Annotated in this window: 55 protein-coding genes and 2 tRNA genes (2 of these 57 cut by a window edge); 31 read left to right on the top strand and 26 right to left on the bottom strand. The window is 62.4% G+C overall.

All coding sequences use genetic code 11. The features are described 5' to 3' along the window. A protein-coding gene (locus AC1DV9_RS15945; RefSeq protein WP_477948984.1) for an MFS transporter crosses the window boundary here: on the top strand, positions 1-1362 show its 3' portion. 60 nt of this gene lie to the left of the window's left edge; the window shows 1362 of its 1422 coding nt (coding positions 61-1422); its start codon lies beyond the left edge, outside the window; the stop codon is at positions 1360-1362. A gap of 222 nt (positions 1363-1584) precedes the next feature. On the opposite strand, the gene AC1DV9_RS15940 is transcribed toward AC1DV9_RS15945, so the two are convergent. From AC1DV9_RS15940 to AC1DV9_RS15925, 4 genes are all read right to left on the bottom strand, one after another. Continuing rightward, complete coding sequence (locus tag AC1DV9_RS15940; RefSeq protein WP_477948983.1) at positions 1585-2583, bottom strand: NAD(P)H-quinone oxidoreductase; 999 nt, start codon at positions 2581-2583, stop codon at positions 1585-1587. Positions 2584-2660: 77 nt separating this feature from the next. Continuing rightward, entirely contained in the window at positions 2661-4466 is a 1806-nt protein-coding gene (locus tag AC1DV9_RS15935; RefSeq protein ID WP_477948982.1) for a GGDEF domain-containing protein, read from the bottom strand. A gap of 154 nt (positions 4467-4620) precedes the next feature. Further along, a complete protein-coding gene (locus AC1DV9_RS15930; RefSeq protein WP_112386387.1) occupies positions 4621-4863 on the bottom strand; it encodes a ribbon-helix-helix domain-containing protein in 243 nt (80 codons plus the stop codon). A gap of 175 nt (positions 4864-5038) precedes the next feature. Beyond that, positions 5039-5590, bottom strand: coding sequence for an HdeD family acid-resistance protein (locus AC1DV9_RS15925; protein WP_477939500.1), 552 nt, complete (start codon positions 5588-5590; stop codon positions 5039-5041). Positions 5591-5731: 141 nt separating this feature from the next. Between AC1DV9_RS15925 and betI the strand changes: the two genes are divergently transcribed. The 3 genes from betI to betA all read left to right on the top strand — a co-directional run bounded on the left by betI (position 5732) and on the right by betA (position 9732). Then, a complete protein-coding gene (betI, locus tag AC1DV9_RS15920) occupies positions 5732-6391 on the top strand; it encodes a transcriptional regulator BetI (protein ID WP_477948980.1) in 660 nt (219 codons plus the stop codon). 2 nt (positions 6392-6393) lie between these two features. Further along, entirely contained in the window at positions 6394-7857 is a 1464-nt protein-coding gene (betB, locus tag AC1DV9_RS15915) for a betaine-aldehyde dehydrogenase (protein ID WP_112518131.1), read from the top strand. 222 nt (positions 7858-8079) lie between these two features. Continuing rightward, positions 8080-9732 (top strand): choline dehydrogenase, encoded by a 1653-nt coding sequence (betA, locus tag AC1DV9_RS15910; RefSeq protein ID WP_477948977.1) that lies wholly within the window; start codon positions 8080-8082, stop codon positions 9730-9732. 6 nt (positions 9733-9738) lie between these two features. On the opposite strand, the gene AC1DV9_RS15905 is transcribed toward betA, so the two are convergent. Together AC1DV9_RS15905 and AC1DV9_RS15900 are read right to left on the bottom strand one after the other, a co-directional pair. Continuing rightward, entirely contained in the window at positions 9739-10047 is a 309-nt protein-coding gene (locus AC1DV9_RS15905) for a type II toxin-antitoxin system RelE/ParE family toxin (protein WP_477948975.1), read from the bottom strand. After that, the gene (locus tag AC1DV9_RS15900) at positions 10044-10319 is read right to left on the bottom strand and encodes a YlcI/YnfO family protein (protein ID WP_477948974.1); all 276 of its coding nucleotides are present in this window, start codon (positions 10317-10319) and stop codon (positions 10044-10046) included. Before AC1DV9_RS15900 ends, AC1DV9_RS15905 begins: the two co-directional genes overlap by 4 nt. Before the next feature lie 283 nt (positions 10320-10602). Between AC1DV9_RS15900 and AC1DV9_RS15895 the strand changes: the two genes are divergently transcribed. Further along, on the top strand, positions 10603-11952 hold the full coding sequence (locus AC1DV9_RS15895; protein ID WP_477948972.1) for a chloride channel protein: 1350 nt from the start codon (positions 10603-10605) through the stop codon (positions 11950-11952). Here AC1DV9_RS15895 and AC1DV9_RS15890 read toward each other — a convergent pair. Then, positions 11949-12395 (bottom strand): RrF2 family transcriptional regulator, encoded by a 447-nt coding sequence (locus AC1DV9_RS15890; protein WP_477948970.1) that lies wholly within the window; start codon positions 12393-12395, stop codon positions 11949-11951. The genes AC1DV9_RS15895 and AC1DV9_RS15890 overlap by 4 nt on opposite strands. A 420-nt stretch (positions 12396-12815) precedes the next feature. Between AC1DV9_RS15890 and AC1DV9_RS15885 the strand changes: the two genes are divergently transcribed. From AC1DV9_RS15885 to cysN, 3 genes are all read left to right on the top strand, one after another. Next, positions 12816-13562 (top strand): phosphoadenylyl-sulfate reductase, encoded by a 747-nt coding sequence (locus AC1DV9_RS15885; RefSeq protein ID WP_477948968.1) that lies wholly within the window; start codon positions 12816-12818, stop codon positions 13560-13562. A gap of 224 nt (positions 13563-13786) precedes the next feature. After that, a complete protein-coding gene (gene cysD, locus AC1DV9_RS15880; protein ID WP_112386401.1) occupies positions 13787-14740 on the top strand; it encodes a sulfate adenylyltransferase subunit CysD in 954 nt (317 codons plus the stop codon). A gap of 1 nt (position 14741) precedes the next feature. Then, entirely contained in the window at positions 14742-16223 is a 1482-nt protein-coding gene (gene cysN / locus AC1DV9_RS15875; protein ID WP_477948966.1) for a sulfate adenylyltransferase subunit CysN, read from the top strand. A gap of 32 nt (positions 16224-16255) precedes the next feature. On the opposite strand, the gene AC1DV9_RS15870 is transcribed toward cysN, so the two are convergent. The 3 genes from AC1DV9_RS15870 to AC1DV9_RS15860 all read right to left on the bottom strand — a co-directional run bounded on the left by AC1DV9_RS15870 (position 16256) and on the right by AC1DV9_RS15860 (position 17911). After that, positions 16256-17290 carry a LacI family DNA-binding transcriptional regulator gene (locus AC1DV9_RS15870; RefSeq protein ID WP_477948965.1) on the bottom strand — a complete coding sequence of 345 codons (1035 nt, stop codon included), beginning with the start codon at positions 17288-17290 and terminating at the stop codon, positions 16256-16258. A gap of 243 nt (positions 17291-17533) precedes the next feature. Beyond that, positions 17534-17776, bottom strand: coding sequence for a MerR family transcriptional regulator (locus AC1DV9_RS15865; RefSeq protein ID WP_112386404.1), 243 nt, complete (start codon positions 17774-17776; stop codon positions 17534-17536). A 58-nt stretch (positions 17777-17834) separates the two neighbouring features. Continuing rightward, positions 17835-17911 (bottom strand) — tRNA-Pro (locus AC1DV9_RS15860). A 271-nt stretch (positions 17912-18182) separates the two neighbouring features. Between AC1DV9_RS15860 and AC1DV9_RS15855 the strand changes: the two genes are divergently transcribed. From AC1DV9_RS15855 to AC1DV9_RS15845, 3 genes are all read left to right on the top strand, one after another. Next, positions 18183-18596, top strand: a complete 414-nt coding sequence (locus AC1DV9_RS15855) for a hypothetical protein (protein ID WP_112386511.1) — start codon at positions 18183-18185, stop codon at positions 18594-18596. 106 nt (positions 18597-18702) lie between these two features. Next, positions 18703-18990, top strand: a complete 288-nt coding sequence (locus tag AC1DV9_RS15850) for a BrnT family toxin (protein WP_477948963.1) — start codon at positions 18703-18705, stop codon at positions 18988-18990. Continuing rightward, positions 18956-19213: a BrnA antitoxin family protein gene (locus tag AC1DV9_RS15845; RefSeq protein WP_477948961.1), complete on the top strand. Its 258-nt coding sequence runs from the start codon at positions 18956-18958 to the stop codon at positions 19211-19213. The genes AC1DV9_RS15850 and AC1DV9_RS15845 overlap by 35 nt, the downstream gene beginning before the upstream one ends. Here the strand turns inward: AC1DV9_RS15845 and AC1DV9_RS15840 are convergent. Next, positions 19214-19288 (bottom strand) — tRNA-Gln (locus tag AC1DV9_RS15840). 161 nt (positions 19289-19449) lie between these two features. On the opposite strand from AC1DV9_RS15840, the gene AC1DV9_RS15835 reads away from it, so the two are divergent. From AC1DV9_RS15835 to AC1DV9_RS15820, 4 genes are read left to right on the top strand one after another with little or no spacing between them, the layout of a single operon-like run. After that, positions 19450-19746 (top strand): cupin domain-containing protein, encoded by a 297-nt coding sequence (locus AC1DV9_RS15835; RefSeq protein WP_112386405.1) that lies wholly within the window; start codon positions 19450-19452, stop codon positions 19744-19746. A 3-nt stretch (positions 19747-19749) separates the two neighbouring features. Beyond that, positions 19750-20664, top strand: coding sequence for an MBL fold metallo-hydrolase (locus AC1DV9_RS15830; RefSeq protein ID WP_477948959.1), 915 nt, complete (start codon positions 19750-19752; stop codon positions 20662-20664). Continuing rightward, entirely contained in the window at positions 20664-21122 is a 459-nt protein-coding gene (locus AC1DV9_RS15825) for a thiol-disulfide oxidoreductase DCC family protein (RefSeq protein WP_477949079.1), read from the top strand. Before AC1DV9_RS15830 ends, AC1DV9_RS15825 begins: the two co-directional genes overlap by 1 nt. Continuing rightward, positions 21119-22852: an SDR family oxidoreductase gene (locus tag AC1DV9_RS15820; RefSeq protein WP_477948958.1), complete on the top strand. Its 1734-nt coding sequence runs from the start codon at positions 21119-21121 to the stop codon at positions 22850-22852. The genes AC1DV9_RS15825 and AC1DV9_RS15820 overlap by 4 nt, the downstream gene beginning before the upstream one ends. Here AC1DV9_RS15820 and AC1DV9_RS15815 read toward each other — a convergent pair. Further along, positions 22804-23712, bottom strand: a complete 909-nt coding sequence (locus AC1DV9_RS15815; protein WP_477948956.1) for a DUF1499 domain-containing protein — start codon at positions 23710-23712, stop codon at positions 22804-22806. The two genes, AC1DV9_RS15820 and AC1DV9_RS15815, sit on opposite strands and share 49 nt — an antisense overlap. A 259-nt stretch (positions 23713-23971) precedes the next feature. Here AC1DV9_RS15815 and AC1DV9_RS15810 point away from each other — a divergent pair, with 259 nt between their 5' ends. Together AC1DV9_RS15810 and AC1DV9_RS15805 are read left to right on the top strand one after the other, a co-directional pair. Further along, complete coding sequence (locus AC1DV9_RS15810) at positions 23972-24361, top strand: hypothetical protein (protein WP_477948954.1); 390 nt, start codon at positions 23972-23974, stop codon at positions 24359-24361. Positions 24362-24460: 99 nt separating this feature from the next. Then, positions 24461-24736, top strand: coding sequence for a hypothetical protein (locus tag AC1DV9_RS15805; protein WP_477948953.1), 276 nt, complete (start codon positions 24461-24463; stop codon positions 24734-24736). A gap of 8 nt (positions 24737-24744) precedes the next feature. Here the strand turns inward: AC1DV9_RS15805 and ppdK are convergent, their stop codons facing one another. The 3 genes from ppdK to AC1DV9_RS15790 form a co-directional block, all read right to left on the bottom strand. Continuing rightward, positions 24745-27411: a pyruvate, phosphate dikinase gene (gene ppdK / locus AC1DV9_RS15800; RefSeq protein ID WP_477948951.1), complete on the bottom strand. Its 2667-nt coding sequence runs from the start codon at positions 27409-27411 to the stop codon at positions 24745-24747. Between the two features lie 414 nt (positions 27412-27825). Next, entirely contained in the window at positions 27826-31287 is a 3462-nt protein-coding gene (locus AC1DV9_RS15795; protein ID WP_477948949.1) for a chromosome segregation SMC family protein, read from the bottom strand. 75 nt (positions 31288-31362) lie between these two features. Continuing rightward, positions 31363-32055, bottom strand: coding sequence for a DsbA family protein (locus AC1DV9_RS15790; RefSeq protein WP_112518146.1), 693 nt, complete (start codon positions 32053-32055; stop codon positions 31363-31365). A gap of 209 nt (positions 32056-32264) precedes the next feature. Here AC1DV9_RS15790 and AC1DV9_RS15785 point away from each other — a divergent pair, with 209 nt between their 5' ends. Then, the gene (locus AC1DV9_RS15785) at positions 32265-32504 is read left to right on the top strand and encodes a FitA-like ribbon-helix-helix domain-containing protein (RefSeq protein ID WP_477939484.1); all 240 of its coding nucleotides are present in this window, start codon (positions 32265-32267) and stop codon (positions 32502-32504) included. Then, complete coding sequence (locus AC1DV9_RS15780; protein ID WP_477948948.1) at positions 32501-32920, top strand: PIN domain-containing protein; 420 nt, start codon at positions 32501-32503, stop codon at positions 32918-32920. Before AC1DV9_RS15785 ends, AC1DV9_RS15780 begins: the two co-directional genes overlap by 4 nt. Positions 32921-32925: 5 nt before the next feature. Here the strand turns inward: AC1DV9_RS15780 and AC1DV9_RS15775 are convergent, their stop codons facing one another. Continuing rightward, on the bottom strand, positions 32926-33411 hold the full coding sequence (locus AC1DV9_RS15775) for a DUF721 domain-containing protein (RefSeq protein WP_477948946.1): 486 nt from the start codon (positions 33409-33411) through the stop codon (positions 32926-32928). A gap of 95 nt (positions 33412-33506) precedes the next feature. On the opposite strand from AC1DV9_RS15775, the gene mutY reads away from it, so the two are divergent. From mutY to AC1DV9_RS15755, 4 genes are all read left to right on the top strand, one after another. Then, positions 33507-34601, top strand: a complete 1095-nt coding sequence (mutY, locus tag AC1DV9_RS15770) for an A/G-specific adenine glycosylase (protein ID WP_477948944.1) — start codon at positions 33507-33509, stop codon at positions 34599-34601. Continuing rightward, positions 34602-35210 (top strand): HAD family hydrolase, encoded by a 609-nt coding sequence (locus AC1DV9_RS15765; RefSeq protein ID WP_477948942.1) that lies wholly within the window; start codon positions 34602-34604, stop codon positions 35208-35210. It begins immediately after the preceding gene. A 2-nt stretch (positions 35211-35212) separates the two neighbouring features. Next, positions 35213-35578, top strand: coding sequence for a nuclear transport factor 2 family protein (locus tag AC1DV9_RS15760; protein ID WP_477948940.1), 366 nt, complete (start codon positions 35213-35215; stop codon positions 35576-35578). 254 nt (positions 35579-35832) lie between these two features. Next, positions 35833-36753, top strand: coding sequence for a hypothetical protein (locus AC1DV9_RS15755; RefSeq protein WP_477948939.1), 921 nt, complete (start codon positions 35833-35835; stop codon positions 36751-36753). Positions 36754-36827: 74 nt separating this feature from the next. On the opposite strand, the gene AC1DV9_RS15750 is transcribed toward AC1DV9_RS15755, so the two are convergent. The 5 genes from AC1DV9_RS15750 to AC1DV9_RS15730 all read right to left on the bottom strand — a co-directional run bounded on the left by AC1DV9_RS15750 (position 36828) and on the right by AC1DV9_RS15730 (position 41006). Next, positions 36828-37298, bottom strand: a complete 471-nt coding sequence (locus tag AC1DV9_RS15750) for a DUF6790 family protein (RefSeq protein WP_477948938.1) — start codon at positions 37296-37298, stop codon at positions 36828-36830. A 169-nt stretch (positions 37299-37467) separates the two neighbouring features. Then, complete coding sequence (locus AC1DV9_RS15745; protein ID WP_112386419.1) at positions 37468-38598, bottom strand: site-specific DNA-methyltransferase; 1131 nt, start codon at positions 38596-38598, stop codon at positions 37468-37470. Between the two features lie 148 nt (positions 38599-38746). Beyond that, complete coding sequence (locus AC1DV9_RS15740) at positions 38747-40120, bottom strand: pilus assembly protein TadG-related protein (protein ID WP_112386420.1); 1374 nt, start codon at positions 40118-40120, stop codon at positions 38747-38749. Positions 40121-40323: 203 nt separating this feature from the next. Continuing rightward, complete coding sequence (locus AC1DV9_RS15735) at positions 40324-40680, bottom strand: antibiotic biosynthesis monooxygenase family protein (protein WP_310291835.1); 357 nt, start codon at positions 40678-40680, stop codon at positions 40324-40326. After that, positions 40677-41006: an NIPSNAP family protein gene (locus AC1DV9_RS15730; protein WP_477948936.1), complete on the bottom strand. Its 330-nt coding sequence runs from the start codon at positions 41004-41006 to the stop codon at positions 40677-40679. Before AC1DV9_RS15730 ends, AC1DV9_RS15735 begins: the two co-directional genes overlap by 4 nt. 71 nt (positions 41007-41077) lie before the next feature. Between AC1DV9_RS15730 and AC1DV9_RS15725 the strand changes: the two genes are divergently transcribed. After that, positions 41078-41764: an ArsR/SmtB family transcription factor gene (locus tag AC1DV9_RS15725; RefSeq protein WP_477948934.1), complete on the top strand. Its 687-nt coding sequence runs from the start codon at positions 41078-41080 to the stop codon at positions 41762-41764. Positions 41765-41768: 4 nt separating this feature from the next. On the opposite strand, the gene AC1DV9_RS15720 is transcribed toward AC1DV9_RS15725, so the two are convergent. Then, positions 41769-42434 (bottom strand): GntR family transcriptional regulator, encoded by a 666-nt coding sequence (locus tag AC1DV9_RS15720; RefSeq protein ID WP_477948932.1) that lies wholly within the window; start codon positions 42432-42434, stop codon positions 41769-41771. Positions 42435-42614: 180 nt separating this feature from the next. Here AC1DV9_RS15720 and AC1DV9_RS15715 point away from each other — a divergent pair, with 180 nt between their 5' ends. Further along, positions 42615-43304, top strand: coding sequence for an HAD family hydrolase (locus AC1DV9_RS15715; RefSeq protein WP_477948930.1), 690 nt, complete (start codon positions 42615-42617; stop codon positions 43302-43304). On the opposite strand, the gene AC1DV9_RS15710 is transcribed toward AC1DV9_RS15715, so the two are convergent. Then, a complete protein-coding gene (locus tag AC1DV9_RS15710; protein WP_477948928.1) occupies positions 43305-44222 on the bottom strand; it encodes a diacylglycerol/lipid kinase family protein in 918 nt (305 codons plus the stop codon). It abuts the gene before it with no gap. 60 nt (positions 44223-44282) lie between these two features. Next, on the bottom strand, positions 44283-44981 hold the full coding sequence (locus tag AC1DV9_RS15705; protein WP_477949078.1) for a hypothetical protein: 699 nt from the start codon (positions 44979-44981) through the stop codon (positions 44283-44285). A gap of 198 nt (positions 44982-45179) precedes the next feature. Between AC1DV9_RS15705 and thrC the strand changes: the two genes are divergently transcribed. The 5 genes from thrC (at position 45180) to AC1DV9_RS15680 (ending at position 52834) form a co-directional block, all read left to right on the top strand. Next, positions 45180-46580: a threonine synthase gene (thrC, locus tag AC1DV9_RS15700; protein WP_477948926.1), complete on the top strand. Its 1401-nt coding sequence runs from the start codon at positions 45180-45182 to the stop codon at positions 46578-46580. Between the two features lie 24 nt (positions 46581-46604). After that, positions 46605-47903: a M16 family metallopeptidase gene (locus AC1DV9_RS15695; protein WP_477948924.1), complete on the top strand. Its 1299-nt coding sequence runs from the start codon at positions 46605-46607 to the stop codon at positions 47901-47903. A gap of 28 nt (positions 47904-47931) precedes the next feature. Continuing rightward, entirely contained in the window at positions 47932-48546 is a 615-nt protein-coding gene (locus AC1DV9_RS15690; protein WP_477948923.1) for a GNAT family N-acetyltransferase, read from the top strand. After that, positions 48543-51455: an EAL domain-containing protein gene (locus AC1DV9_RS15685; RefSeq protein WP_477948921.1), complete on the top strand. Its 2913-nt coding sequence runs from the start codon at positions 48543-48545 to the stop codon at positions 51453-51455. Before AC1DV9_RS15690 ends, AC1DV9_RS15685 begins: the two co-directional genes overlap by 4 nt. Before the next feature lie 278 nt (positions 51456-51733). Then, on the top strand, positions 51734-52834 hold the full coding sequence (locus AC1DV9_RS15680; RefSeq protein ID WP_112518162.1) for a porin: 1101 nt from the start codon (positions 51734-51736) through the stop codon (positions 52832-52834). 69 nt (positions 52835-52903) lie between these two features. Here the strand turns inward: AC1DV9_RS15680 and AC1DV9_RS15675 are convergent, their stop codons facing one another. Beyond that, positions 52904-53302 carry a RidA family protein gene (locus AC1DV9_RS15675; protein ID WP_477948919.1) on the bottom strand — a complete coding sequence of 133 codons (399 nt, stop codon included), beginning with the start codon at positions 53300-53302 and terminating at the stop codon, positions 52904-52906. A gap of 196 nt (positions 53303-53498) precedes the next feature. On the opposite strand from AC1DV9_RS15675, the gene AC1DV9_RS15670 reads away from it, so the two are divergent. Continuing rightward, entirely contained in the window at positions 53499-54095 is a 597-nt protein-coding gene (locus AC1DV9_RS15670) for a TetR/AcrR family transcriptional regulator (protein ID WP_477948917.1), read from the top strand. On the opposite strand, the gene AC1DV9_RS15665 is transcribed toward AC1DV9_RS15670, so the two are convergent. Continuing rightward, positions 54092-55103: the 3' portion of a zinc-binding metallopeptidase family protein gene (locus AC1DV9_RS15665; RefSeq protein ID WP_477948915.1), read on the bottom strand. It continues 74 nt past the right edge of the window; the window shows 1012 of its 1086 coding nt (coding positions 75-1086); its start codon lies off the right edge, out of view — the gene reads right to left on this strand; it ends in the stop codon at positions 54092-54094. The two genes, AC1DV9_RS15670 and AC1DV9_RS15665, sit on opposite strands and share 4 nt — an antisense overlap.

Below are 55103 nucleotides of genomic sequence, written 5' to 3'. Positions count from 1 at the left end.
CGCCTGCTTCCGGCCACGCTGATGCTCGGCGGCGGTGTGACGCTCTATGCGGTCGAGAGTTACATCATGGCGACGATCGCGCCGTCGATCGTGCGCGATATCGGCGGGCTGCCGTTGCTCTCCTGGGTGACGACGCTCTATGTCGCCGCAGCGGTGCTCGGCTCGATCTCGGTGGCGATGCGGCCGCGCGGCATGGGGCTCAGGATTGCCTATGTGTTCGGCGCCGTGCTGTTCGGCGCGGGCAGCCTCGTCTGCGCCGCCGCACCGGTGATGGAAGTCGTGCTCGTGGGACGGACGATCCAGGGCTATGGCGCAGGCATTCTGGCCGCGCTTGCCTATGCCTTCGTGCGCTTTGCCTTTCCCGAGCCGCTCTGGCCCAAGGCTTCGACGCTGTATGCGGCGATCTGGGGTGTCGCGACGCTGCTTGGTCCGAGCGCCGGGGGATTGTTCGCCGATGGCAGCAATTGGCGGCATGCCTTTATCGTTCTCGTGCCGCTCGGCGTGCTGATGGCCGTGCTGGCGCCGTGGCTGCTGCCGAAGGCAACGGATGATCGTGCCGAAGGACGTATACCCTTCGTGCAGATCGGCCTTCTGATCGGCGCGGTGCTTCTTGTCAGCATTGCCGGAACGCTGGAACAGACCGGCGGCAAGGCAGTGCTCGTCGCTCTCGCCGTCATCGCCATCGCGCTGATGCTGGTCATCGAGCGGCAGGGGCGGACGCGGTTGCTGCCCACCGGCTCGGTGACGCTCAGCAAGCCGGTGGCGCGTGTCTATCTCACCATGTTCACGCTGCTGATCGTGCTGACCAGCGACATCTACATCCCCTATTTCCTGCAGGCGCTGCATGGCGTGACGCCGCTGATCTCCGGCTATCTGACGGCGCTGGTGGCGCTCGGCTGGACCTTTGCCGCCTTCTTCAGCGGCAATCTCAGGGGGCCTGCCGCCATCAAGGCGATCATCGCCGGATGCGTGATCGAGGCACTCTCGACGGCGGCCCTGGCGCTGCTTCTGGCCCGAGAGAACCAGACGGCCGAGATCGTGATCCTCGCGCCGGCGGCCTTCGCGATGCTGATGATGGGCTTCGGCGTCGGCCTCGGCTGGGCGCATCTGGTGACCAAGGTGCTGCAGCTGGTGCAGAATTCCGAGCAGGACAAGGCTTCGGCGGCGATCTCCACGGTGCAGTCGCTCGGCAGCGCCTTCGGTGCAGCCATCGCCGGCGTAATCGCCAACAGCACAGGGCTGGTTCACCCCGGTGGGATCGCTGGCGATATTGCGGCGGCGCATTGGCTTTATGCGGCGATGGCTTTGCCGGGGATTGTGACGGTGATCACCGCGCTGTCGCTGCGGGACAAGGCGGCCTAGGCCATTTGGAGGGCATCCTCGGCTGAATATCTACAGGTGAAGTAGGGGTTCGTTGGATCCTCGGGACAAGCCCGAGGATGACGGCCAGATGATATCGTCTTCGCCTGCAGCGAGAGCGCCCAACCCAACTTCGTCATCCTCGGGCTTGTCCCGAGGATCTAGCGAACCACTAGGTCAGCCGGTGCAAATGCAGGCCCGAGCATGACACCAGTCGGGTGACACTCAGACCTTCAACATGATCTTGCCGATGTGAGAACTCGTCTCCATCAGCCGATGCGCTTCGATGACGTCGTGGAACGCGAAAATCTTGTCGATCACCGGGGAGACGGTGCCGGCCTCAAGCAGCGGCCAGACCTGGGAGAGGAGATCGTCGCGGATGGCGCGCTTTTCTTCGGCGGTGCGCGGGCGCATGGTCGAGCCGGTGACCGTCAGGCGCTTGACCATGATGGGTGCCAGGTTGACCTTTTCAGCCACCGCACCGCCGAGGAAGGCGATGATCGACAGGCAGCCGTCTTTCGCCAGCGAGGCGATATTCTTCTCGAAATAGGCGGCACCGATCATGTCGAGAACGATATCGACGCCCTCGCCCGCGGTTTCCGCCTTGATGACTTCGGCAAAGTCCTCGGTCTTGTAGTTGATCGCTCTCGTGGCGCCGAGCTTGACGCAGGCGTCGCATTTATCGGCCGAACCGGCGGTCGCGTAAACAGTGGCGCCGAAAGCCTTGGCCAGCTGGATCGCCGTCGTGCCGATACCGCTGGAGCCGCCGTGGATGAGGACGCTTTCGCCTTCCGTCAGGCCCGCCATCTGGAAGAGGTTGGCCCAGACGGTGAAGAAGGTTTCCGGCAGGGCGGCGGCCTTGACGGCATCGTAGCCCTTCGGGAACGGCAGTGTCTGGCCTGCGGGCAGCAGGCAATATTCGGCATAGGCGCCGCCATTGGCGAGACCGCAGACCTTGTCGCCGACAGTGTAGCCAGAGACGCCAGGGCCGATGGCGGCGACTTCGCCTGCAAGCTCGAGGCCGAGGATCGGGCTGGCGCCCTTCGGCGCCGGATAGGTGCCCTGGCGCTGCGCCACGTCAGGGCGGTTTACGCCGATGGCCAGCGTCTTCACCAGGATCTGCCCCTCGCCCGGAACCGGCAGCGGACCGCTGGCGATCTTCATCGCCTCTGGGGCGCCGAAGGTTGGAAGATCGACGTAACGCATGGTCGACGGCAGGGGCATATCCGGTCTCCTCATTCCGAAAGCACAGGAGATAATTCAGCCCTGCCGCCTTGGAAAGGCGGGAAGTGGCAAAGGCGTCAATTCGCCTCGCCCAGATGATTGAAGACCAGACCGTCGATGCTTTCCTTGGCATGCGCCTTTACCTGGGCGATCTCCGTGCCGACGCGGTTGATGTCGTCGATGACAAGCCCATCAGGCAATTCCAGCACGCCGATCGAGCAGCGCATCAACGGGAACAGCGCCTCAGCGCCCGACCGGTCGTGGCCGCGGATGCTGCCCTTGGCGCGATCATGATCCGAATAGAGGGCCAGCACGTCCTCATGGAAATCGCTGATCAGCCGATCAAGGATTTCGCGAAGCTCGGCCTGGGTCCAGCCGACGACGCCGATGAAGAAATCGTCGCCGCCGACATGGCCGAGGAAGTGGCGCTCGGCGAAGAAGTAGCGGCGCATCAAGGCGGCAAACAGCGAGATCGCGTGGTCGCCGAGATGGAAGCCATAGGCATCGTTGAACGGTTTAAAATTGTCGAAGTCGCAATAGCAGAAATGCCTGACGCCATCGCCGTCGCGGCCGGACTGGCGCATGAAATCGCGGATCGCGTGGTTGCCCGGCAGGCCGGTCAGCGGGTTCTGGTCCTGGGCGATCTTGAGCTGCTTCTCGTTGATTACCTTGATCAGCGATGCGGCGGAGACGACGCCGGCATAGCGCATGTTGTCCGTCAGGATCAGGCAGTTGCTGCCTTCCATATTGGCGAAGATCGACATCAGCCGTTCGGCATCGCTGTCGAGGCTGACGATCGGGGCGATCTCGACGAATTGCGAGATGGTGCGCTCGTACATCTTGTTCTTCAGCAGGTCACGGCCGAACGGATGGTAGATATACTGCTTGAGATGATGCTCGTGGATGATGCCGCGCGGCTCGCCATTGGCGTTCAGTACCGGGAAAAAGGCCTGGCGCGGATTGCGGCGGAAGAGTTCGAACACCGTATCGATGCTGTCGTTTTCGAACACCGTCGGCAGCATTTCGATCTGCTTGCGGATCAGGATTTCGTCGAGCGACTGGGTGTTGCGCTTGCTCTTGCCGAGGTCCTGCAGATGCGGGAAAGCCGGAACGAGCTCGGAAATATGCGTGGTCGGGCGGGCGATGAACCAGCCCTGGACGAGATCCACGCCATATTCGCGGCAAGCCAGAAACTCGGCTTCGGTCTCGATGCCCTCGGCGATGACGCGGGTGCCGAGAACATGGGCGATGTTGACAATGTTCTTCAGGAGATGGCGCTTGCGTGGCTTGCTGTCGATATCGGCGACGAAATGCCGGTCGATCTTCAGGTAATCGACGGCATAGTCGCACAGCAGCTTCATCTCGCCGTGGCCGACGCCGAAATCGTCGATCGCCAGCTTGAAGCCGGTGCGGCGCAGCTTGGAGACCAGCGCCTCGAATTCCGGCACGCTGGTGTTGTCGAAACGCTCGGAAAACTCGAAGCAGACGGAGGACGGCGGCAGGTTTGCGGCCTTCAACTGCTGCAGCAGGTTTTCGATCAGCCGGTCGCCATGCGGGATCAGGCGGACATCGAGATTGAGGAAAAGTGTCGAGGTGGCGTAGTTGCCGAGGGTGGCGAACTTGGCGAGCGCACGGCTGGCGACCATCTGCTCCAGCGGCAGCAGCTGATTGGCGCGAAAGGCCTCGTCGAGGATTTCTATCGGGGAATCGAAGCCGATGCGCTCCTGCCCGCGCATGAGGGATTCGTAACCGAATACGGTGCCGGTGCCAGCCTCGACGATCGGCTGGAAGGCGTTTTCTACGACGAGCTTTGCAAGCGTCACGATCTGATCGCTGGCATAGCGGCGAACGACGCCGGGCTCGACGGCGGCAGTCAAAGACATGCCATTCTCCACTGTGAATTCTTGTTTTTCGCAGCGAAGATGGAGGAGAAGGGTCAACGAACCCTTTCCCCAATGTGAAAGTTTTGTGAAAGCTGCAGGCGCCCGTGGCGCCCACAAAATATTTCAGCTTTCTCTTATTTTATCAGCCGCTTAGCTATGCAGACCGGCGGCGGACCGCTTCGTGATCGGCGAACATATCGGCCACACAGCGGCCGCTCCCCGCATGGCCTTCGCCATCGAGAATTTCGTCCTTGTATTCGCCGAGCTTGCGGGCGGCATCCCAGAGACGCAAGGCCTCGCGGACCACTTCGCTGCTCGATGCATAACCGCCGCTATCGACGGCATCGCGGATGCCTGCTGCCTGTACCGGTGATATGGAAACTGTGACCATCGGCATGAAATTCCTCCCTTCGTTTTGCCGGGCAGAACCTGCCCAACGGGGGACGCATGACCATTCTTGGCATTCTTACCGGCTGTCCAATCGCCGCTGCCTTGGTATGCGTTAATTTTAGACCTGCGTCATATGCTTGTCAAAAAAAGAAATAATCCGTGATCGAGCCTGTGGATTACGGTCATAAACTCCGCCGCAGCGCCAGCCCGAAGGCGAGGATGGTCGAGCCCTGCAAGAGCAGATCTGCAGCCAGGAAAAGCCCGAGGATCCAGAGGCTGTTGACGGGCCAGCCGAGGGCGATGACGAAGCCGGCAAGCGCGGTGACGACACCGCTGGCGACGATCCAGCCCCAGCCCTTCACCGGCTTCATGCGGCGGCCGATGAAGACGCGGAAGACCCCGGCAATGATGAGGGCGACGGCGAGAAACAGCGTCAGCGCCGCCGATGCCAGGATCGGGTTGATGAAGGCGAAGACGCCGGCCAGCACATAGAGTAGGCCGCTCAGAACCCAGAAGAGAATGTGATCCCAGCCTCGCACCTGAAAGGCATGGGCGAGATAGACGATGCCGCCTGCCAGCATCAGCATGCCGACATAATAGACCGAGGCGACGGTGGCGACGAACAGGTTTGCGAAGGCGATGACGCCGCAGATCATCAGCAGGACGCCGAGCCCGGCGAACCACATCCATTTCGGCTGCAGGGACGAAGACGGCATTCCCAAGACGCTTGCCATGACGCACCTCCTGTTCCGGTTGATATGCTGCAGAATTGCAATCCGGAAAGGGCTGCGTTTCGAGGCGGGAGCACGAAAGATTTTTATTGATTGGTCAGTCAATCAAAAATAAGGTGCTGCCAATCTGGAAAGATGGACATCATGCCGAAGGTTGGAATGGAACCCGTGCGCCGCAAGGCGCTTGTCGATGCCGCGCTGCGCGTGATCGGGGATCACGGTTCGCTGACCGTCACCATGTCCGAAATCGCCCGGCAGGCTGGTGTGTCCCCCGCCCTTGCCCACCACTATTTCGGCAGCAAGGAACAGCTGCTGATCGAGACGGTCCGCTCGCTTCTACGCCAGTTTCGCAACGACGCGGTGACAGCGCTGAAGGCGGCCGCTACGCCGCGTGAAAAACTCTCCGCAGTGATCCGCGTCAGCTTCCAGGCCGATCAGTTCGCGCCGGAGACGATTGCCGCCTGGCTCGCCTTCTATGCCGAGGCGCAGAGCTCGGAGGAGACGCGCCGGTTCCTCGTGATCTATGCGCGGCGGCTGCGCTCCAACCTGCTCGCCAATCTGAAGGCCCTCTGCCCCGCCGATGCCGCAGAACGCATCGCCGAGGGCGCTGCGGCGATGATCGACGGGCTCTATATCCGCCAAAGTCTGAAATCGGCACCGATCAGTATCGAGGCTTCGATCGGGTTGACGGAGGATTATGTGAACGCGCTGCTGGCGACCGCCGCCCCCTCATCCGGCCCTACGGGCCACCTTCTCCCCGAGGGGAGAAGGGACGACGAACACAAGCCATCGAAGGACAAGTGACCATGAAAGCCCAGCCGAAAGCATCGCACTTCATCGACGGCGAATATGTCGAGGATGACGCGGGCAGCGTGATCGAGAGCATCTATCCGGCGACCGGCGAAGTCATCGCCCGGCTGCATGCGGCAACGCCTGCGATCGTCGAGAAGGCGATCGCCGCTGCCAAGCGCGCCCAGCCGGAATGGGCGGCGATGAGCCCGACGGCGCGCGGCCGTATCCTGAAGCGGGCGGCCGAGATCATGCGCGAGCGCAACCGCGAACTCTCCGAACTCGAGACGCTCGATACCGGCAAGCCGATCCAGGAAACCATCGTCGCCGACCCGACCTCGGGCGCCGACAGCTTCGAGTTCTTCGGCGGCATTGCTGCAACGGCGCTGAACGGCTCCTATATCCCGCTTGGTGGCGACTTCGCCTATACCAAGCGCGTGCCGCTCGGCGTTTGCGTCGGCATCGGCGCCTGGAACTATCCGCAGCAGATCGCCTGCTGGAAGGGCGCCCCGGCGCTGATCGCCGGCAACGCCATGGTCTTCAAGCCATCCGAGAACACGCCGCTCGGCGCGCTGAAGATCGCCGAAATCCTGCTGGAAGCCGGCCTTCCCAAGGGTCTCTACAACGTGATCCAGGGTGACCGCGACACCGGTCCGCTGCTGGTCAATCATCCTGATGTTGCCAAGGTTTCGCTGACGGGCTCGGTGCCGACGGGCCGCAAGGTCGCGGCATCGGCGGCCAGCCATCTGAAGCATGTGACGATGGAACTCGGCGGCAAGTCGCCGATCATCGTCTTCGACGACGCCGATATCGACAGCGCCATCGGCGGCGCCATGCTCGGCAATTTCTATTCGACCGGCCAGGTCTGCTCGAACGGCACGCGCGTCTTCGTGCAGAAGAAGATCAAGGGCGAATTCCTGGCGCGGCTGAAGAGCCGCACCGAGGCGATCGCGATCGGCGACCCGATGGATGAGGCCACGCAGTTCGGACCGATGGTCTCCTGGGCACAGCGCGAGAAGGTGCTCGACTATATCGAGAAGGGCAAGGCCGAGGGCGCAACGCTGCTCACCGGCGGCGGCATTCCAAACAACGTCGCGGGCGAAGGCTATTACGTGCAGCCGACCGTGTTTGCCGATGTCACTGACGGCATGACGATCGCCCGCGAGGAGATCTTCGGACCTGTCATGTGCGTGCTCGATTTCGACGACGAGGCCGAGGTACTCGCCCGCGCCAACGCCACCGAGTTCGGCCTTTCCGGCGGCGTGTTCACCGCTGACATGACCCGCGCCCACCGCGTCGTCGACCAGCTGGAAGCAGGCACATTGTGGATCAACACCTACAACCTCTGCCCGGTCGAAATCCCCTTTGGCGGCTCCAAGCAATCCGGCTTCGGCCGCGAAAACTCGGCAGCGGCACTGGAGCACTATTCCGAACTGAAGACCGTCTATGTCGGCATGGGGCCGGTGCAGGCGCCTTATTGAAAACCACACGCTAGCCTTCGAGCAAGCTCGCCCCCCTCTGGCCTGCCGGCCATCTCCCCCTCAAGGGGGAGATCGGCAAGTGGCTGGCTTTCCGCCAAGCCGGAGACGTGAGCGAGCGGCCGCGCCCAGCCGATCTCCCCACCCGTGGGGGAGATGGCCGGCAGGCCAGAGGGGGGCGGCGGCCACGGCACAAGTTGAATATTGCAGCTGGAGCATATTGAGATGCAGCAAGCAGATTTCGTCATCATCGGCTCCGGCTCGGCAGGCTCGGCGCTTGCCTACCGTCTCTCCGAAGACGGCAAGAATTCCGTCATCGTCATCGAGGCCGGCGGATCGGATTTCGGGCCGTTCATCCAGATGCCGGCAGCCCTTGCCTGGCCGATGAGCATGAAGCGCTATAATTGGGGCTATCTCTCCGAACCGGAACCCAACCTTAACAACCGGCGCATCACCGCGCCGCGCGGCAAGGTGATCGGCGGCTCCTCCTCCATCAACGGCATGGTCTATGTCCGCGGCCACGCCGAGGACTATAACCGCTGGGAAGAGCTCGGCGCCCGGGGATGGGCCTATGCCGACGTTCTCCCCTACTTCAAGCGCATGGAGCACAGCCATGGCGGCGAGGAAGGCTGGCGCGGCACCGATGGGCCGTTGCATGTCCAGCGCGGCGTGTTCCGCAACCCGCTGTTCCAGGCCTTCGTCGAGGCCGGCAAGCAGGCGGGCTTCGAGACGACGGAGGATTACAACGGCTCGAAGCAGGAAGGCTTCGGGCTGATGGAACAGACGATCTTCCAGGGCCGCCGCTGGTCGGCTGCATCAGCCTATCTGAAGCCGGCGCTGAAGCGGCCGAACGTCAAGCTCATCTATGGTCTCGCCCGCAAGGTGGTGATCGAGAACGGCCGGGCCACCGGCGTCGAGATCGAGCGCGGTAACGCTGTCGAGGTGATCAAGGCGAACCGGGAGGTGATCGTCTCGGCCTCGTCCTTCAATTCGCCGAAGCTGCTCATGCTGTCCGGCATCGGCCCCGGCGCGCATTTGCAGGAGATGGGCATCGAGGTGAAGGCCGACCGCCCCGGCGTCGGCGCCAATCTGCAGGACCACATGGAATTCTATTTCCAGCAGGTCTCGACCAAGCCGGTGTCGCTCTATTCCTGGCTTCCGTGGTTCTGGCAGGGGGTTGCGGGTGCGCAGTGGATGTTCACCAAATCAGGGTTGGGCACCTCCAACCAGTTCGAGGCCTGCGCCTTCCTGCGCTCGGCGCCCGGCATCAAGCAGCCCGATATCCAGTATCACTTCCTGCCTGTCGCCATCAGCTATGACGGCAAGGCGGCGGCCAAGAGCCATGGTTTCCAGGTGCATGTCGGCTACAATCTCTCGAAGTCACGCGGTAACGTGACGCTGCGCTCGTCCGATCCGAAGGCCGACCCGGTCATCCAGTTCAACTATATGAGCCACGCCGAGGACTGGGAGAAGTTCCGCCACTGCGTACGTCTCACCCGCGAGATCTTCGGCCAGCAGGCCTTCGACCAGTATCGAGGCCCGGAGATCCAGCCCGGCGAAAAGGTGCAGACCGACGAGGAGATCGATGCCTTCCTGCGCGAACACCTGGAGAGCGCCTATCACCCCTGTGGTACCTGCAAGATGGGCGCCAAGGACGACCCGATGGCCGTCGTCGACGCCGAAACCCGCGTCATCGGCGTCGATGGCCTGCGTGTCGCCGACAGTTCGATCTTCCCGCACGTGACCTACGGCAACCTCAACGGCCCGTCGATCATGACCGGCGAGAAGGCAGCCGATCATATTCTCGGCAAGCAGCCCTTGCCGCGGTCGAACCAGGAGCCGTGGGTGAACCCACGCTGGGCGGTGAGCGACCGGTAATCGGGGTTAGTGGTAGTCGTCTTCGCGCTGGTGGCGGATGGCCAGGATAGTCACCGTCTCGGCGTCTTCGATTTCGAAGAGAACGATGTAGCCGCTGTCGCCAAACGGGATCAGCATCTCCCTGAGGAAGGTGTCTTCGATCTCTCCGGTATCTGCCTTGCGGCAGCTGAACGGAAAATCGCTCAGGCTGGCGATGCCCTTTTCTATGGCAGAGTAGGCGCGCGTTGCTGCGCGCTTATCCCGTTGCAGAAGATAGCCGTAAAGACGCTGGATGTTCTCCCTCGCCTTCCGCGTCAAGCGGATCGAATAACTCATTCGGCGGCGTCTTTATCCTGAGCTGCGTCCAGCATTTCCTTTAGCTCTGCGAGAACGAATTCGGCGCTGTAGTATTCGCCGGTACGCTTGGCTTCCTCTCTCGAGGCCAGTCCCCGCGCAATAAATTCCGCCTGCGTCTTGCGATAGTGAACCTGACGCCGCAGCGAATCTTCCATCAGCGCCGACAGGGTCTCACCTTCCTTCAGCACGCTTTCGGCTGCCGCGCGCAATTCGGGATCGACGCGGAGGGATGGCAATGTTGCGGATTTCATGGGTTTCTCCATGCGTTGCAATTGCGATGCATGATGCCAAACTTAAAGTTCAGAATCAACTGGAGGAAACCGATCGATCGCGCTGTGAAAGGACTCGCAATTCCGGCGACGCGGAGACCGAGGCAAAATTGGCGATCGCAGGCCCCTACCCTGTTGCGGCAAGGGGCAAGTGGCGCAGCACCCGGGCTTGGGAAGGTATTTCACCGAATGTTGAAACAAGGGGTGATCTTTCGCGCCGATTGGGACTAGAAGGTTAAGCCCCCATCACGTGCCAGAGTCCCCCATGCCTGCCTCCTATCGCAATTCCAAGCTGCTCCGCCGTTCCCGTATCTTCTGGGGATCCTTCTCGCTCTGGCGGCCGCGGCTGGTGTTCTGGTGCGGTGCCTTGGCGATCGGGGTGATCAGCGTCGGCTTCGCCAAGCTCGCCGATCTGGCGCAGAAGGCGTTCGGCAGCCTGACATCTTCAGGCGAATGGGCCTTCCTGCTGCCGCTTGTCCTGACGCCCGCCATCTTCATGCTCTCGGCCTATCTGGCGGCGACGTTGTTTCCGAATTCGCAGGGCAGCGGCATCCCGCAGGCGATCGCCGCGCGGCATCTGCGCGAAGAGGAAGACCGAACGCGGCTGCTGTCGCTCCGGATCGCCTTCGGCAAGATCGTGCTGACGGTACTCGGGCTGTTCTCTGGCGCCTCGATCGGCCGCGAAGGGCCGACGGTACAGGTGGGCGCATCGATCATGCTTGCGGTTGCCCGCTTCGGCGGCATGGCGCAGGCGCGCGGGCTGATCCTCGCCGGTTCGGCGGCAGGCATTGCGGCGGCCTTTAACACGCCGCTTGCGGGTATCGTCTTTGCCATCGAGGAGATGAGCCGCACCTATGAAGCGCGGGCTAACGGGCTGGTGCTTACGGCCGTGATCCTTTCGGGCCTTGCCGCCCTCGGACTGGCGGGCAGCTACAACTATTTCGGCGAAGCCTCTGTGACGCCAACGCAATTGCGCGACTGGGGCCTCGTGCTCGTCTGCGGCATCGGCGGCGGCGCGCTGGGTGCGGCCTTCAGCGGCTTTGCCCTGCATTTCGGCCAGAAGATTCGCCGCTGGGCGCAGCCGCAACCCTTGAAGCGCATGCTTGTGCTGGCCGGCACCTGCGGGCTGGCGATCGCCGTCATCGGCATCCTCTCCGGCGGCACCACCTTCGGCACCGGCTACGAGCAGGCCCGCGGCGCCGTCGAGGGACATGCGCTGCCGCTGCTGTTCTTCGTCGAGAAACTGGCCGCCAGCTTCCTGTCGATGCTTTCAGGCATTCCGGGCGGCATCTTCGCGCCGTCGCTTGCGGTCGGCGCCGGTTTCGGCAGCACGGTCGGATCGGTTCTCGGCACCAGCATCGCGCTGGCGGCGATCCTCGGCATGGCCGGATATTTCGCCGGCGTCGTGCAGGCGCCGATGACAGCCTTCGTCATCATTCTCGAAATGACCGGCGACCACCAGGCCGTGATCCCGATCATGGCGGTCTCGATGATCGGCTACGTGACCTCGCGCATCCTCTCGCGCGAACCGCTCTATCACGGCCTGTCACGGGTGTTCATCGCCGCCGCCATCCGGGCGCGGCGGGCAGTCGAGAGGGAAGAAGCGGCTAGCTAGGCCAGCATCCGCGTGACCACAGCGCCCTTGGCGGGCGCGACGGCGTCGGCGATTGTTGTCGAGAACAGCACCTTGCGGGTGGCGTCGGCGACCTTGGCGAAGACATGGCGGATTTCGCAGTTCTGTTCGCCGTCGCAGTCGTCGCACTTGCGGTAGGCGGTGATCGACAGGCAGGGTAGCGGCGCGATCGGGCCGTCGATGATGCGCAGGATCTCGCCGAAGGTGATCATGTCGGCGGGCTTCAAGAGCAGATAGCCGCCTGCCTTGCCGCGGCGGCTGGCGACGATGCCCTGGTGTTTCAGGTCGAGAAGGATCTGCTCGAGGAACTTTTTCGGGATTTTCTGCTGTGCAGCAATGTCCGAGATCATCACCGGTTCGCGGGCGTCGGTCTCGGCCAGCACCGTCAGCGCCCGGAGCGCATATTTTGCTTTCTGCGTAATCATTTTAGACCGTCACACACACCAGCGGCCCATGAGCCCTGCCGCTTTTCAAGCTTTGCTTATCCCCTATCGCATAGCCAGCATGAACGGAATTTGAACGTGCCGGCAAAAGCCTTGAGATACAAGCATTTTGGCCCTGTTTTTTAACCTCGGCCAATGGGCGCAATTCTACGTCAAAATTGCGCCTTTCGCACGTTTTCGCGCATCACTTCAGATTTCGAATTGACAGGCGCCGTGTAACTCTACTAAATCACTAGAGATTGAGTTGCCCGACGGAGTTTTGACGCCGGGGCGGCTGCTTTTCTGCATTGCGGCAGCTTAGGAGAGATATTTGCTCCTGCTTATGCTGCTTTCGAAATCCCTTTTTCTGTCCGACCCATCCTGTTGCTGCGATACTCCGGCCAACTTGAGGACAGGATTGCCATGACTGTTATCCATACAATCGAAGAGGCCGAGGCGCTGAATGCGAAGCTCGCGTCTCTCGACCTTGCCGGAAGGCTGGCCTTTGTCGCCGGTCTCGGCGGCCGCGTGGTCTTCACGACCTCGCTCGGCATCGAGGACCAGGTGATCACCGCCGAGATCGGCAATCACCGCCTGCCGATCGACGTCGTGACGCTGCAGACCGGCCGTCTCTTTCCGGAAACGCTTTCGCTGATCGACGAGACCGAGAGCCAGTACGACATCAAGATTTCCCGCTACGAGCCTGAACAGGCCGATATCGACGCCTATGCTGCGAAATACGGCCTGAACGGCTTTTACGAGAGCGTCGAAGCCAGGCATGCCTGTTGTGGCGTGCGCAAGCTGAAGCCGCTTGCGCGCGCACTCGATGGGGCAACCATCTGGATCACCGGCCTGCGCCGCGGCCAATCCAACAATCGCGCCGATACGCCCTTTGCCGAATATGACGCCGAGCGTCATCTCCTGAAGGTCAATCCGCTGGCCGATTGGGATATCGACGTGATCAAGGCCTATGTCGCCGATAACAGCGTGCCGGTTAACCCGCTGCATGCCCGCGGCTATCCCTCGATCGGCTGCGAGCCCTGCACCCGCGCCATCAAGCCCGGCGAGCCCGAGCGCGCCGGCCGTTGGTGGTGGGAGCAGGACGAAAAGCGCGAATGCGGTCTGCATGTTGCCGAGGAAGCATCGGCGATACCGGCTGCCGCACAGTAAGGCAAAGGTATCGCCTGCGGCCCCCTCATCCGGCCCATTCGGGCCACCTTCTCCCCGAGGGGAGAAGGGAATGGAGAGGCTGCGGGCCAAGTCCCCTTCTCCCCCGCGAGGAGAAGGTGCCCGAAGGGCGGATGAGGGGGCTACACGGTGCAACGCCTGTGAGGCCACAAAGCAAATCACGCAGAGACATCTCTGCACAGGAATTGAGAAGTCTGGAGTAACACATGCCCGATACCCGTCAGGATACGGAACTCAGCAATCCGCAGAGCAGCAAGCCGCCGCTCGATCCGCATCTGAAGGCACTGGAAAACGAAGCGATCCATATCTTCCGTGAGGTTGCCGCCGAGTTCGAACGCCCCGTCATGCTCTATTCGATCGGCAAGGACTCGTCCGTCCTGCTGCATCTGGCGCGCAAGGCCTTCTATCCCGGCCGCGTCCCCTTCCCGCTGCTGCATGTCAACACCGGCTGGAAGTTCGCGGAGATGATCACCTTCCGCGACAAGATCGTGAAGGAATATGATCTCGACCTGATCGAGCACATCAATCCGCGCGGTGCGGCCGAAAACATCACGCCGTTCACTTATGGATCGGCCCGCTATACCGACATCATGAAGACGGAAGCGCTGCGCAATGCGCTCGACGCCGGCAAGTTCGACGCTGCCTTTGGCGGCGCGCGCCGCGACGAGGAAGCCAGCCGCGCCAAGGAACGCATCTATTCGTTCCGTACGCCCGACCATCGCTGGGATCCGCGCAACCAGCGCCCGGAGCTCTGGAACATCTATAACGGCCAGATCCGCCAGGGCGAAAGCGTTCGCGCCTTCCCGTTGTCGAACTGGACCGAAGTCGATATCTGGCGCTACATCCAGGCCGAGCAGATCCCGATCGTGCCGCTCTATTTCGCCGCCAGGCGCCCGTTCGTCGAGCGCGACGGCATGATGATCGATGCGACCGATCCGCGGCTCGAGCTTTTGCCCGGCGAAGTCAAGCAGGAGGATTCGATCCGTTTCCGCACGCTCGGCTGCTTCCCGCTGACGGGCGCGATCCGCTCGACGGCCACCACCCTTGAAGACATCATCGCGGAGCTGGAGATCGCCACGGTTTCCGAGCGCCAGGGCCGCGCCATCGACCGGGATCAGTCCGGCTCCATGGAAAAGAAGAAGCGTGAAGGATATTTCTGAGATGACCGCAGCAAACCTCGCCAACGCCGTCGCCCCCGCAGCCGAACCGGTGGCAGCCGTGCGCGATACGCGGCCGTTGCGTCTCATCACCTGCGGCTCTGTCGATGACGGAAAGTCGACGCTGATCGGCCGACTGCTCTGGGACACCAAGGCGGTCAAGGAAGACCAGGCGGCAACGCTGCAACGCGATTCCACCGGCAAGCAGAACGATCTCGGCCTGCCCGACTTCGCATTGCTGCTCGACGGCCTGCAGGCCGAACGCGAACAGGGCATCACCATCGATGTCGCCTATCGCTATTTCTCGACCGACAAGCGCTCCTTCATCGTTGCCGACACACCCGGCCACGAGCAGTATACCCGCAACATGGCGACCGGCGCCTCGACTGCCGATCTGGCCGTGCTTCTCGTCGATGCCCGCGCCGGCATCCTCGAACAGACCCGCCGCCACGCGACGATCGCCTCGCTGATGGGCATCAAGCAGTTCGTGCTTGCCATCAACAAGATCGACCTGACGAATTACGACCGCGCCGGTTTCGACAAGATCGTCCACGAATTCAAGGAATTCGCGCTGTCGCTCGGCGTCAAGCAGATCACCGCGATCCCGATGTCGGCGCTAAAGGGCGAGAACGTCGTCTATTCCGGCCAGGCCGCCATGCCCTGGTATAACGGCCCGACGCTGGTGGAGACGCTGGAACTGGCAAGCGTCCGCTCCGGCCAGTCAACCGGCTTCCGCTTCTCGGTGCAGCGCGTCTCGCGCCCCCGCGAAAGCTTCCGCGGCTATCAGGGCACGGTTGCCGGCGGCTCTGTGAAGCCGGGTGACAGCGTCATGATCCTGCCGTCGGGCATGGTCGCCAATGTCTCCAAGATCGTTACCTTCGACCTGGTGCGCAATGCGGCCGTTGCAGGCGATGCGATCACGCTGGTGCTCGACCGCCAGGTGGACGTTGCCCGCGGCGACATGATCGTCTCGATCGATGCACAGCCGCAGACGGGTGTGAACTTCGACGCCCAGATCGTCGCACTGCAGCCCGAGGGGATCGAATCAGGCAAGCGCTACTGGCTGAAGAGCGGCAGCCGCCGCCAGCGCGTCCAGGTGCAGCCGATCGCCCAGCTGGAGCTGAAGAGCGGCGCTTGGGCTCCGGCCGAGCGACTCTACATGAATGCCATCGGCAAGGTGCGGCTGATCTTCGACGAAACCGCGATCTTCGATCCCTATGAGATGAACCGTGCATCGGGCTCGTTCATCCTGATCGATCCGGACACCAACAACACGATCGCCGGCGGCATGGTCAGCGGCAAGCGCAGCGAAGTCAGCGGCCTGCATGGCAACGAGGCCCGCGTCATCCTCTCGCTGCCGGCCGATCTCGCCGAGCAAATCATGGCAAGCGAGCTCTTCGCCAGCCGCCGTGACGAGGCGCATGTGCAGCGGATGACGGCAGCGGAAGCCGCCGATCTCTGGAAGAACGCCGCAAGCGACATCTGAGACGAAAAAAGGGGCCGAAAGGCCCCTTTGCTTTACCGGGTCGAGCCGCGCTCGATGATCTGGAAGCCGAAGTCGATATGGGCTGTGCCGGGCTCCTCCTCACGGACCGCGTTCAGCAGCATATCGGCAACGCGATGGCCCATCAGATAGCGCGGAATGCTGACGGTCGTCAGCGCAGGCTCGCAGTGGATTGCGTAGTCGAGATCGTTGAAACCGCAGATGCCGATATCGTCGGGAACGCGCAGGCCGCGGGTCCAGCATTCAAGAAGCGCACCGACGGCAAGATCGTCGTTCTGGCAGAACACTGCATCCACATCAGGTGCAGCTTCCACCAGATTGCTGAAGAGTTCGCGTCCGGCGCCAATGCCGTTCATCCCGAGGCAGCTTGCAACGAGCGCCTCGTCAAAATACCCGGCCTGGCGCATCACATCCGCATAGCCTTCGAAACGGCGGCGCGGACGGGTATCGCGACGGCATCCGACAAAGGCGATGCGGCGGTAATTCTTCGACAGAAGCATGCGGGTGGCGGCGGCGCCGGCCTCGTAGTGATCGACAGCGGCCACCAGTCCCTCCGCCTTCTGGCTGACATCGACGATATGAGCAACCGGACAGGCGGCGGCGCTGAGCAGCGGCGCCAGGGCATCGTAATATTCTGCACCGGCAACGATGATGCCCGCCGGTTTCTGCGCCAGGAAAGATTTCAGCTGGCTCACTTCCTGATCGGGATCATAGAGCGTATTGGCATATTGCACGCGCAGGTCCGTCGCCCGCAGGCGATCCTCGATGCCGGTCATGATATCGGTAAAGGCGTGCTGATGAAGCGCAGGCGTAATGACGCCGACGACGCCGCTGTGGCGGCTGGCAAGCGCACGGGCGGCCAGGTTGGGCACGTAGCCCATTTCATCGACAGTGCGCAGGATAAGCTGGCGCAAATCTTCGGAAACGATTTCGGGATTGCGGAGCGCCCGGGAAATGGTGATAGGGCTGACCCCCACCTTCTTGGCAACGTCACTCAATCTCACATGCGCAAAGCGCTTACTGTCCCTACCAGGCACTGCATTCCCCATTCCGGCATTACACGCTGCGAACCTGCCTCCCCTTCGACTCGCCATACCTTTGTGAAGAGAAAATAAATTAGAGTCCACTAACCCTTCTCCGTTTTGCGACGAAAGGTGTAGCAAAACCGGGCAGGCGGAATTCGCGCTGAAATGCTTCTACGCGGGATATGCTATGCCGGATCACCGCAGGCGGAAATTGACTGCAAAATAGCCTTTTGTCATCCGGCACTTCGAGGGAATGAGCGCGGCGCGCTATTCCATGACGACCAGCAGCTCGCCGCTATCAACGACTTCGAACATCGAGCTGTCGATGAGACGCACCGCAGCGCCCTCGCCCGTGCACCAGAAGCGGGCGCCGGGATAGCGGCGTATACCGGCGGCGGTTTTCGTGACGATCAGATGGCGGCGCTCGTAAAGCCTGACCGGCAGACCATTGCTGTCGATGCAGGCGCGCTCGCCCAGCGTCTCGACCGATGTCTTGCCATCCATTTTCATCGTGTATGCACCTGCGATACCGCAAAAGAAAAAAGCCCACTTGCGCGGGCTTTTCGGCTGGTCGGAGTGGCAAGATTCGAACTTGCGACCCCCACGTCCCGAACGTGGTGCGCTACCAGACTGCGCTACACTCCGTGACCAGCGGCGCCTCTATAGAACGGCGCCTGTTATTGCGCAAGCGCCAAATTTCAAAAAACTGACGCATTCAGCAGCACCTTGCACGGCGCCCGCAAGGCCTTGCGAACCTGCAACAAAAAGACACACCTGCAGCAAATTTCGCAAACGCGAAGGCGGGGCAATTTTCTTTTGCCGGGTTCCGCGCTAAAGCGCTTTCCGGGACAAGCGGAAACCGCTCCATTGCAGCGATTCCCGCCGTCGAATGCGCGACAATTCAGGGACGATACATATGAAACTCCGCACCTTTGCCGCGGCCGGGCTTGCCATTGCGCTTGCCGGCTGCACGACCATTCCTTCTGCCGGCGATCCCGTTTCCGCACGCTGGAACGGCCAGTCGGCCGGCAAGTTCTTTGCCGCTTACGGCCCGCCGCTCAGCGACGCCGAAAATGGCTCCTCCGTCGTCTACACCTGGAAGGGCGGCTACAAGACCGTGCGCGTTCCGGCGAAATATGCCGAAGGCGAAAACGGCAAGCGCGGCAAACAGACGGCCCCTGCCCGCACGCTCTACCTGCGCTGCCAGGCCGAAATCACCACCAATTCCGATTACACGATCCGCAACATCCGCACGGTCAACGATATCCCGGGCGAAAGCGGCAAGTCCTATTGCGCCGAGTTCCTGGCCCCGGCCCAGCCGGCTGGCTGATCGGACTCAGCGGTCGAGACTTATGGCAGGCGGTCGAGAGGCCGCCTGTTTTAGTTTGGGCAACCGGATTGCCTGTACATACAAATTGTCATAACATTTTTTCGACATGTTTGAATGGGACAGTGACAAGAACCGGCTGAATATCGAAAAGCATGGCGTGAGTTTCGACACCGCGTGCCGGATTTTTGATGGTTTCGTCTTTACCGTCAGGGACCAGCGCTTCGACTATGGCGAAGTCCGGGACATCAGCATCGGCAAGGTCGGCGATCTTACCGTGTTGACCGTGGTCCATACCGACCGGAATGGCGTCACAAGGTTGATTTCCGCGCGGGCGGCAAGCCGATCCGAAAGGAAGCGATATGGCGACGAAATACAAAAAAGAACTGAGCGCTGAAGAACTGGCCGCGATGCCGGACGAAGATATAGACTTCAGTGACATTCCGGAGCTGGACGATGCCTTTTGGGAGAAGGCCGAGCTTGCCGCACCCGATCGCACCCAACCGGTCACCATCCGCGTTAAGAAATCGGTTCTTGACGCCTACAAATCGCTCGGCAAGGGCTACCAGACGCGAATGAACGCGGTTCTGGAATCCTATGCAAAGACGCTGAAGAGATAGTGGCTGGGGCGCCAGGATTCGAACCTGGGAATGCCGGTACCAAAAACCGGTGCCTTACCGCTTGGCGACGCCCCACCAGGCATTGAGCGGAAACCGCTGTGCCGAAGCGAGGCCTGATTAGCAAAGGTGCCGCCTCGTCACAATCACTAAGTTCGGCGTAGGCGCATATTTCTGTGCGATGCGGCGGGAGGCGTGATAGGTCTTTGATCAGACGAGAACGCCTTTGTGGAGTAGTGATGAGCCAGTACCGTGCCCGCCCGCCTGCCCTCGCAACGCTGCTGCTCGATGACGCCGTGGTGCGGATCACCCGCTGGGATTTCGAGCCGGGCGCGGATACCGGCGTGCATACGCATGGTTACGGATATGTCGTGGTGCCGATGACCGATTGCCGGTTTCTGATCGAGGAAGGGGCCGAGAGCCGCCGCGTCGATATTGCCAAGGGTGCGGCCTACCGGCGCGAAGCGGGGACAGAGCACAATGTCGTCAACGCCGGCGACGAGCCGATGTCCTTCATCGAGATCGAATACAAGTAAGCCATGCCGAGCCCGCGTTTCGACCTGACATTCGTGCCTTCCCATGGCGTGCCGGTGACGGTGGCGCCCGGCATCCAGCGGCTGACGGTGAACAATCCGAGCCCCTTCACATTTCACGGCACCAACAGCTATATCGTCGGCGCCGGATCCTCTGTTGCGGTCATCGATCCGGGGCCCGAGGGCGATGCGCATTTCGAGGCGCTGATGGCAGCCCTTTCCGGGCGCCGCGTCTCACATATCCTGATCACCCATACACATCGCGACCACTCGCCGCTTGCCGCCAGGCTGAAAGCCGCAACCGGGGCGCTGACGGCGGGCGAAGGCCCACACCGTGCCTCGCGGCCGCTGCATGCCGGCGAGATCAATCCCTTTGCAGAGAGCTCGGATACCGGCTTCGTGCCCGATATCACGCTTTCGGATGGCGACGTGATCGAAGGCGAAGGATTTGCACTCCGCGCCGTGTTGACGCCAGGGCATGCCGCGAACCATTCGGCCTTCGCGCTTGAGGGCACGGAGATCCTGTTTTCAGGCGACCATGTCATGGCATGGGCGACGTCGATCGTTGCGCCGCCCGACGGCTCGATGCGGGATTACATGGCGTCGCTCGACAAGCTGATTGCAAGGCGCGACCATCTGCTGCTGCCCGGCCATGGCGGGCCGGTGAAGCATCCGCTGACATTCCTGCGCGCGCTGAAAACGCACCGGCGGATGCGGGAGCGGGCGATCCTGGAACGCATCAAGGGCGGCGACCGGCTTATCCCCGACATGGTCAAGGCAATCTATCGCGATACCGATCCGCGACTGCATGGAGCGGCCGGCCTTTCGGTGCTGGCGCATATCGAGGATCTGGTGGAGCGCGGCAAGGTGAAGACCCACGGACCACCGGCACTGATGGGCGAATATTGGGCGGCGGGATGATGGCAAACGGGCAGGCAGCCTACAGCTACCGGATGGATGACAGCGTTCCGGCCTTTGCCGATGACGCGCCTATCATTATCTTTGACGGCGAATGCATCTTCTGTTCCGGCTGGGTGAAATTCGCACTGAAACACGACAGAACCGGGCGCTACCGCTTCCTGACCGCACAATCACCACTCGGCGAGGCGCTTTACCGCCACTATGGGCTCGATGCCCGCGACTACGAGACCAACATCTTCATCGACGGCGGACGCGCCTATTTCAAGTCCGAGGGATCAATCCGGATGATTGCTGGGCTTGGCTTCCCATGGTCCCTCGTCTCTCTGCTGCGCATACTGCCGCGGCCGCTTGCCGACCGGCTCTACGAATTCATCGCCCGCAACCGGCTGCGGATCGCGGGCCGCAGCGACAGTTGCTTTGTGCCGACGCCTGAGGTCAGGAGCCGCTTTCTCGGATGAGTACAAGCGGGCTTCGCGTGCTGATCATCGGCGGCTACGGCGCGTTCGGCAGCCGGCTGGCACGCTTGCTGGCCGGCGATCCGCGCTTCCATCTGCTTGTCGGCGGGCGGTCGGCGGAGAAGGCCGAGACATTTGCCGCCGGGATCGAGCGAGGCGCAGAGGGCGTGGTCTTCGACCGCGATGGCGATGTGCAGGCCCAGCTTGCGTTGCTCAGGCCCGCGGTCGTCGCCGATCTCTCGGGACCGTTTCAGGACATGGGCGAGGATCGCTATCGGGTCGCCCGCGCGGCGATAGCGCTCGGGATCGACTACATCGACGTTTCAGACAGCCGCGATTTTGTCAGCGGCATCGACGCGCTCGACGGCGAGGCGAAGGCGCGCGGCGTCTTCGTGATTTCCGGGCTCAGCAGCTTTCCGGCGCTCTCCTTTGCGGCCGCCGAAAAGCTCGCGATCGAATTCGCCGAGGTCCACAAGGTCAGCAGCGGAATTGCACCCTCGCCGCGCGCCGCGATCGGGCTCAACGTCATCAGGGCGATCGCCAGCTATGCCGGAAAGCCGGTCAAGGTCACGCGGGGCGGCATCCCGGCAGTGAGTATGGGGCTTGCCGGAGGACCAGGCATGGTGATTGCGCCGCCCGGCTGCGTTCCGCTGCGCTGGCGCCGCTTTCTGCTGGCCGATACGCCGGATCTTTCGCTTCTGCCACAGCGGTTTCGCCATTTGCGGGAGGCCTTTACCGGGGCTGGTACGGAGCCGCAATGGCTGCAATCACTCCTGATCTTTGCCGCCCGCCTCGTTCCCTACCGGCTGCTGCCGTCGCTTGCGCCATTTGCGCCGCTGATCCATGCCGCGAGCCGCCACCTTGCATCCGGCGAAGCCCGCGGCGGCATGTTCGTGCGCCTGAAAGGATTGGGACACGACAGGCAAGCGCTTGCCGCCACCTGGCATCTGGTTACCGAAGGCGATGATGGTCCCTTCATTCCGGCGATGGGTGCAGCCATGCTGTTGCGCGCGCTCGCAGACGGCAAGCGGCCGGGCAACGGGGCGCGGGCGGCGATAGCGGAGCTTCCGCTTGGCGCCTTCGAGGATGGGTTTCGGCCCTTGGCTATCCGCACAGGCATCCGGCGGCGGCGTGCTGGCGATCGGCGCCTTTCGCTTTATCAGCGGGTGTTGGACGATGAAGCATGGCGGATGCTGCCGCCTGCGGTGGCGGCGATGCATGCGTTAAACGATGGCGAGATGCGTGTTTGCGGCCGGGCGCGAGTGGAGCGCGGGAGCGGCCTGCTTGCCGGCCTCGTCGCGGCAATCATCGGCTTTCCGCGTGCCGCTGACGATATCCCTGTCAGCGTGACGTTCAAGGCAGAGCATGGGCGGGAGACGTGGACGCGGAACTTCGACGGCCGGCGTTTCCGCAGCCGTCAATCGGAGGCGGCCGCACGCCACGCGCATCTGCTGGCAGAAGATTTTGGACCGGTCCGGGTTTTCATCGCGCTGGTGCCTGAGGGCGAACGGCTGCGGCTCATCATCCGCGGCTGGCGGATCTTCGGCTTGCCTCTACCCCTGTTTCTGGCGCCCGACGGCAATACGTTCGAAGAGCAGCGTGACGGGCGCTTCCATTTCCACGTCGAGATCGGCGGCCGGCTGACGGGTCTTATCGTGCGCTATACCGGCTGGCTTGAGCCGGATCAGCCGGCGATGCCGAGCAGTTCGACATCGAGCGCTTCCAGAAACTGATCGGCGATCCCGGCGCTGAAACCGAGGTCGTTCTGGCCATAGCGCGAGGCGACCCGGATATCGACGAAGGTGGTTTCGGCTTCTTCGCGAAGGCGGATGACGATATCGAAGCGCAGGCCGAGGATCAGCGTGCGGCGTTCGCCCTGCAGCGTCACGCCATTGGCGCCGCGGATCAGTTTGGCAACGTCATCCTCAAAGGGGCGCGGCGTCGGCACCGGCACCTGGTCCGGGGCTTCGGCGACTGCATCGCCATTCGGCTGTGGCGGCTTGGCCGGGGCATCTTCCAGATCGCGGGCCGGTTCGCTTTCGCCCTTGCTCTTGGTGATGGTGATGCCGTTCTGGCGCGCGACCTTCTTCACCGCATCGAGAACGCGGTCGATGGCGCCCTCATAGCGGCGGCCGGTCAGTTCGGGATAGGCTTCAAGCTGCTTTTCGCGATCGGTACCCGCAATTTCAATGCTGCGCTTCATCCAGATCTGGTCAGCATGCGGCGGAGACAGCCATTCGGGCGCCGAGACGAGATCGGTCGAAACGTCGTAGATAGCAGGGAGGGTGAAATAGCGCTCGGCTGCCAGGCCGCCGAAGGCCAGCGGGGCGGCGGCGAAAATGATGGCCTTCATGGCATCGAGGCCGCCTTCGGCACCCGATATCCAGAGGCTTCTCAAGCCCGCGAAGGCCAGCAGGAAGGCGAGCAGCGCAAATCCCGTCGACACCAAAACGAGCAGCACCATATAGGGCGTCGCCAGCCCGCCGAAGCGGTGCGCCAGAAGCACGGCAGCCCAAAGCACCAGCGCAAACGCCCCGAAGCGCCGCGCGAAGCGGGCCGAACTGGAAACGGGGCGGTCGAAACGGATGGCCATCAAACTTACCAGTTACAGGCGGGCACACGCCCGGCGCGGAGGCACGAAGCACCCGCATCTTGTTTATGGCAAGATTCGCCTAGATTTTGAAACTGTTGTCTCTCGCGGGAGGCCTCAATCCACCAAAAGGCGGAGATGGCCTGCATGAGCAATATCTGATATGCCGTAAAAAGGCCATTCTGGCGGGTTTTCCTGCCGATTGGGAGGTTGTGGGGCATGTTTCTCGTCAGCGAGGCATGCGCGTTTCAGGAGAAGAGCCATGCTTTCACCGGAAATGACAGAGCGACATAAGGCGCCGGCACTGGGTGCCGTCGATACATCCGAGCCTTTCCTGCCGATGGAGCTTCTGGAACTGGAGCTCTCGCTGGAAGACTATACCGGCGGCGAGGCCGGCTTCTGCGAAGCGGTGCGGACGGCTGCCGGAAAGGCTGGCGGCGAATTCCTGTTCGACCTTCCGGCTGCCGGGTTGATCGACGATTGCCGCCGCATCGCGGTGCTGCGCGTTCCAACGTCCGGGTCGGACATGCGGGTGGTGCTTGCCGTTCTCGATCGCGACGGCATCGAGATCCGCATGCAGGCACCGGACGACGAGACCGTGCATCTGGTGCGGTTCGCCGATGCCTTCATCGAGGTTCTGGAACGAATCTGATGCACCGCGCGTTTTCCGCTGCGGATTGATGTGGAGTTGACGCGGCCCGGCAAATCGCCTCATGTCGGCAGCACCGCTTCCCGCACCGGAGACTGTACCATGCGTTTTTCCGCCCTTCCCTTCACGCTCGCAGTGCTGGCGATCGGCCTTTCGGCCTGCCAGACGATGACGCCTGAAGAGCGGCGCGCCGCCGACGAGCGGCAGTGCCTGAGCTACGGTTTCAAACCCGGCACCAGCGGCTTTGCCACCTGCTTGCAGCGGATCGATCTCGACCGGCGTGCCGATGCCCGCGCCTTCCGTATCCAGGCCGACGAAAACTTCGACGACTTTATGACCGGGCCGCGCTACTATCCGCGTTACTACTATCGCCGCTAGTACCGGTCTTAGCGACCGCCGTTGATGGCGGCCTGCGCTGCCGCCAGCCGGGCGATCGGTACGCGGAAGGGCGAGCAAGAGACATAATCGAGGCCGATCCGTTCGCAGAAATGGATCGAGGCGGGATCGCCGCCATGTTCGCCGCAGATGCCGAGCTTCATGTCATTGCGGGTGCGCCTGCCGCGCTCGGCGGCGATGCTGATCAGCTCGCCGACACCATCGAAATCCAGCGAGATGAAGGGGTCATGCTCGATGATGCCCTTGCGCTGGTAGGTCGGGATGAAGGCCGAGGCATCGTCGCGCGAGATGCCGAAGGTGGTCTGCGTCAGGTCGTTGGTGCCGAAGGAGAAGAATTCGGCGGCTTCGGCAATGGTGTGCGCCCGCAGAGCCGCGCGCGGCAGCTCGATCATCGTGCCGACCAGATAATCGATCTTGATATCAGCTTCCGCCATGACCGCCTTGGCGATCGTGTCGATCCGATCCTTGACGTAATCGAGCTCCGAGCGGAGGCCGACGAGCGGCACCATGATTTCGGGGACGACGGCGGCGCCGGTTTCGTGAGCCGCAGCGATCGCCGCCTCGAAGATGGCGCGGGCCTGCATCTCGACGATTTCAGGATAGGAGATGGCGAGGCGGCAGCCGCGGTGGCCGAGCATCGGATTGAACTCGTGCAGCGCATCTACGCGCTGGCGAAGCGCCAGGGGCTCCATGCCCATGGCCGCGGCCACATCGGCGATTTCCTCATCCGTCTTCGGCAGGAATTCGTGCAGCGGCGGATCGAGCAGGCGGATGGTGACCGGCAGGCCATGCATGACGTTGAACAGGCTGGTGAAATCCAGCCGCTGCATCGGAAGCAGTTTGTCGAGCGCCAGGCGACGGCCCTTCTCGTCTTCGGCAAGGATCATCTCGCGCATCACATGGATGCGGTCGCCTTCGAAGAACATGTGCTCGGTACGGCAGAGCCCGATGCCTTCGGCGCCAAACGAGCGGGCCGCGCGGGCATCCGCCGGGGTGTCGGCATTGGTTCGAACGGTCATGCGGCGAACGCGGTCAGCCCAACCCATGATGCGGCCGAAATCGCCCGAGAGCTCCGGCTGGATCATCGGCACTTCGCCCTTCAGCACCTGACCAGCGGAGCCATCGATGGTGATGATATCGCCCTTCTTCAGCGTCACGCCGACGCCGATCAGGCGTTCGTTGCGCAGATCGATGCGCATGGTGCCGGCGCCGACGACGCAGGGAATGCCCATGCCGCGGGCGACGACGGCCGCGTGGCTGGTCATGCCGCCGCGTGTCGTCAGGATGCCCTCGGCGGCGTGCATGCCGTGGATATCTTCGGGGCTGGTCTCGACGCGCAGCAGGATGACCTTGCGCCCCTCCTCCTCGGCTGCCACTGCCTCTTCGGCGGTGAAGACGATGGCCCCCGTCGCAGCCCCCGGCGATGCCGGCAGGCCGCTGCCGATCACCTGGCGCTGGACGCGCGGATCGATCGTCGGATGCAGCAGCTGGTCGAGCGTCGAGGGCTCGATGCGCAGCACCGCTTCTTCCTCGGTAATCAGCTTTTCGTCGACCATATCGACGGCGATCCGCATGGCGGCGCGTGTCGAACGCTTGCCGGAACGGGTCTGCAGCATCCAGAGCTTGCCGCGCTCGATGGTGAACTCGATGTCCTGCATGTCGCGGTAATGGGCTTCGAGCTCGGAACAGATACGGGTGAGCTCGGCAAAAGCCTCCGGCATCAGTTTTTCGAGCGACGGACGCTCGGAGCCTGAGTTCAGGCGTCCATCCTCGGTGATGCTCTGCGGCGTGCGGATACCGGCGACGACATCCTCGCCCTGCGCATTGACCAGGAATTCGCCGTAGAAGGACTTTTCGCCGGTCGATGGATTGCGGGTGAAGGCGACTCCGGTCGCCGAGGCATTGCCGAGATTGCCGAAGACCATGGCCTGGATATTGATCGCCGTGCCCCAGACTTCGGGGATATTGTGCAGCATCCGGTAGGTTACGGCACGGGCGCTCATCCAACTGGCGAAGACAGCGCCGACAGCGCCCCAGAGCTGGACTTCCGGCTCCTGCGGGAAGGCTTCGCCAAACTCTTCCTCGATCATGTCCTTGTAGAGCGAGACGACATGCTGCCAGTCGCCGGCCGACAGCTCGGTATCGTATTCGTGGCCGAGCCGCGCCTTTTCGTCTTCAAGGATTTCCTCGAACACCTCGTTGTCGAGGCCCATGACGACATCGGCATACATCTGAATGAAGCGGCGGTAGCTATCCCAGGCAAAACGGGCGTCGCCGGCATCGTGGCCGAGCGCCTGCACCGTCTCGTCGTTGAGACCAAGGTTGAGGACAGTGTCCATCATGCCCGGCATCGAGACGCGGGCGCCGGAGCGCACGGAGAGAAGCAACGGATGATCAGTGGCGCCGAAGCGGCGGCCGGTGGCCTTTTCAATGCCTTCCACGCCGGCGCGGATCTGTGTCTTCAGATCATCGTCGAGCTTGCGGGAGTTCTTGTAATAAGTGGCGCAGGCATCGGCGACGATCGTTAGACCGGGCGGCACCGGCAGCCCCAATGCGCACATTTCGGCAAGGTTGGCGCCCTTGCCGCCCAGCACGTCACGATCACGCGCACGGCCTTCCGCCTGCCCGTTTCCGAACGTATAGACCAGCTTAAACATATTTCCCCCGCCTCATTCTCCGGGACCACCTTAATCCCTTGGTCCGGAAATGAAAATCGACAAATACGGCAAAATGTTGCACCGCACAATCAATGCAGCACATCAAACCGTTTGAATGTGGGGAACGCATAAAAAAAGCTTTGCGGGACTGCAACAACGGTCCCGCAAAGCCTTATTTCCGTCCAGCCAGGAAAACTGGACGGGGGGTCCACCTATGCCATCAAGCCCGGTTTTGCCCTCGTCCCGGAGTTGTCAGCATTATCCAACATGCGCGACAGAAATCGTTTTTCGGCGATCTCCTCATTCGCTAAGGACAACTTCTAATGCAAAAACAAGGGGAAAGCATCACCCAATTGGGTTAACGTATGAGCAAGACCCTAACTTTTTTGGGGTTTTCTCGAAACGCCTTTGTTTTCAAGCGGTTTCGCGCAGGCGCTCAGCCGTCTGCAGGTCGACGGATACAAGCTGCGAGACACCCTGCTCGGCCATCGTTACACCAAAGAGGCGATTCATGCGTGCCATCGTGATCGGATTGTGAGTGATGATCACGAATCGAGTTTCGGTCGAAGCGGCCATTTCATCCATCAGGTTGCAATAGCGCTCGACGTTGTGATCGTCGAGCGGCGCATCCACTTCGTCGAGCACGCAGATCGGCGCAGGATTGGTGAGGAAGACTGCAAAGATCAGTGCCATCGCCGTCAGCGCCTGCTCGCCGCCAGAGAGCAGCGTCATGGTCTGCGGCTTCTTGCCGGGGGGGCGGGCGAGAATTTCGAGGCCGGCTTCCAGGGGGTCGTCGGATTCGATCAGCTGCAGCTCGGCCGTGCCGCCGCCGAAGAGATGGGTGAAGAGCCGCTGGAACTGGGCGTTGACGATATCGAAGGCGGCGATCAGGCGTTCGCGGCCTTCGCGGTTGAGGCTCTGGATCGCGCCGCGCAGCTTGCGGATCGCATCGATGACGTCGTCGCGCTCCTTGATCAGCGCCTCCAGCTTGTCGCTGAGCTCCTTCTGCTCTTCCTCGGCGCGCAGGTTGACGGCGCCGAGGCGCTCGCGCTCGATCTTCAACCGCTCCAGGTCACGTTCGACTTCGCGTGGATCAGGGATCGACTGCATCGGCTGAAGGCCGGTCAGGCGGAAGGCTTCGTGCGGCGCGACATTCAGCGCCTCGCGGATGCGGCCCTCGCTCTCCTGCCGCTTTTCACGGGCGGAGACCAGGCGCTCTTCGGCGCGGCCGCGGCGCTCCCGGCTTTCGGCAAGTTCGGACAGTGCGGTGGCAGCCTTGTGATCGGCCTCGCGCTGGACGAGCTCGGCGGCGGCCAGAAGATCGGCTGCGGCGCGGCGGGCCTCGTCGGCCTTCTGCAATTCGGTCAGCAGCGCGCGGCGCTTGTCGTCGAATTCGTCCGGTGCCATCTCGAGTTCGGAGGCCTCGTCGCGTGCTTCCTCTTCGCGGTCGCGCAGCGTGGCAATATGGTCTTCGGCGCTTGAGGCGCGCTGGCGCCAGGTTTCACGCTCCTGGCTAATGGCGACGATGCGGCGCTGGCGGGCATCGTTTTCGCGGTTAAGGCTGTCGTGGCGGGCGCGGGCTTCGGCAGCGAGACCGCGATCGGTCGCGACTTCCATCTGCTGCAGGCGCAGGCGCTCGTCGATCGCAGTCAGATCCGGCGCATCCTCGAGCTCGATGCGGGCATTCTCTTCCTGGATGGCGATGTCTTCCTGCTGCGACTGCAGCTGGCTGACGGCCTCGGCCACCACGTCACGGCGGCGAACGAGATCGCCGGAGGCCCGCTCGGCAGCCGCCAGCGCCTCGCGCGCTTCGGCCAGATGACGCGCCGACAGGCGGCTCATGTCGCGGGCGTCGTTCAGCCGGCGCTCCTCGCCGCGGATCGCTTCAGCGGCAACGGCAAGCTGTTCTTCGGCCTCGGCAAGCACATCGCGGGCGATCGAGACTTCGTTTTCGAGCTCCGCCAGGCGGTTTTTCTGAGCGAGCCGGAGTGCCGCAGCACTCGGGGCATCGGCACCGGTGACATGGCCATCCCAGCGATAGACGGCGCCTTCGCGGGTCACCAGACGCTGGCCGGGCTTCAAGTCGCGCACAAGACGATGGGCATCGGCGGCGGCGACAAGACCGATCTGCTTGAGGCGGCGGGTAAGTGCCGACGGCGCCCGCACGTGGTTCAACAACGGGACAGCGCCTGACGGCAGTGCCGGATCGGCCGATCCGTCGCCATTCTCCGACCAGTGCGCGGGAGCCTTAGGATCAAGCGGGGATTCCAGATCGTCGCCGAGCGCAGCGCCCAAGGCCGTCTCGAAGCCGCGATCGACGCGCAGCTCTTCGGCAACCGGCGGGAACTCGCCCGCCGCGGCACCGACAGCCAGCATCCGCTGGATGGTGCGGGCCTCGGTTTCCAGGCCGTTCAACTTAGAGCGCGCCTCATCGACAGGCGCGCGCGACAGGGCTTCGGTACGGCGAGCTTCGGCAAGCGCCTGCTCGACGGCCTGGATGCCTGCCTCGGCGTCGGCAAGGGCGATCTCGCCTGCCTCGACCATGGCGCGCTTCTCTTCCGGATCCGGCAGCGCCGAGACCTTTTCGGCGATCGCCGTCAGCTCGCGGTTGGCCTCGTCCATCTGCCGTTCCAGGCGCATCTTACGATCCGTGAGATCGCGGATGGCGCGTTCCAGCTGGTTGCGGCCGGCAGCCGCTTCGGCGCGCTCTGCTGTCACCGATGTGAAAATACGCTCGCTATCGGCAAGCTTGGCCGCCGCTTCCTCGAAGGCTTCCCGCAACTCCTCTGCATGGCGGCCGGAATCGGCGAGGATATCGTTGATCTCGGCCTCTTCGGCATCGAGACGGGCGAGGATTTCGGCATTGTCGGAGACCAGCCGCTCTTCGCGGCGGATGTCTTCGGCAAGCTGGGCCAGACGGCGGGTCAGCTCGTCGCGGCGGCGCAGGATGCGGTTGGCATCCTCTTCCAGCTGCGTCTTGGCGATCTGCAGGCGCTGCAGCGCGGCGGCGACCCGGGCCTCCCCTTCGCGCAGTTCCGGCAGCTTCAGGCTGGCGATCCCTTGCGTCTTCGCCGCTTCCATCTGCATCTGCGCCTTTTCGGCGACGACGACGGTCGCCTGGTTCAGCGCACTGTCGGCCTCGGCTTCGGTCTCCTTGGCCTGCACCCAGCGGATATGCAGCAGCATCGCCTCGCGGGCACGGATATCGGCAGACAGCGTCTTGAAGCGGTTGGCCTGACGGGCCTGACGCTTGAGGCTCTCGATCTGGCTTTCAAGCTGCGAGGTGACGTCGTCGAGACGCTCAAGATTGCCTTCGGCAGCGCGCAGGCGAAGCTCGGCCTCATGGCGGCGCGAATGCAGGCCGGAGATGCCGGCCGCTTCTTCCAGCAGCTGGCGGCGGGCCTGGGGCTTTGCCGAGATCAGCTCGCCGATGCGGCCCTGCCCGACCATCGACGGCGACCGGGCGCCGGTTGAGGCATCGGCAAACAGCAGCTGCACGTCCTTGGCGCGGCTTTCCTTGCCGTTGATGCGGTAGACCGAGCCCTGCTCGCGCTCGATGCGGCGCGTCACCTGGATCTCGTCGCTGTCGTTGAAGGCGGCAGGCGCGGTGCGATCGGCATTGTCGAGATAGAGTGCGACTTCGGCGGTATTGCGCGCCGGGCGGTTGCCGGAGCCCGAGAAGATCACGTCATCCATGCCGGATGCACGCATGTTCTTGTAGGAATTCTCGCCCATCACCCAGCGGAGCGCTTCCACGAGATTGGACTTGCCGCAGCCATTCGGACCGACGACGCCGGTCAGCCCGCGCTCGATGATGAATTCAGCCGGTTCGACGAAGGATTTGAAGCCGACAAGGCGCAGCTTGTTGAACTTCATGCGGCGCCCTCGCAGCGCGCAAAATAAAAGACGGGCAGCCCGATAGGGCCGCCCGTCAGATCAGAACGGTACGGTTCAGAGCAGGCTGTCGATAAGTGCCGACATGGAGTCAACCGTCATGTCCCCAGCGTAACGCTTGCCGTTGATCAGGAAAGTAGGCGTCGCGTTGACGCCGAACTCCTTGGAGCCCCTTTCCCGCGTGGCGTTCACTTCATCCAGAAGCTTCTGGTTCGTCAAGCACTTCGTAAAGCTATCCTCACTAAATCCAGCAAGTTTGGACATCTGCAGAAGGGCTGCGCGGCGATCGTCGGCTGCGGCCCAGGTCTCCTGCTGCTTGAAGAGCATGGAAACCATCGGGAAATACTGTTCCGGCGTGCTGAGCTTCGTCGGATCGGAAGCGTTGCAGCGGGCCAGCATGAAGGCTGCGGCAGCGGCCGGATCGAACGGGAATTCGCGGATGATGAAGCGGACCTTGCCGGTCTCGACATACTTCTTCTTGATCTCGTCGAAGGTGGTGTTGTGGAAGTGGGCGCAGTGCGGGCAGGTCATCGACATATATTCGACGATCTTGACCTTGGCATCTTCCGGACCGAGCGCCATTTCCGGCAGTTCGCCGGGCTTCAGCACCGCTTCCATGTCGACATCGCCTTCGGGCTGCGGAATTTCGACCGCCGCCTGTGCTGCCGTGGAGAGCGCCAAAGTCGCGCCTGCAGCGGCGACACCGCTCAGGAGCTGGCGTTTCGTCATTTGCATTTCAGAGATGTGCATGGATTCCCCATAAGCAAGAGTAGCGGCTGAATGTGCGATATAACGGCTAAAGGCCGCGAACAAGGCACGCTTTGCCAACTTTCTTCAAAGAATTGTGACCTTGCAAAGGCTAAGGGATGAATTGTTCTTCATCTGACCTGATTGGCCAAGAAATTCTTGATTGATATCATTGCATCAAGAATGATATCATCAGGGCTATGGAGGCGAAAATGTCCGCTATCGTTGTTCGCAATCTGCCTGGAGAAACGCACCGCGCGCTGAAGCAGCGGGCGGCCAAGAACGGGCGCAGCACGGAGGCGGAAATCCGCAGTATCCTGGAGGAAGCGGTGCGGCCAGCCGAGCGGCTCAAGATCGGATCGGAACTCGCCGCATTTGCAAAAGAGATCGGCGATGCAGATCTCACTTTCGAACGTGATCAGACGCCTGTCGACGCCGCGGATTTCGAATGATCATTCTCGATACCAACGTGATTTCGGAGCCCATGAAGCCCGACGCAAACCCGAAGGTTCTGGCCTGGTTGGACGACCAGGCAGCCGAGACGCTCTATCTCACGTCGGTTAATCTCGCCGAACTGCTGGCCGGGCTTGAAATTCTTCCTGACGGCAAACGGAAGGCAGGACTTCATCAGAAGCTTTTGGACTTGCTGTCCCGCCTCTTCGAGGGACGTGTCCTGCCCTTTGACGAACAGGCAGCGATAGAATTTGCGCCGTTGATCGCCAGGGCGCGTAGCACAGGCCGCGTTATTTCAATGGCCGACGGGCAGATCGCAGCGATCGCCAAAACCCGTGGCTTTACGGTTGCCACGCGGGATGTAACGCCATTCGAGGCCGCTGGTGTTCCGATCATCAATCCGTGGGAAATTTGAGGCGCTTACCGCCGCTTCCCCAGCACCGCGGTGCCCAGCCGTTTCATCGCCTCGCGCAGCTTGTCGCCCTCGATGCCCTCCAGCATGCCTTCGAGCTTGCGGGCCGCCTCGCCTTTCAGCGGTGGCGGGGTGCGGGAGCGTTTGCTGGCCTGGGAGACCGGTTTCTGGACGATGCGGATCTGGTGGACGGCGGAGAAGCCGAAGAAGCTGTTGATGCGCTGGATCAGTTCGCCCTGGGCGTGGGTGAGGAAGAGGGCGCGGGCGCCTTCGCAGGCGATCGTCAAGACGCCGGGCTTGTAGGTGCCGTCCTCGCCGCCGCGGGCCCAGGCGATCTTTTCGGGCCGCGTGCAATCGGCAAAATCCTCGCCGGCGATCTCGTCCCAGGAACCGAGCAGCGCGGTGTTGATGCCGGCACGCTTGGCGAGCACCGGATCGATCAGGCCGTTGGCCAGTTCGGAGATCTGCTTCTCACCTTTGCGTGGATAACTCATCGAAACCTTCTGATGCTGCCACCAATCGGCAGGGCCGCCTTGATCCGCGGCAATGCTTCGCCAATTATAGGCCACTCCCCTGCCTCCGGTAAACGATGACTTCAAAGACATTGACCGCGCCCAGCGCAAAGCCCCTGCTCGAATGGTACGACCGCCACCATCGCGATCTGCCTTGGCGCATCTCGCCGCCGATGGCGGCGCGCGGCGTCAAGGCCGATCCCTATCGCATCTGGCTGTCTGAGGTCATGTTGCAGCAGACGACGGTGCAGGCGGTAAAGCCCTATTTCGCCAATTTCCTGGCGCGCTGGCCGACGGTCAACGATCTGGCGGCGGCGCCGAGCGACGGTGTCATGGCCGCCTGGGCAGGGCTCGGCTATTACGCCCGCGCCCGCAATCTGAAGAAATGCGCCGAGGCCGTGGCTACAGAACATGGCGGCATCTTCCCGGATAGCGAGGAAGGTCTGAAATCGCTCCCTGGCATCGGCGACTATACGGCGGCAGCCGTCGCGGCGATCGCCTTCAACCGGCAGGCGGCCGTCATGGATGGCAATGTCGAGCGGGTGATTTCCAGGCTCTATGCGATTTCCACGCCGCTGCCCGCGGGCAAGCCGCTGATGAAGCAGAAGGTGGTGCTGCTGACGCCCGCTGACCGGCCCGGCGATTTCGCCCAGGCGATGATGGATCTGGGCGCGACGATCTGCACGCCGAAGCGGCCGGCATGTTCGCTCTGTCCATTCAACGGATCGTGCGAGGCGTTGCGGCTGCACGATCCCGAGCTGTTTCCGGTGAAGGCGGCGAAGAAGGACAAGCCGGTGCGGCACGGTGCGGCATTCGTCGCGGTCACCGGAGAGGGCGCGATCCTGCTGCGGCGGCGGATCGAAAGCGGGCTGCTCGGCGGAATGACGGAGGTTCCGACAACAGGGTGGACGGCGCGGATCGACGGGGCGACAGGGACAGATGCAGCGCCCTTCCCGGCCGACTGGACGCCCTGCGGCACCGTCATCCACGTCTTCACCCATTTCGAACTCAGGCTGCAGATCTATCGCGTGGCGATCGCCGATCCCGTTGAAATCAATGACGGATGGTGGGAACCGGTTACAAATCTTGAAGCCCAGGCGCTGCCGACGATCATGAAAAAAGCGATCGCGGCGGCTATTCCTCTCGCGTTCAAATCGGTCAAGGAATCATAGATGCCCATCAATCATATTGTCTTCGATATCGGTAAAGTGCTGATCCACTACGATCCGAGCCTGCCCTATCAGCGACTGATCCCCGATGCCGAAGAGCGCAAGTGGTTCTTCGACAATGTCTGCACCCATGACTGGAACATCGAGCAGGACCGCGGCCGCAGCTGGGAAGAGGCCGAAGCGCTGTTGATCGATGCGCATCCGGAGCGCGAAGAGCAGATCCGCCACTTCCGCAAATACTGGCACGAGATGGTGCCACATGCCTATGATGACAGCGTCGTGGTGATGGAAGAGCTGATCGCCCGGGGCCATGACGTGACGATGCTGACGAATTTCGCTTCCGACACGTTTCGCGAGGCGCAGGTTCGCTATCCCTTCCTGACGAAGACGCGCGGCGTTACCGTCTCGGGCGATGTGAAGCTGATCAAGCCGGATGTGGCGATCTACGAGATGCATGCCGACAGCTTCGGCCTCGATCCGGCAACATCCATCTTCATCGACGACACCGTCGCCAATGTCGAAGGCGCGCAGAAAGCCGGCTGGCAGGCCGTGCATTTCACCGGTGCGGACAAGCTGCGCGCCGACCTCAGAACACATGGCGTGGAGATCTGATCATGGCATTCGATCCGGTCGAAGAGATCAAGCTTTTCCATGGCGCGATCAATGCGCTCGATTTCCAGACGATCGAGAACTATTTCGCCGATGACGCGACCTATGTCTCGAACGGCGTCGGCAGCCTTGCCGGGCGCGAGCAGATCATGACGGCGTTCCGCAAGTATTTTGACGATTACCCGGATCAGACGGCGATTGACACGCTGGTGGAAAAGGTAAGTCCGCGTGCCGGGCGCGCGGTCTGGTCGGTCCGGGCAACGCATAGCGGCACCGGCAAGCCGCTGATCCGCGAGGGCGAGGAAACCATCACCTTCAACGAGGATGGCCGCGTCGCGCATGTGCAGGTAACCGATTATCAGGCATTCTGATCGGAAGGGCGGTATCGCTGCCGCCCTTTCCGCAACAATATCTGCAAATCTCACAACCAGCTGAAAGACTTCAGGAACATTCTTCTTTTCCGGTTGTTTTGATCTCAGCCGCTTCACTTGCGGCAGGCATCAATCAGCAGCCCGGCAGAGCCGGCAGGAGGAATAGGATGGGTAGAGGTATTTTGCTTTGGTTTCTCGGGGTTCCGATTCCGCTGATCCTGATCATCCTTCTGTTCTGGCACTAGGAGATCACGATGTCGCAACCCGTATCGAGCGTCGTTACCGGCGCTCCGCAGGAATCGTCGTCCTCGGCCGTCAGCTGGGGGCCGATTCTCGCCGGCACGCTGGCCGCCACGGCGATCACCCTGATCTTCATGCTGATCGGCTCCGGACTGGGGCTGACGATGATTTCGCCCTTCGCCAACAGCAGCAGCTCGCTGGCGACGATCGGGGCGACGGCGGCCGTGTGGCTAATCGTTGTGCAATGGGCGTCGTCGGCGCTCGGCGGCTATATCACCGGCCGGCTTCGCTCAAAGTGGGTCGGGGTTCACACCTATGAGGTGTTCTTCCGCGATACGGCGCATGGCTTTCTGGCCTGGGCATTGGCAACGCTTATTGTTATCGGCCTGCTTGGTTCGGCGGTATCCTCGCTCGTCAGTGCCGGTGCGAGTGCGACCGCGACTGCGGTTGGAGCAACGGCGGCAGTGGGTGGCGCGGGAGCAGCGGCTGCAGTGTCCGGTTCGGACAATACGGGCGGCTTCTCGACCTCCTACTTCACCGATGCGCTGCTGCGCCCGGCAGATGGCCGGACCGCCCCGCATAACCAGAGCAATGAAGCCGTGAGCGCCGAGATTTCCCGCGTGCTGATCAGCGGTGCGGCGCAGGGCGAAATCTCCGCCGACGATCGTGCCTATCTCGACCAGGTGGTTGCCTCGCGCACCGGGCTTTCCGAAGCCGATGCAAAAACCCGCGTCGATGGTGTGCTGAAGCGTATCGATGATGCGAAGGTAGCGGCGCAGAAGGCCGCCGATACGGCCCGCAAGACAGCATCGGGTGTTGCGCTGATCGGCGCCATGTCGCTGCTCGTCGGCGCCTTCATCGCCAGTGTGTCGGCCGCGATCGGTGGACGCCAGCGGGACGACGATGAAGAGCGCGAGGCGCTTCTGAGGCGCTGACAGCCCGACCTGCGATCAAACTAGACGCCCGGATACGTTCCGGGCGTTTTTCTGTTTGCCTGACGCGACGCGTTCTACGCTGCGGAAGTCAGGACGTGGACGGCGAGATAGATGGCAAGCACGGCAGAGATGCCGATGTCGGAGAGCATGGCAATGGTCTCGTTTCTGTTCCTCGACGGCTGCGTAAGGTGTTTCAGCCCAGCCAGACCGAAGAAAATGCAGCCGACCAGTGCAGCCGGCACTATCCAGTTAGGCTGGAAAAGGCTCGCTGCACCCAGCAATCCGATCGACAGATTGCCGAAGCCGATCTCCTGGACCAGCGGAAATGCTTTCTCGTCAGTGACGCCGAAGATCTTTTCAGCCGTAAAGGACGGCTGGGCGACCTGCTTGAGACCAGCGAGCAGAAGGCGCAGGCCGACGCCCCAGAACACGAACCACCTGCCGACGAGAAAAAACAGATCGGTATTGCCGGCGAAGACCGCTTCCGAAACTACGGAAACGACGGGCAATACCAGCATCAACAAAAGCACTGTTGCGAAATACATGACGGCCCCCAAGATCACGCATTGGCTGCCAGTTAACGATAGGACGCGGCAAGTTAGCAAGATCAAAAGAAAGGCGCCCGGGGTGTTGATCCCGGGCGCCATGAGCCTTCTTCCGTAACTGGAGGTACAAACACCGGAAGAAGGTAGTCTTGATCGGTAAAGGCTTACGTTATTCGGCCTTCGCCAGATCACTGCGGATGACGGCCCGGAGATCGTCGATCGGGCGCAGGGTCTGCCCGTCTTCGAAATGCCAGAAGGTCCATCCGTTGCATGCATCAAGACCCTGAACCTTTGCGCCCAGGCGATGAATGGAGCCGGCGTCGCCGCCGGAGGCCACGGTGCCATCGGCGCGGACGATCGCGCTGTGGCGGCGGCGTGCATCGTAGAGCACCTGGCCGGGCTTGATCAGGCCGCTTTCGACCAACACGTTGAAGGCGACGCGCACTTCCTGCTTCTTGCCGGTCATGACAGTCAGCTCCGCCTTGCCGAGCGGCTCGACGGCGGCGATGCGGGCGGACGCCGCATCGATGTAATCCTGCTCGCGCTCGATGCCGACGAAGTGGCGGCCGAGGCGCTTGGCGACGGCGCCCGTCGTGCCCGAACCGAAGAACGGATCAAGGATCACGTCACCCGGCTTCGAGGACGCCATGATGACGCGAGCGAGCAGTGCTTCCGGCTTCTGGGTCGGGTGAACCTTCTTGCCGTCGTCGCCCTTCAGACGCTCACCGCCGCTGCAGATCGGGAACAGCCAATCGGAGCGCATCTGCACGTCGTCGTTCGATGCCTTCAGCGCATCGTAATTGAAGGTGTAGCCCTTGGCCTTGGCGTCCGGGCTTGCCCAGATCATCGTCTCATGGGCGTTCTGGAACCGGCGGCCCTTGAAGTTCGGCATCGGGTTTGTCTTGCGCCAGACGATGTCGTTGAGGATCCAAAAATTGAGATCCTGCAGTGTGGCGCCGACGCGGAAGATGTTGTGATAGGAGCCGATGACCCAGATCGTGCCTGTCGGCTTCAGAACGCGGCGGCAGGCCAGCAGCCAGGCGCGTGTGAAGGCATCGTAGGCCTCGAAGGAAGCAAACTGATCCCACTCGTCATCGACGGCATCGACCAGCGACTGATCGGGACGGTGCAGCGTGCCACCGAGCTGCAGGTTATAGGGCGGGTCGGCAAAGATCACATCGACGGAATTGGTCGGCAGGGCCTCGAGGGCCGCGACACAATCACCCTTGATGATCGTGTCGATCCAGGAATCCGGCTTAACGGAGGTCTTAAGATCGGCAAGCGGAAAGACAGACGCCATTATGTTACTCGCTCATACACTTACGCTTTTAACTGACCGTTATGGTTACCCAGTTTGGTTACCAAAGCCTGAAGCGGTGAGCGATTTCGGGAAATTATCGAACTATACACGCAGAAAATGAAAAGGCGGGCACCTGGCCCGCCTCCCCTCAATTCGTCAGCCTGAGGCCGCTCGTGGCACTCGCCGCCTTGCTGAACAGGGCCGACATCGAGGCGGCCATGTCGTCGGTGGGTTTGACCTCGAAGAACAGCCCCTCGGTGGCGCAGGCTTTCAGGTTCGGGCCGATATTCTTGGCGAAAACCGGGTTGATCGCCTGGTTCCAAATCGGGTCGGTGGGGATCGGCAGGTAGGTGGTGTAGAGCACGGCGACCTTGATGCCGCGATCCTTCAGCGCCGAGCAGAGCTTCGGGTCGATCGGCTGCAGGCAGCGGTCGGGGTTGGACCACCAGGAGCCGCCCGTGCAGCTGCTTTTGCGGCTGTCGCCCAGGCCGTCGGTCACGAAGAACACCACTTCCTGGCGGTCGCCGGTGCTGGCGCCGGTGCCGCCATCGGTCTTGATCTCCTTGCCGATGCTGGTCAGCGCCGTGTCGAAACTCGTCAGCGCATCCTCGTTGAACTGATGATGCTGCGTCGTCATCAGGTTGATCTGGCCAATGGCGTTGCGCATGGTCGAGAGATCGCCGGTCAGGGTTGCGATCCGCTGGATACCGTAATAGGGCGCCGTTTCAGAGGCCGCGGCGCCGAACGTATAGGCGGCGAAGCGGTACTGGTTCGGCTGGGTTTCCCCGGCCGCATCGTCCATCAGCCCCTTGACGGCCTCCGTCACCACGTCGATCCGCAGCGTGATATCGTTGGCGCGGGCAATGAGATAATTGCTGTCCGTGTTTTCGACGCCGCTGCCCCAGACCATATGGCAGGCGAAGGCACAGTTGCGGCCCGCGGCATCCGGGGCATTTGCTGTCGCCTTTACAAGCGCGTCGATATCGGCCTGCGTCGCGCCGATGCCCATCGACGGGGTATTGTCGAGCAGTAGGTAAAAGTCGGTGTAGCTGGCGCTCGACATTCCGCCGCTGGAGGCGGTCGCCGTGCCGCTGACAGGCATGGAATTGATGCCCAGAATCTTCATGAACGTGGTCGGCGCCTGCGTGCCGAAATTGACGGTGGAGGTGACGACGCCGCTTTGCTTGGCGACCTTGATCGAGACGTTGATAGGCAGCGAGCCGGCAGTCTGGCTAAGGCCGCTTGAGCGCTGCGCCATGAACATCTGTTGCGCATCCTGCTCGGCAATACTGACCTCACCGTCGCCGGTCATCGACTGGATCGCCTTGTAGCCTGACGACTGCGGGGAGATGGCGCCGAGGGCTGCGGCATCGGCTGCCTCCATCAGTTCGGTCCGAAGCTCGCTCTGGTCGCTGTAGTCGACAGCAAGACCTGCAGCGCCGAGCAGCGGCACCATCAGGATTGCGGTCATGACACCGAAATTGCCGCGCCGGTCCTTGAGAAAGGGACGTAAAGAACGCATTTTGAGTATGCCTCGGAGCTAAAATATAGTGCCGTTATGCACACCATTCGATAATATAGAGTAAGCATGGAAGCGTTTTCACGGCTTCGTGACTGAAATAGAAAGGCGATAAATACTTTAGATAGAAGTGATATTTCAATTTTATTCTATCACTGGTGGCATGCCGGAATTTTCGCCGGCACGCCTTCGTTGTCTTGGCCCTTTCAAGCGCCGGCGGTGTCGTGGACCTTGCGGCTGTCGTCCGGCGCCTCGTCGCGCTCGAACATGCCGTAGTCGCGGACGATGTGGCCGATACGCAAGCGGTAATCGGCAAAGACGCCGTTGCGGCCGGCCGCCTGGGCGTTGCGATGCGCCTCGCGATTGCGCCAGCCCTTGACGGCGTCCTCATCACGCCAGAAGGAGAGCGACAGGATCTTGCCGCGCATCGTCAGGCTTTCGAAGCGCTCGATGGAGATGAAGCCATCCATGCTCTCCAATTCGGCGCGTAGCTCTCCTGCCAGATCGAGGTATTTGTGGCGCTCGCCCAGAAAGGGCACGACCTCGAAGATGACGGCGATCATGGCAGCACCAGCTTGGCATGGGGTGCCGAAACATTTTTCAGGAAGATGCGGTCCTCCCTGAGGATGAAGCGCTCGCGCTTGGCAAATTCGTAGTTTTCGCGGCCGCGCGGATCGGCGGCGAGCCTCGCACGGTAGGCTTCGTAGGCGGCAAGGCTTTCGATGTTGTAGACACCGTAGGCCGTCGTCAGCGAGCCCTCGTGCGGGGCGAAATAGCCAATCAGGTCGGCGCCGTTCTGCGGGATCGCCTGTCCCCAGTTGCGGGCATATTCGGCGAAGGCTTCCTTCTTGAACGGATCGATCTCGTAGCGGATGAAGCAGGTGAGCATCTCTTTCTCCTGTTGTTGTGGGAAGAGATTGCCATGTTGCGGCACCGGCATGCTTCGGTTACGATCGAAGTATGAAAGAAGGACCAGACATCGCACAGATCGGCTCGCTCATTGGCGATCCCGCCCGCGCCAACATGCTGACGGCGCTGATGGGCGGGAAGGCGCTGACGGCGACGGAGCTTGCGGCCGCCGGCGGCATCACGCTGCAGACGGCGAGCACGCATCTTGCCAAGCTTGAGGCCGGCAGCCTGCTTTCGCAGCGCAAGCAGGGGCGCCACCGCTATTTCACTCTTGCCGATGATGGCGTCGGCAAGCTGCTCGAAAGCATCATGGGCTTTGCCGCCGGGCGTGGGCATCTGCGCCACCAGCCGGGACCGAAGGAACCGGCGCTGCGCAAGGCACGCATTTGCTACGACCATCTGGCTGGCGATTACGGCGTGCGGATGCTGGACAGCCTCGTCACCTCCGGGGCGATCGACGCCATCAGCGATGGACTGGCGGTGACGGCAAAGGGCGAGGACCGGTTCCAGTGCATCGGCATAGACCTGCATGGCCTGAAATCCTCGCGCCGTCCGCTCTGCCGCTCCTGCCTCGACTGGAGCGAGCGGCGCGCGCATCTGGCGGGCAGCCTCGGCAAGGCGCTGCTTTCCAACTTCTTCGACAAGGGCTGGGCGCGGCGCACGGCCGAAAGCCGCTCAGTGATTTTTTCGCCCGAAGGCGAGCGTCAGTTTCTGCAGCTCTTTCCGGTCGAGGCCTGAGCCATTAGCCGACGATGGCGAAGGCTTCCGGCTCGCCGGGCTTGCGCGCCGAGGGCGAACGGCCGATCCATTGCACATGTTTCTGCAGGATGGCGGCTGCCTCATCGATGCGGCCCTGGCGCAGCGCCAGCAGGATGGCGCGGTGATCGTGGTCGGTGCGCTTTTCCCATCCGGAACGCCACGCCGAGAACAGGAACCGGGCGCTTGCCGCATGCAGATCGTCGATCGCCGCCAACAGGCGGTTCATGTTGCAGGGCGCAAGGATCAGCCGGTGGAAGCGGCGGTTCGCCTCTTCCCAGGCATGCACGTCGGCGGCTGCATCGCCATCGCGGGTCGCCTGCTCGGCGGCATCGAGGATCGCTGATGTCAGATGCTTGGCGGCGTGGCGGAGCGCCAGAACCTCAAGCGCCGCGCGCATTTCGGCGACTTCACGCACCTCTTCCAGATCGAAGGAGGCAACGCGCACGCCGCGGCGCGGCTCGCTGATCGCCAGCCCCTGCGCTTCGAGGCGGCGGAAGGCCTCGCGCACCGGCACATGGCTGGTGCCGAATTCCTCGGCGATATGGTCCTGCCGAAGCCTGACGCCGGCGGCCAGTTCACCATGCACGATACGCTCCGCCAGGATGCGGCTGATGCGGCTTGCGATCGTGTCTTCGGGTTCCTTGGCCATGCTGTCCAGTAATGCGCGGGAATCGGCTTGGCGAGGCTATCCTGCGGTGCCTTCCGGCGCAAATGGCATTCGGCGGCGACAAGCCGCCCACAGCGCGCATCGCTGCCATGTCAACGCCCCCGTTGAGCTTTGGAACGCCATCGTGTAAACCGCCGCCATCCCCAACAAGGCTGGACGAACATGCAGGGCTTCGACCTCATTATCTTCGACTGTGACGGCGTTCTGGTCGATTCCGAAATCATCGCGGCGCAAGTCGAATCCGCCCTTCTCACCGAGGCCGGTTACCCGATCAGCCCGGAAGAAATGGCCGAGCGCTTCGCAGGCCTGACCTGGAAGAACATTCTTCTGCAGGTCGAGCGTGATGCCAGCATCCCGCTTTCGGCCTCGCTGCTCGACAAGTCCGAGAAGCTGCTCGACCTCAAGCTCCAGCAGGATGTCGAGGCGATCGCCGGTGTCGCGGCTGCTATTGCCAAGCTCAATCTGCAGCGCTGCATCTGCTCCAATTCGAGCTCTGCACGCCTCGACATGATGCTCGGCAAGGTCGGCCTCAAGCCGCTGTTTGCGCCGAACATCTTTTCGGCCAAGGACCTTGGCCCCGACCGCACCAAGCCGAAGCCGGACATTTTCCTGCATGGCGCAGAGAAGATGGGCGTTTCGCCGTCGCGCACCCTCGTCGTCGAGGATTCCGTTCATGGCGTCCATGCGGCCCGTAGCGCCGGTATGCGCGTCATCGGCTTTACCGGTGCGTCGCACAGCTATCCCTCGCATGCCGACCACCTTACGGATGCGGGTGCGGAAACCGTGATCTCGCGGATGAGCGATCTTCCGGGTGTCGTTGCCGCACTTTCCGAATGGGAAGGCGCGCTCTGATCAGACGAGCAGGTTGACGGCGCCGGGCAATATCTCGAAACGTGCCGGGATATGCCCAGGCGCCTCGCCGTCGCTATCGACAGGTGCCGCCTCGCCGGCCGGCCAGACCTCGACCAGACGCGCCCGGTGGATGCTGACCAGCGGGCTTTTCACATGCCTCCCGCTATAGATGCTGTTCATCAGCGTCAGCACGCGCAGTCTCGCGGCACCCCTGATGATCACCACATCGAAGAGCCCGTCGGAAACATCGGCGCCGGGCGCCACCTTCATGCCGCCGCCGAACCAGGCGCCGTTGGCGACCGCAACGGCGGTGATCGGCCCGTCATAGACATCCTCGCCATCGAGCCGCAGGCGGATCTTGCAGGGCTTGTAGCGCAGGATCTGCATCAGGCTGTGATAGAAGAACACCATCGGGCCCGGCAGCCGCCTGCCCCGCCGCGCCTCGTTGACGGCGCTGACGATCTTTCCCGAAACGCCGAAGCTGGCGATATTGATGAAATGCCGGGTGCAGCTCACGCCGTCTTCGTTTTCGCAGGTCAGCAGCCCGGCATCGACGGAGCGCACCGGCGCAGTCAACAGATGTTCGGCGATCTTCGAGGGTTCACGGGGGATGACGAAATTGCGGGCGAAATCGCAGCCGGTGCCCGTCGGAATGAAAGAGAAGACCGCGCCCGGACGCCTTGATCTAAGGATACCGCCTGCGACCTCGCCGACCGTGCCATCGCCACCGACGGCCAGCACCAGATCGCAGCCGTCTTCGGCGAGTTCCCGACCATGGCGCCCAGCATCGCCGAAACCCTTGGTCTCACGCAGGCTGATATCGGCCGAGCGGGCTTCGAGCGCACGCCGCAACGCGGACCAGAACAGCCGCCTGCCCCGCCTTCCAGACGCCGGATTGAGAACGATGCCGATTTTCATCGCGAAAAATCTCTCCCGCCATGACAGAAGCATGACGGGGAGGCCGAAACAAGCGGCGTATTAAGAGCTCTTGGCTTTCTTCTTGGTCTTCGGGGCGTTGCCCTGATCGAAGCCGATATTGACGCGAACCAGCGAACCCGAACCCACCGGCAGCTTGAAGCCGTCGTGGCGGAACAGGACCTGCGTCGACGTCTGGCCAGCCGGTATCTGCGCGGTGAAGGGCACGGTCTCGCTGTTGATCGCACCCTGGCTGTCGACAGCGCTGATGCGAATCGGCAGCGACACGGCACCAGGGCCGCCTGCCGGACCGGCGAGTACGCGAACCTGCGCAACGATGGTCATCGTCAGGTTCTGGTCGTTGAGCGTGCACTGGCGCGTATAGTCGCCGAATGCGGCCTGATAGACGATCTGATCCGTCGGCTGCGCATCCTGCTGGCCTGCGGCGCTGTTGACGACAGCCTTCTTGCCGCCCTTGGCATAGGTGCGGAAGATCGCATCCTGATCGCGCATGTAGATCTGCGGGCAAGCGCCCTGAACGACCGGCTGTACGGAGCCTGACGCATTAGTGGCGGTGCCGATCGGCTTGTCTGTCGAAGATGGATTCTGCGGTGCCATCGGCATGATCTGCGCGGTGCCACCGGTCTGCGCGGAAGCCTCTGCGGGCTTGCTGTCGCCGCCCATTCCGAGCGAGCTGCAGCCTGCGAGAAGAGCGGCCAACGATGCGGAAGCGATGAGACGCGGGACTTTGCCGAACACGATTATTCCACCCTCTTACAAAGTTTTTTGGCAGGCCCGAAGTCGCGTTTGCAAGGCCTTTCGTCACAGTTTGCGATGGTCTATATCAGCGGCGCAAAGAAAAATCGATTGGGTAAGCACTGTTTTGATGCACATTTCGGCTCGCAGCATTTCAGGAGCTTGCTTTCCTTCTCCGGATCGCTTCCGGCCATAACGTCAAGGATGAAGAACGTGGACTATATCTCGACCCGCGGCGAGGCCCCTTCTCTCGGCTTTTGCGATGCGCTTCTGACGGGTCTTGCCCGCGACGGCGGTCTCTACGTTCCGCGTCAATGGCCGCAGTTCTCCAAGAAGGAGATCCGGGCGCTGCGCGGCAAGAGTTATCAGGATATCGCGTTCACGATTCTCTCGCCCTTCACCAATGGCGAAATCCCGGCCGAAACCTTCCGCGCGATGATCGACGAGGCCTATGGCACCTTCCGCCATCCGGCGATCGCGCCGCTGGTGCAGACCGGCCCAAACAGCTTCGTCATGGAGCTCTTCCACGGCACGACGCTGGCCTTCAAGGACGTGGCGATGCAGTTGCTGGCCCGCCTGATGGACTATGCGCTGGAGAAGCGCGGCGAGCGCGCGACGATCGTCGGCGCCACGTCGGGCGATACCGGCGGTGCGGCGATCGACGCCTTTGCTGGCCGCGAGCGCACCGACATCTTCATTCTCTTCCCGCATGGCAAGGTGTCGCCGGTGCAGCAGCGCCAGATGACGACCTCGACGTCGCCGAACGTGCATGCGCTTGCCGTCAACGGCAATTTCGACGACTGCCAGAATCTGGTGAAGGCGATGTTCAATGACGGCGCCTTCCGCGACAAGGTAAAGCTTTCGGGCGTCAACTCGATCAACTGGGCCCGCATCATGGCTCAGATCGTCTATTACTTCACCACCTCGGTCGCGCTCGGCGGACCGGACCGGAAGATTTCGTTCACCGTACCGACGGGGAATTTCGGGGATATTTTTGCGGGCTATGCCGCCAAGAAGATGGGCCTGCCGATCGGCAAGCTTGTTATCGCCACCAACGAGAACGACATCCTGGCGCGGACGATGAAGACCGGCCGCTACGACATGAAGGAGGTCAAGGCGACCACCTCTCCGTCCATGGATATCCAGATCTCTTCCAACTTCGAACGGCTGCTGTTCGAGGCCTATGACCGCGATGCTTCCAAGGTGCGCCACGCCATGGACAGCCTGAAGCAATCGAACGGTTTCGAGATCGCCCCGAAGGCGCTCGCCGCCATCAAGAAAGACTTCCGCGCCGGCCGCGCCAGCGAGAAGCAGGTGGCCCAGACGATCAAGGAAACGCTTGCCGAGACGGGCTATCTGCTCGATCCGCATTCGGCGATCGGCGTCTTCGTTGCGGCCAAGCATGAGAAGCCGAATACACCGATGGTGACGCTTGCCACCGCCCACCCGGCTAAGTTCCCGGCGGCCGTAAAATCGGCCTCCGGTATTGACCCGGCGCTCCCGACGTGGCTTGCTGATCTGATGCTTAAGGAGGAGCGCTTCCAAGTCATCGATCCGGAACTTAAGGCCGTTGAAAGCTTTATCGGCAAGCATGCCCGGACGTAATTCGGCAGCGCAGAAAGATAGCCAATGACAGTTGAGTGCACCCGGCTCAAATCCGGGCTGACAGTAGTGACACAGACCATGCCGCACCTTGAAAGTGCCGCGCTCGGGGTCTGGATCAAATCAGGTTCGCGCAACGAGACGCAAGACGAGCATGGCATTGCCCACCTGCTCGAACACATGGCTTTCAAGGGAACCGCGCGCCGCTCGGCACGCGATATCGCAGAGGAAATCGAGGATGTCGGCGGCGAAGTGAACGCCGCAACCTCGACCGAAACGACCTCCTACTACGCCCGCGTCCTCAAGGACCACGTGCCGCTCGCCATCGATATCCTCGCCGACATCCTGACGGAATCGGCCTTCGAGGAAGACGAGCTGGAGCGCGAAAAGCAGGTCATCCTGCAGGAAATCAACGCCGCCAACGACACGCCCGATGACGTGGTTTTCGACAAGTTTTCGGAAACCGCCTACAAGGACCAGACGCTCGGCCGCGCCATTCTCGGTACGCCGGAGACGGTCGTTTCCTTCTCGCCGCAGCAGATCCGCACCTATCTCGGCCGCAACTACACGACCGACCGGATGTTCGTGGTCGCAGCCGGTGCCGTCGATCACGACGAGTTCGTGAAGATGGTGGAACAGCGCTTCGCCGGCCTGCCGACAGCGCCGATCGCGACGCCCGTCATGGAGCCCGCTCGCTATATCGGCGGCAATATCCGCGAGACCCGCGATCTCATGGATGCGCAGATCCTGCTCGGCTTCGAAGGCAAGGCCTATCACGCCCGCGACTTCTACTGTTCGCAGATCCTTGCCAACATTCTGGGCGGCGGCATGTCGTCCCGGCTGTTCCAGGAAGTGCGCGAAATTCGCGGCCTCTGCTATTCGATCTATGCCTTCCACTGGGGCTTTTCCGACACCGGCATCTTCGGCATCCATGCCGCGACCGGCGGCGAGAACCTGCCGGAACTGGTGCCTGTCATCATCGACGAGCTGCACAAGTCTGCCGGCTCGATCGAGCAGAAGGAAATCGAGCGCGCCCGCGCCCAGATCCGCGCCCAGCTTTTGATGGGTCAGGAAAGCCCGGCCGCCCGTGCCGGTCAGATTGCTCGGCAGATGATGCTTTATGGCCGTCCGATCTCCAATCCGGAGATGATGGAGCGGCTGGAAGGCATCACCGTCGAGCGCCTGACCGACCTTGCCGGACGGCTGTTCTTCGACACCGTTCCGACGCTGTCGGCGATCGGCCCGCTGGAGCAGCTTGCGCCGATGGAAGACATCACTGCTTCGCTCTCCGCCCATATGCCGCAATCCAAACAGGCAAGCCGCTAGACCGCTTTCAGCCCGCCGGGAGTGATCGATGCCCAAATCGGTATTTCGGTTCCTGTCGCGGCAGCCGGAAGCAGTCGAGCTGGAGAACAGCCGCTATGCGTTGCGGCTGCCGCGCTATCAGGATTTCAACCAGTGGCACAAGCTGCGCTCCGATAGCCGCAAGTTCCTGGAACCCTGGGAGCCGACCTGGCGGCGTGACGAACTGACGGAGGGCGCCTTTCGCGCCCGCGTCATCCGCGGCAAGCAGGAATATGCTTCCGGACAGGCGATCCCGCTCTTCCTGTTTTCCAAACCCGACATGGAACTGCTCGGTGGCATCACCATCGGCTATATCCGCCGCGGGGCGGCGCAGAGCTGCATGATCGGCTACTGGATGGGCGAGAAACACGCCGGTCAGGGCCATATGTTCGCCGCACTTCAGTTGGTTATACCCTATATCTTCGCAGGGCTTGAGTTGCACCGTATCGAAGCAGCCTGTATTCCAGACAACGCACGGAGCATTCGCCTGCTTGAGAAAGCCGGGTTTCAGCGGGAAGGCTATCTGCGCGGATACTTGAAAATCAACGGTCAGTGGCATGACCATGTGATGTTTTCACTGATCGCCACCGATACGGATACAGGCAGGAAAACCGACAGCCGATGACCACGAACCGCATGCTGCACACATCACCGTCCGGCCGATTGATCGCGGTGATCGCAGCTCTCTTCCTGTCGGTGCTTGCGCTGGCCGCCGGTACCGCACAGGCGGCTGAACCGGTGAAGATTTCGCGCGACGACACGGCGCTCGACCTCACCAAGACCACCGAGATCTACGCCAACCAGGGCGAAGCCTTCCAGGTGTCCACCGCAGCCGGTGCCGACGGCATCCGGCGCCGTATTGAGGTACGTGCCAGCTCCGACAACCACCAGGGCGACTGGGCCGTTTTCGCGCTCGCCAACGTTTCGGAAGAGCAGCTGGAGCGCGTCATCGTCGCCCCGCATTTCCGCCTGGTGAATTCCAAGCTTTTCTGGCCGGATCTCGGCTCGCAACGCATCATGGCGATCACGCCGAGCGAGGGCTTCGCGCTCGACCGGCAGCCGAGCGACGAGGCCGACGTCTTCCGCATCACGCTGAACCCGGGCGCCGTCATCACCTTCGTCGCCGAGCTTGCAAGCCCCGACCTGCCGCAGATCTATCTCTGGGAACCGGACGCCTACAAGGACACGATCAACGCCTTCACGCTCTACCGCGGCATCGTGCTCGGCATTGCCGGTCTGCTCGCCGTGTTCCTGACCATCCTGTTCGTCGTCAAGGGAACCTCGATGCTGCCGGCAACGGCAGCGCTCGCCTGGGCGGTACTCGGCTATATCTGCGTCGATTTCGGCTTTCTCGGCAAGCTGATCAGCATCGCCTCGGCCGACCAGCGAATATGGCGCGCCTGCGCGGAAGTGGCGCTGGCCTCGAGTTTCGTCATCTTCCTGTTCACCTATTTGAACCTCAACCGCTGGCATACGCATCTCGGCTACGCCACGCTCGCCTGGGTGCTCGGCCTCGCGCTGCTCTTTGGTGTGGCGATCTACGACCCGTCGATCGCTGCCGGTATCGCCCGGCTTTCCTTTGCGCTGACGGCGACGATGGGTCTGGTGCTGATCGTCTATCTCGGCCTCAACCGCTATGACCGCGCCATCCTGCTCGTGCCCGCCTGGGCGCTGATCCTTGTGTGGATCTTCGGGGCGTGGCTGACGATCACCGGCCGGCTCGACAACGACATCATCCAGCCGGCGCTCGGCGGCGGTTTGGTGCTGATCGTGCTGCTGATCGGCTTCACCGTGATGCAGCACGCCTTTGCGGGCGGTGCGTTCCAGCAGGGTCTGTTTTCCGATCTCGAACGCCAGTCGCTGGCGCTGACCGGCTCCGGCGATATGGTCTGGGACTGGGACGTGGCGCGCGACCGCGTTGTCACCATTCCCGATGTTTCCGTGAAGCTTGGCCTGGCGCCGGGAGCGATGCATGGTGCGGCCCGCAACTGGCTGCCGCGGCTGCATCCTGACGACCGCGACCGCTTTCGCGCCACGCTCGACGTGCTGCTCGAACATCGCCGCGGCCGCCTGAACCACGAATTCCGCATCCGCGCCGAGGACGGCCATTTTCACTGGCTGCTGATCCGCGCCCGGCCGGTGCTCGGCTCCAACGGCGAAATCATCCGCTGCGTCGGCACGATCGTCGATGTGACGGAACAGAAGAATTCCATCGAGCGGCTGCTGCACGACGCGCTGCACGACAACCTCACCGGCCTGCCGAACCGCCAGCTGTTCATCGACCGCCTGCAATCGGTGCTGGCGCTGGCGCCTTCGGGCGATACGCTGCGCCCGACGGTCATGGTGATCGATATCGACCGCTACAAGCTGGTCAATGATGCGCTCGGCGTTGCCGCGGGCGACAATATCCTGATCGCGCTGACCCGTCGCCTGCGCCGCCTATTGAAGGCGCAGGACACGCTGGCGCGTCTGGCGGGCGACCAGTTCGGCCTGATCCTGGTTTCCGAGCGCGATCCCGCGAAGATCGCCGATTTCGCCGATGCGATCAGCAAGGCGATCATGGTGCCGATCAACTTTGCCAATCGCGAGATCGTCCTGACCGCGTCGATCGGCCTTTCCTCCTGGGTCGACCAGCAGGAGAATGCAGCCGGCATGCTGAGCGACGCCGAGCTGGCCATGTACCGCGCCAAGCGCGCCGGCGGCAATCGCGTCGAGCCTTTCCGCCCGGCATTCCGCGATTTCGGGGCCGACCGGCTGCAGCTGGAATCGGATCTGCGCCGCGCCATTGAGCGCAAGGAACTGTCGATGGTCTATCAGCCGATCGCCCGGCTCGAGGATGTCGAGATCGCCGGTTTCGAGGCGCTGATGCGCTGGGAGCATCCGAAGCGCGGCAATATCCCGCCATCCGAGTTCATCCCGATCGCGGAAGCCTCCGACATCATCGGCCCGCTCGGGCTGTTTGCGCTGGAACAGGCGACCAACGACCTGATGGGCTGGCAGAACCAGACCGGCGAATTGCCGATCTTCGTTTCGATCAATCTCTCCAGCGTGCAGCTGCTCAACAACGAGCTTTATGACGACGTGCGCTCGGTGCTGGCGAAGACCCATTGCGAACCCTCGCGCCTGAAGCTGGAGCTGACGGAATCGATGGTGATGGAGAACCCGGAACAGGCGCGCCTGGTGCTGCAGAAGCTGAAGGAAGCAGGCCTTGGCCTCGCACTCGACGACTTCGGCACAGGCTATTCCTCCCTCTCCTACCTGACGCGCTTCCCGTTCGACACCATCAAGCTCGACAAGGCGCTGGTGCGAGACAATACCGACAAGAAGGCCACCATCCTGCGCTCGGTGATCAACATGGCCCGCGAACTGGACATGAAGGTCGTGGCCGAAGGCATCGAGTCCAACGAGGACGCGATCGAGCTTGCCAAGATGGGCTGCAGCTACGGCCAAAGCTACCTTTTCGGCCCGCCAATGCCTGCAGAATCGGTGCTGCGGCTGCTGAAGGAACGGTTTCCGCTGACGAAGCGGGCGTAAGCTATTCCATTGCCTATGCGGGAAACGATCCCGCGCAGGCCATTCTTCCGATTGCAGATTGTTACAGGACGATGTGGCAAAGGCGTCACGTTTGCGGCGCTTTGCCACTTTTTTATACATATGCGTTTAGCATATAATTGACGAGCCCGTTCTCCGCGAGCTTACTGTTTCCGTTGCCAATCGGCGCGTTCCCTCTCCGGCGTCCCCCTCGCGGCACCGCACGCCTCGCGCCACATACGGGCCAGCCATAGTGCCGGTCTGCAAAACGGAGACACAGCATGAACATAAAGAGCCTTCTTCTCGGCTCCGCTGCTGCATTTGCAGCAGTTTCCGGCGCTCAGGCTGCCGACGCCATCGTCGCCGCCGAGCCGGAATCCGTGGAATATGTCCGCGTCTGCGACGCGTATGGAACAGGCTATTTCTACATTCCGGGCACCGAGACCTGCCTGAAGATCGGCGGCTATCTGCGCTTCGAAGTCGGCTACGGCTTTGGGGACGGTTATGAGAACAACGGGCCGGGTGGCGCCGGCGGCGAGGACTGGGAAAGCCATACCCGCGCCCATGTGAGCGTCGATGCCAAGAGCGACACCGAATACGGCCCGCTGACCAGCCGCATCGTGCTCGAATCCAACTACTATGGCGGCGGCGGCCCCGCCACGCGTACCACCGAGTTTGTCGGCTGGTCGAATGCCGCCGCCTATGGCACGGACAATACGATCATCGACGAAGCCTATCTGGAGCTTGCCGGTATACGCGCCGGCCGCTTCGCGAGCTGGTGGGACAACGACTTCTCCGGTGAATCCGATCTGATGACCGGTAACGACACCAAATGGAACGCGATCCGCTACGAATATGACAGCGACAGCTTCAATGCCGGCCTGTCGCTGGATGAACTCCCTGCGGACTTCGACGGAGCCGAGAGAGGTCTCGGCATAGACGCCATGGTCGGCGGCAAGGCTGGCGGGTTCACCTGGCAGGTCTATGGCGGCTATGACGCGGCCATGCAGGACGGTTCCGTCACAGCCCGCATGGGAGCAGAAATCGGCCCCGGCCTGTTCGAGCTTGCCGGCATCTATTCGAGCGGACCGAATACCTATTACCAGGCCAGCGAATGGTCGGTGATTGCGCAATATGCACTGAAGATCAACGACAAGTTCACCGTGACGCCGGAGGCGCAGTACAGCGGCAGGATCCGCGAGGCCGACGACGAATATCACAATGGCAGTATGTGGCGCGGCGGCGTGACGTTCGACTACAAGATCGTCGATGACCTGACGCTGCATACGGCTGCGACCTATGTGGCTGAAAATCACGATTTCCCGGGCACCGACGACTCGCATTATGTCGAAGGCTTCGTCCGGCTGGAGCGGGATTTCTGAGCCTGTCCGCATCGATGTGAAATGAGAGACCCGGCACAATGCCGGGTCTCTTTGCTTTTGGGCCCCTGCTCAGGTTGCCTGCGGAACCCTTGCGATCACCTTGATCTCGAAATCGAAGCCCGCCAGCCAATTGACGCCGACGGCAGTCCAGTTCGGATATGGCGGCTCGCCGATGATGCGGTTGCGCACCGCCATGATCGTTTCGAACTGATTTTGCGGGTCAGTGTGGAAGGTCGTGACGTCGATGACGTCATCGAGCGTCGCTCCCGCAGCCTTCAGTACGGCCTTCAAGTTTTCGAAGGCCAGTTCCACCTGGCGGGCGAAGTCGGGCTCCGGCGAGCCGTCGACACGGCTGCCCACCTGCCCCGAGACGAAGAGCAGGTCTCCGGAGCGGATCGCTGCGGAATAGCGGTGTTCGGCGTAAAGCGTGTGGCGGCCGGCCGGGAAGATTGCTTCGCGTTTGGTCATGTTCACTCCTGATGACAATAGCGGACCCTCGGGCAGACGCGATCGCCTGCCCGTTCCATTTGCCGTGTTCTCCGGCGAGGTCCGCGCTTCACAATGCGGGGCGCAATTGATATACGCTCCGTATGTCTATATATTTGACATACATTTCGTATGTCAATACGCATACGTGGCGTATGTCAATTTCGAGGAGAATGCCGTGGCTGGAAAGCGCCGTGCGGAAATGATGGAAGAGACCCGGGCGAAGCTGATCCGGGCGGCCAGAAAGGCTTTTGCGGCAAAGGGTTACGCCGGATCGTCGATGGATGATCTCACCGCGGAAGCGGGGCTGACGCGCGGCGCGCTCTATCACAATTTCGGTGACAAGAAAGGTCTGCTGCAGGCGGTGATCGACCAGATGGATGCTGAAATCCTCGCGCGGATGCGCGCGGCGCATGCCGCCGCGGCCACTCTCTGGGAAGGGTTCATGGCCGAGGCCATCGCCTATATCGAGATGTCGCTGGAGCCGGAGATCCAGCGCATCATGCTGCTCGACGGGCCCGCCGTTCTTGGCGATCCCTCGCAATGGGAAAACCAGAATGCCTGCCTGCGCACGACGGCGCAGACGATCCAGGCGCTGATCGACGACGGAACAGTGAAGCCCGTGAATGCCGAGGCTGCGGCGCGGCTCGTCAACGGCGCCGCCCTCAATGCCGCTCTGTGGATTGCCGCAGCGGATGACCCGGAAACCGTGCTTGCCAATGTCGTCGATGCCTTCCGCCAGTTGACCGGCGGGTTGTTGCTGAAAACCGCTTAGGCGGCAAAGCGCTGCGACGCTTCCGTGGCGCTCTGGATGAGCGCGTGGAGATATTCGAGCTTGGCAACGACCGGCGGTGACAGCACGAAGGGATAGGCATCCGGCTGCCCCATGCTGCGCTGAATGGCATTGATGGCAACGCTGAGCGGGATCCAGGCGCTGATCAGCTGTCCGGCGCTCTTTGCACGGTAGGGCTGAAAGTCCACCTCCGCCGCCATCTCCTCATGACCACGCGGATCGATGGCGATGCCGAAGGCGCGCGCCGTTTCCAGCGTATCGACGATGTGGAGATAGTGCGCGAAACACTCGGCGAAATCCTCCCATGGGTGAGAGGCGGCGTAAGCGCTGATATAGCTTTCCTGCCATCCGATAGGAGCGCCATTGGTATAGTGGCTCTGCAGCGCCGCACTATAATCCTGACGCTCGTCGCCGAAGGTGGCACGGAAGGCATCGAAGGCGCCGCGATCGCGCACCAGCTTGTTCCAGATGAAGTGGCCGGTCTCATGGCGGAAGTGGCCGAGCAGCGTCCGGTAATTCTCGTCCATGGCGCTGCGGGCGAGTTCGCGCGTCACATCATCGGCCTCGGCGGCGCGGATGGCGATTAGCCCCTCCTCGTGACCGGTCATCGCTGGAACGACATTGCCGTCGAACTGAACCGTATCTTCGAGGAAATCGAAGACAAGGCCGCCCTGCGGATCCTGCTCCCGATCGGGATGCGGCAGGTTCAGACGCAACAGCGAATAAAACAGATGGCGCTGCGCCTGGCTGATGCGCCGCCACCGGTCGATGCCGTCCTGCGTGTTGGTGTTCGGTACCAGCCGGTTGTGCCTGCAGGCGATGCAGAACGGGTTCGGATCGTCGGAGGCGATAAGCCAGTTGCAGATATCGAGGCCGCCATTGGCGCAGAAGCGGACCGTGCGCTCCGGCCGCGCCACCAGCTGCCAGGCCGTATCGTCCCGCGGCTCCAGCGCATGCATCGTCATGTCGCCGGGCAGGAAACCCAGCCGG

The organism is Rhizobium sp. 01L410 (genome assembly GCF_056400165.1).
This window is presented reverse-complemented; position numbering and strand designations above follow the sequence as displayed.

Coding starts and splice junctions, on each gene's coding strand:
- AC1DV9_RS15695 (WP_477948924.1), top strand. CDS start 46,605: ATGACAGTTGAGTGCACCCGGCTCAAATCCGGGCTGACAGTAGTGACA.
- AC1DV9_RS15760 (WP_477948940.1), top strand. CDS start 35,213: ATGGCATTCGATCCGGTCGAAGAGATCAAGCTTTTCCATGGCGCGATC.
- AC1DV9_RS15710 (WP_477948928.1), bottom strand. CDS start 44,222: ATGAAAATCGGCATCGTTCTCAATCCGGCGTCTGGAAGGCGGGGCAGG.
- AC1DV9_RS15845 (WP_477948961.1), top strand. CDS start 18,956: ATGGCGACGAAATACAAAAAAGAACTGAGCGCTGAAGAACTGGCCGCG.
- AC1DV9_RS15740 (WP_112386420.1), bottom strand. CDS start 40,120: ATGCGTTCTTTACGTCCCTTTCTCAAGGACCGGCGCGGCAATTTCGGT.
- AC1DV9_RS15685 (WP_477948921.1), top strand. CDS start 48,543: ATGACCACGAACCGCATGCTGCACACATCACCGTCCGGCCGATTGATC.
- AC1DV9_RS15790 (WP_112518146.1), bottom strand. CDS start 32,055: ATGCACATCTCTGAAATGCAAATGACGAAACGCCAGCTCCTGAGCGGT.
- AC1DV9_RS15755 (WP_477948939.1), top strand. CDS start 35,833: ATGTCGCAACCCGTATCGAGCGTCGTTACCGGCGCTCCGCAGGAATCG.
- AC1DV9_RS15835 (WP_112386405.1), top strand. CDS start 19,450: ATGAGCCAGTACCGTGCCCGCCCGCCTGCCCTCGCAACGCTGCTGCTC.
- AC1DV9_RS15780 (WP_477948948.1), top strand. CDS start 32,501: ATGATCATTCTCGATACCAACGTGATTTCGGAGCCCATGAAGCCCGAC.
- AC1DV9_RS15870 (WP_477948965.1), bottom strand. CDS start 17,290: ATGGGGAATGCAGTGCCTGGTAGGGACAGTAAGCGCTTTGCGCATGTG.
- AC1DV9_RS15825 (WP_477949079.1), top strand. CDS start 20,664: ATGGCAAACGGGCAGGCAGCCTACAGCTACCGGATGGATGACAGCGTT.
- AC1DV9_RS15765 (WP_477948942.1), top strand. CDS start 34,602: ATGCCCATCAATCATATTGTCTTCGATATCGGTAAAGTGCTGATCCAC.
- AC1DV9_RS15795 (WP_477948949.1), bottom strand. CDS start 31,287: ATGAAGTTCAACAAGCTGCGCCTTGTCGGCTTCAAATCCTTCGTCGAA.
- AC1DV9_RS15750 (WP_477948938.1), bottom strand. CDS start 37,298: ATGTATTTCGCAACAGTGCTTTTGTTGATGCTGGTATTGCCCGTCGTT.
- thrC (WP_477948926.1), top strand. CDS start 45,180: ATGAAGAACGTGGACTATATCTCGACCCGCGGCGAGGCCCCTTCTCTC.
- AC1DV9_RS15855 (WP_112386511.1), top strand. CDS start 18,183: ATGAAACTCCGCACCTTTGCCGCGGCCGGGCTTGCCATTGCGCTTGCC.
- AC1DV9_RS15940 (WP_477948983.1), bottom strand. CDS start 2,583: ATGCCCCTGCCGTCGACCATGCGTTACGTCGATCTTCCAACCTTCGGC.
- AC1DV9_RS15895 (WP_477948972.1), top strand. CDS start 10,603: ATGCCTGCCTCCTATCGCAATTCCAAGCTGCTCCGCCGTTCCCGTATC.
- AC1DV9_RS15905 (WP_477948975.1), bottom strand. CDS start 10,047: ATGAGTTATTCGATCCGCTTGACGCGGAAGGCGAGGGAGAACATCCAG.
- AC1DV9_RS15735 (WP_310291835.1), bottom strand. CDS start 40,680: ATGATCGCCGTCATCTTCGAGGTCGTGCCCTTTCTGGGCGAGCGCCAC.
- AC1DV9_RS15925 (WP_477939500.1), bottom strand. CDS start 5,590: ATGGCAAGCGTCTTGGGAATGCCGTCTTCGTCCCTGCAGCCGAAATGG.
- mutY (WP_477948944.1), top strand. CDS start 33,507: ATGACTTCAAAGACATTGACCGCGCCCAGCGCAAAGCCCCTGCTCGAA.
- AC1DV9_RS15675 (WP_477948919.1), bottom strand. CDS start 53,302: ATGACCAAACGCGAAGCAATCTTCCCGGCCGGCCGCCACACGCTTTAC.
- ppdK (WP_477948951.1), bottom strand. CDS start 27,411: ATGTTTAAGCTGGTCTATACGTTCGGAAACGGGCAGGCGGAAGGCCGT.
- AC1DV9_RS15785 (WP_477939484.1), top strand. CDS start 32,265: ATGTCCGCTATCGTTGTTCGCAATCTGCCTGGAGAAACGCACCGCGCG.
- AC1DV9_RS15820 (WP_477948958.1), top strand. CDS start 21,119: ATGAGTACAAGCGGGCTTCGCGTGCTGATCATCGGCGGCTACGGCGCG.
- betI (WP_477948980.1), top strand. CDS start 5,732: ATGCCGAAGGTTGGAATGGAACCCGTGCGCCGCAAGGCGCTTGTCGAT.
- AC1DV9_RS15935 (WP_477948982.1), bottom strand. CDS start 4,466: ATGTCTTTGACTGCCGCCGTCGAGCCCGGCGTCGTTCGCCGCTATGCC.
- AC1DV9_RS15680 (WP_112518162.1), top strand. CDS start 51,734: ATGAACATAAAGAGCCTTCTTCTCGGCTCCGCTGCTGCATTTGCAGCA.
- AC1DV9_RS15715 (WP_477948930.1), top strand. CDS start 42,615: ATGCAGGGCTTCGACCTCATTATCTTCGACTGTGACGGCGTTCTGGTC.
- AC1DV9_RS15890 (WP_477948970.1), bottom strand. CDS start 12,395: ATGATTACGCAGAAAGCAAAATATGCGCTCCGGGCGCTGACGGTGCTG.
- AC1DV9_RS15810 (WP_477948954.1), top strand. CDS start 23,972: ATGCTTTCACCGGAAATGACAGAGCGACATAAGGCGCCGGCACTGGGT.
- betB (WP_112518131.1), top strand. CDS start 6,394: ATGAAAGCCCAGCCGAAAGCATCGCACTTCATCGACGGCGAATATGTC.
- AC1DV9_RS15690 (WP_477948923.1), top strand. CDS start 47,932: ATGCCCAAATCGGTATTTCGGTTCCTGTCGCGGCAGCCGGAAGCAGTC.
- AC1DV9_RS15745 (WP_112386419.1), bottom strand. CDS start 38,598: ATGGCGTCTGTCTTTCCGCTTGCCGATCTTAAGACCTCCGTTAAGCCG.
- AC1DV9_RS15720 (WP_477948932.1), bottom strand. CDS start 42,434: ATGGCCAAGGAACCCGAAGACACGATCGCAAGCCGCATCAGCCGCATC.
- AC1DV9_RS15815 (WP_477948956.1), bottom strand. CDS start 23,712: ATGGCCATCCGTTTCGACCGCCCCGTTTCCAGTTCGGCCCGCTTCGCG.
- AC1DV9_RS15805 (WP_477948953.1), top strand. CDS start 24,461: ATGCGTTTTTCCGCCCTTCCCTTCACGCTCGCAGTGCTGGCGATCGGC.
- betA (WP_477948977.1), top strand. CDS start 8,080: ATGCAGCAAGCAGATTTCGTCATCATCGGCTCCGGCTCGGCAGGCTCG.
- AC1DV9_RS15730 (WP_477948936.1), bottom strand. CDS start 41,006: ATGCTCACCTGCTTCATCCGCTACGAGATCGATCCGTTCAAGAAGGAA.
- AC1DV9_RS15885 (WP_477948968.1), top strand. CDS start 12,816: ATGACTGTTATCCATACAATCGAAGAGGCCGAGGCGCTGAATGCGAAG.
- AC1DV9_RS15850 (WP_477948963.1), top strand. CDS start 18,703: ATGTTTGAATGGGACAGTGACAAGAACCGGCTGAATATCGAAAAGCAT.
- AC1DV9_RS15865 (WP_112386404.1), bottom strand. CDS start 17,776: ATGAAAATGGATGGCAAGACATCGGTCGAGACGCTGGGCGAGCGCGCC.
- AC1DV9_RS15725 (WP_477948934.1), top strand. CDS start 41,078: ATGAAAGAAGGACCAGACATCGCACAGATCGGCTCGCTCATTGGCGAT.
- cysD (WP_112386401.1), top strand. CDS start 13,787: ATGCCCGATACCCGTCAGGATACGGAACTCAGCAATCCGCAGAGCAGC.
- cysN (WP_477948966.1), top strand. CDS start 14,742: ATGACCGCAGCAAACCTCGCCAACGCCGTCGCCCCCGCAGCCGAACCG.
- AC1DV9_RS15900 (WP_477948974.1), bottom strand. CDS start 10,319: ATGAAATCCGCAACATTGCCATCCCTCCGCGTCGATCCCGAATTGCGC.
- AC1DV9_RS15930 (WP_112386387.1), bottom strand. CDS start 4,863: ATGCCGATGGTCACAGTTTCCATATCACCGGTACAGGCAGCAGGCATC.
- AC1DV9_RS15775 (WP_477948946.1), bottom strand. CDS start 33,411: ATGAGTTATCCACGCAAAGGTGAGAAGCAGATCTCCGAACTGGCCAAC.
- AC1DV9_RS15830 (WP_477948959.1), top strand. CDS start 19,750: ATGCCGAGCCCGCGTTTCGACCTGACATTCGTGCCTTCCCATGGCGTG.